The 57671-nt window shown below is 40.1% G+C and carries 52 protein-coding genes, 1 other RNA gene and 7 pseudogenes (1 of these 60 running past the window's edge); 37 read left to right on the top strand and 23 right to left on the bottom strand.

The window, feature by feature from the left end:
• The 11 genes from nuoG to ACP69Y_RS08995 form a co-directional block, all read left to right on the top strand.
• Positions 1–1554: the 3' portion of an NADH-quinone oxidoreductase subunit NuoG gene (nuoG, locus tag ACP69Y_RS09045; RefSeq protein ID WP_425918026.1), read on the top strand. Its footprint begins 1131 nt before the window's first position; only the last 1554 of its 2685 coding nucleotides appear in the window; its start codon lies off the left edge, out of view; its stop codon occupies positions 1552–1554.
• A gap of 3 nt (positions 1555–1557) precedes the next feature.
• Positions 1558–2574, top strand: coding sequence for an NADH-quinone oxidoreductase subunit NuoH (gene nuoH / locus ACP69Y_RS09040; protein WP_067726434.1), 1017 nt, complete (start codon positions 1558–1560; stop codon positions 2572–2574).
• 18 nt (positions 2575–2592) lie between these two features.
• The gene (gene nuoI / locus ACP69Y_RS09035; RefSeq protein WP_425918024.1) at positions 2593–3135 is read left to right on the top strand and encodes an NADH-quinone oxidoreductase subunit NuoI; all 543 of its coding nucleotides are present in this window, start codon (positions 2593–2595) and stop codon (positions 3133–3135) included.
• Positions 3135–3653: an NADH-quinone oxidoreductase subunit J gene (nuoJ, locus tag ACP69Y_RS09030; RefSeq protein WP_425918190.1), complete on the top strand. Its 519-nt coding sequence runs from the start codon at positions 3135–3137 to the stop codon at positions 3651–3653. The genes nuoI and nuoJ overlap by 1 nt, the downstream gene beginning before the upstream one ends.
• A complete protein-coding gene (gene nuoK / locus ACP69Y_RS09025; RefSeq protein WP_425918022.1) occupies positions 3653–3961 on the top strand; it encodes an NADH-quinone oxidoreductase subunit NuoK in 309 nt (102 codons plus the stop codon). The genes nuoJ and nuoK overlap by 1 nt, the downstream gene beginning before the upstream one ends.
• Positions 3958–5847, top strand: a complete 1890-nt coding sequence (gene nuoL / locus ACP69Y_RS09020; protein WP_425918020.1) for an NADH-quinone oxidoreductase subunit L — start codon at positions 3958–3960, stop codon at positions 5845–5847. Before nuoK ends, nuoL begins: the two co-directional genes overlap by 4 nt.
• 7 nt (positions 5848–5854) lie before the next feature.
• Entirely contained in the window at positions 5855–7459 is a 1605-nt protein-coding gene (gene nuoM, locus ACP69Y_RS09015; protein ID WP_425918189.1) for an NADH-quinone oxidoreductase subunit M, read from the top strand.
• 3 nt (positions 7460–7462) lie between these two features.
• The gene (nuoN, locus tag ACP69Y_RS09010; RefSeq protein ID WP_425918018.1) at positions 7463–8956 is read left to right on the top strand and encodes an NADH-quinone oxidoreductase subunit NuoN; all 1494 of its coding nucleotides are present in this window, start codon (positions 7463–7465) and stop codon (positions 8954–8956) included.
• Between the two features lie 121 nt (positions 8957–9077).
• Positions 9078–9713 (top strand): uracil phosphoribosyltransferase, encoded by a 636-nt coding sequence (gene upp / locus ACP69Y_RS09005; RefSeq protein WP_425918016.1) that lies wholly within the window; start codon positions 9078–9080, stop codon positions 9711–9713.
• An 85-nt stretch (positions 9714–9798) separates the two neighbouring features.
• Complete coding sequence (locus ACP69Y_RS09000) at positions 9799–10095, top strand: cold shock domain-containing protein (RefSeq protein WP_067726417.1); 297 nt, start codon at positions 9799–9801, stop codon at positions 10093–10095.
• 124 nt (positions 10096–10219) lie between these two features.
• A complete protein-coding gene (locus ACP69Y_RS08995; RefSeq protein WP_425918014.1) occupies positions 10220–10942 on the top strand; it encodes a cold shock domain-containing protein in 723 nt (240 codons plus the stop codon).
• Positions 10943–10982: 40 nt separating this feature from the next.
• Here the strand turns inward: ACP69Y_RS08995 and gigC are convergent, their stop codons facing one another.
• Positions 10983–11867: a LysR family transcriptional regulator GigC gene (gene gigC, locus ACP69Y_RS08990; protein WP_425918012.1), complete on the bottom strand. Its 885-nt coding sequence runs from the start codon at positions 11865–11867 to the stop codon at positions 10983–10985.
• Positions 11868–11952: 85 nt separating this feature from the next.
• Here gigC and ACP69Y_RS08985 point away from each other — a divergent pair, with 85 nt between their 5' ends.
• Entirely contained in the window at positions 11953–12714 is a 762-nt protein-coding gene (locus ACP69Y_RS08985) for a ferredoxin--NADP reductase (protein WP_425918010.1), read from the top strand.
• Positions 12715–12952: 238 nt separating this feature from the next.
• On the opposite strand, the gene ACP69Y_RS08980 is transcribed toward ACP69Y_RS08985, so the two are convergent.
• Positions 12953–13375: a hypothetical protein gene (locus ACP69Y_RS08980; protein ID WP_131214207.1), complete on the bottom strand. Its 423-nt coding sequence runs from the start codon at positions 13373–13375 to the stop codon at positions 12953–12955.
• 217 nt (positions 13376–13592) lie between these two features.
• Between ACP69Y_RS08980 and ACP69Y_RS08975 the strand changes: the two genes are divergently transcribed.
• The 7 genes and pseudogenes from ACP69Y_RS08975 to ACP69Y_RS08945 all read left to right on the top strand — a co-directional run bounded on the left by ACP69Y_RS08975 (position 13593) and on the right by ACP69Y_RS08945 (position 18762).
• Complete coding sequence (locus ACP69Y_RS08975) at positions 13593–13796, top strand: hypothetical protein (protein WP_425918008.1); 204 nt, start codon at positions 13593–13595, stop codon at positions 13794–13796.
• 34 nt (positions 13797–13830) lie between these two features.
• Positions 13831–14652 (top strand): annotated as a pseudogene (eutB, locus tag ACP69Y_RS08970) (ethanolamine ammonia-lyase subunit EutB).
• 144 nt (positions 14653–14796) lie between these two features.
• A pseudogene (locus ACP69Y_RS08965) lies at positions 14797–15585 on the top strand (ethanolamine ammonia-lyase light chain EutC).
• A gap of 119 nt (positions 15586–15704) precedes the next feature.
• Positions 15705–16052, top strand: coding sequence for a hypothetical protein (locus ACP69Y_RS08960; RefSeq protein ID WP_425918006.1), 348 nt, complete (start codon positions 15705–15707; stop codon positions 16050–16052).
• A 227-nt stretch (positions 16053–16279) separates the two neighbouring features.
• Positions 16280–18217 (top strand): mechanosensitive ion channel, encoded by a 1938-nt coding sequence (locus ACP69Y_RS08955; protein ID WP_425918004.1) that lies wholly within the window; start codon positions 16280–16282, stop codon positions 18215–18217.
• 73 nt (positions 18218–18290) lie between these two features.
• On the top strand, positions 18291–18467 hold the full coding sequence (locus tag ACP69Y_RS08950) for a hypothetical protein (RefSeq protein ID WP_425918002.1): 177 nt from the start codon (positions 18291–18293) through the stop codon (positions 18465–18467).
• Between the two features lie 139 nt (positions 18468–18606).
• Positions 18607–18762 (top strand): hypothetical protein, encoded by a 156-nt coding sequence (locus ACP69Y_RS08945; protein ID WP_425918000.1) that lies wholly within the window; start codon positions 18607–18609, stop codon positions 18760–18762.
• 22 nt (positions 18763–18784) lie between these two features.
• Here the strand turns inward: ACP69Y_RS08945 and ACP69Y_RS08940 are convergent, their stop codons facing one another.
• Together ACP69Y_RS08940 and ACP69Y_RS08935 are read right to left on the bottom strand one after the other, a co-directional pair.
• A complete protein-coding gene (locus tag ACP69Y_RS08940) occupies positions 18785–19984 on the bottom strand; it encodes an NAD(P)/FAD-dependent oxidoreductase (RefSeq protein WP_425918188.1) in 1200 nt (399 codons plus the stop codon).
• 67 nt (positions 19985–20051) lie between these two features.
• A complete protein-coding gene (locus ACP69Y_RS08935; RefSeq protein WP_425917999.1) occupies positions 20052–20921 on the bottom strand; it encodes a 1-aminocyclopropane-1-carboxylate deaminase/D-cysteine desulfhydrase in 870 nt (289 codons plus the stop codon).
• Between the two features lie 282 nt (positions 20922–21203).
• On the opposite strand from ACP69Y_RS08935, the gene ACP69Y_RS08930 reads away from it, so the two are divergent.
• From ACP69Y_RS08930 to ACP69Y_RS08915, 4 genes are all read left to right on the top strand, one after another.
• On the top strand, positions 21204–21395 hold the full coding sequence (locus tag ACP69Y_RS08930) for an NF038215 family lipoprotein (RefSeq protein WP_425917998.1): 192 nt from the start codon (positions 21204–21206) through the stop codon (positions 21393–21395).
• A 640-nt stretch (positions 21396–22035) separates the two neighbouring features.
• The gene (locus tag ACP69Y_RS08925) at positions 22036–22659 is read left to right on the top strand and encodes a LysE family translocator (protein WP_425917996.1); all 624 of its coding nucleotides are present in this window, start codon (positions 22036–22038) and stop codon (positions 22657–22659) included.
• 392 nt (positions 22660–23051) lie between these two features.
• The gene (locus ACP69Y_RS08920; RefSeq protein ID WP_425917994.1) at positions 23052–23489 is read left to right on the top strand and encodes an ABZJ_00895 family protein; all 438 of its coding nucleotides are present in this window, start codon (positions 23052–23054) and stop codon (positions 23487–23489) included.
• Positions 23490–23561: 72 nt separating this feature from the next.
• The gene (locus tag ACP69Y_RS08915) at positions 23562–24470 is read left to right on the top strand and encodes a TIGR01777 family oxidoreductase (protein WP_425917992.1); all 909 of its coding nucleotides are present in this window, start codon (positions 23562–23564) and stop codon (positions 24468–24470) included.
• Here ACP69Y_RS08915 and thiO read toward each other — a convergent pair.
• Positions 24456–25577: a glycine oxidase ThiO gene (thiO, locus tag ACP69Y_RS08910; RefSeq protein ID WP_425917990.1), complete on the bottom strand. Its 1122-nt coding sequence runs from the start codon at positions 25575–25577 to the stop codon at positions 24456–24458. The two genes, ACP69Y_RS08915 and thiO, sit on opposite strands and share 15 nt — an antisense overlap.
• An 18-nt stretch (positions 25578–25595) precedes the next feature.
• On the bottom strand, positions 25596–26609 hold the full coding sequence (hemB, locus tag ACP69Y_RS08905) for a porphobilinogen synthase (RefSeq protein WP_425917988.1): 1014 nt from the start codon (positions 26607–26609) through the stop codon (positions 25596–25598).
• A 106-nt stretch (positions 26610–26715) separates the two neighbouring features.
• Between hemB and ACP69Y_RS08900 the strand changes: the two genes are divergently transcribed.
• The 3 genes and pseudogenes from ACP69Y_RS08900 to ACP69Y_RS08890 all read left to right on the top strand — a co-directional run bounded on the left by ACP69Y_RS08900 (position 26716) and on the right by ACP69Y_RS08890 (position 30192).
• Positions 26716–27213, top strand: a complete 498-nt coding sequence (locus ACP69Y_RS08900; RefSeq protein WP_425917986.1) for a thioesterase family protein — start codon at positions 26716–26718, stop codon at positions 27211–27213.
• A 288-nt stretch (positions 27214–27501) separates the two neighbouring features.
• On the top strand, positions 27502–28653 hold the full coding sequence (locus tag ACP69Y_RS08895) for an HlyD family efflux transporter periplasmic adaptor subunit (protein WP_425917984.1): 1152 nt from the start codon (positions 27502–27504) through the stop codon (positions 28651–28653).
• 6 nt (positions 28654–28659) lie between these two features.
• Positions 28660–30192, top strand: a pseudogene (locus tag ACP69Y_RS08890) (DHA2 family efflux MFS transporter permease subunit).
• A gap of 72 nt (positions 30193–30264) precedes the next feature.
• Here ACP69Y_RS08890 and glpK read toward each other — a convergent pair.
• Positions 30265–31749 (bottom strand): glycerol kinase GlpK, encoded by a 1485-nt coding sequence (glpK, locus tag ACP69Y_RS08885; RefSeq protein ID WP_425917982.1) that lies wholly within the window; start codon positions 31747–31749, stop codon positions 30265–30267.
• A gap of 132 nt (positions 31750–31881) precedes the next feature.
• Here glpK and ssrA point away from each other — a divergent pair.
• The 5 genes and pseudogenes from ssrA (at position 31882) to ACP69Y_RS08860 (ending at position 35861) form a co-directional block, all read left to right on the top strand.
• Positions 31882–32240, top strand: a transfer-messenger RNA (tmRNA) gene (gene ssrA, locus ACP69Y_RS08880).
• 183 nt (positions 32241–32423) lie between these two features.
• The gene (locus tag ACP69Y_RS08875) at positions 32424–33563 is read left to right on the top strand and encodes a tyrosine-type recombinase/integrase (RefSeq protein WP_425917980.1); all 1140 of its coding nucleotides are present in this window, start codon (positions 32424–32426) and stop codon (positions 33561–33563) included.
• 309 nt (positions 33564–33872) lie between these two features.
• Positions 33873–35138 (top strand): hypothetical protein, encoded by a 1266-nt coding sequence (locus ACP69Y_RS08870; protein WP_425917978.1) that lies wholly within the window; start codon positions 33873–33875, stop codon positions 35136–35138.
• A gap of 284 nt (positions 35139–35422) precedes the next feature.
• Positions 35423–35542, top strand: a pseudogene (locus tag ACP69Y_RS08865) (hydrolase or metal-binding protein); the annotation flags it as partial.
• Positions 35543–35630: 88 nt separating this feature from the next.
• Positions 35631–35861 (top strand): helix-turn-helix transcriptional regulator, encoded by a 231-nt coding sequence (locus ACP69Y_RS08860; protein ID WP_425917977.1) that lies wholly within the window; start codon positions 35631–35633, stop codon positions 35859–35861.
• A 45-nt stretch (positions 35862–35906) separates the two neighbouring features.
• On the opposite strand, the gene ACP69Y_RS08855 is transcribed toward ACP69Y_RS08860, so the two are convergent.
• Together ACP69Y_RS08855 and ACP69Y_RS08850 are read right to left on the bottom strand one after the other, a co-directional pair.
• Positions 35907–37646 (bottom strand): hypothetical protein, encoded by a 1740-nt coding sequence (locus tag ACP69Y_RS08855; protein ID WP_425917975.1) that lies wholly within the window; start codon positions 37644–37646, stop codon positions 35907–35909.
• A gap of 44 nt (positions 37647–37690) precedes the next feature.
• On the bottom strand, positions 37691–38788 hold the full coding sequence (locus ACP69Y_RS08850; protein ID WP_425917973.1) for a dsDNA nuclease domain-containing protein: 1098 nt from the start codon (positions 38786–38788) through the stop codon (positions 37691–37693).
• 432 nt (positions 38789–39220) lie between these two features.
• On the opposite strand from ACP69Y_RS08850, the pseudogene dsbG reads away from it, so the two are divergent.
• Positions 39221–39967: pseudogene (gene dsbG / locus ACP69Y_RS08845) on the top strand (thiol:disulfide interchange protein DsbG).
• Positions 39968–40076: 109 nt separating this feature from the next.
• Here dsbG and ACP69Y_RS08840 read toward each other — a convergent pair.
• The 13 genes and pseudogenes from ACP69Y_RS08840 to ACP69Y_RS08780 form a co-directional block, all read right to left on the bottom strand.
• Positions 40077–41231, bottom strand: coding sequence for an MFS transporter (locus ACP69Y_RS08840; RefSeq protein WP_425917971.1), 1155 nt, complete (start codon positions 41229–41231; stop codon positions 40077–40079).
• Positions 41232–41308: 77 nt separating this feature from the next.
• Positions 41309–41911: a TetR/AcrR family transcriptional regulator gene (locus tag ACP69Y_RS08835; protein WP_425917969.1), complete on the bottom strand. Its 603-nt coding sequence runs from the start codon at positions 41909–41911 to the stop codon at positions 41309–41311.
• Positions 41912–42249: 338 nt separating this feature from the next.
• Positions 42250–42403: pseudogene (locus ACP69Y_RS08830) on the bottom strand (anthranilate 1,2-dioxygenase large subunit); the annotation flags it as partial.
• Between the two features lie 413 nt (positions 42404–42816).
• Positions 42817–44025 carry an OprD family outer membrane porin gene (locus ACP69Y_RS08825; protein WP_425917967.1) on the bottom strand — a complete coding sequence of 403 codons (1209 nt, stop codon included), beginning with the start codon at positions 44023–44025 and terminating at the stop codon, positions 42817–42819.
• Positions 44026–44040: 15 nt separating this feature from the next.
• On the bottom strand, positions 44041–45024 hold the full coding sequence (locus tag ACP69Y_RS08820; protein ID WP_425917965.1) for a formylglycine-generating enzyme family protein: 984 nt from the start codon (positions 45022–45024) through the stop codon (positions 44041–44043).
• Positions 45025–45144: 120 nt separating this feature from the next.
• Positions 45145–46869, bottom strand: coding sequence for an arylsulfatase (locus ACP69Y_RS08815; RefSeq protein WP_425917963.1), 1725 nt, complete (start codon positions 46867–46869; stop codon positions 45145–45147).
• Between the two features lie 69 nt (positions 46870–46938).
• Entirely contained in the window at positions 46939–47859 is a 921-nt protein-coding gene (catA, locus tag ACP69Y_RS08810; RefSeq protein ID WP_425918187.1) for a catechol 1,2-dioxygenase, read from the bottom strand.
• A gap of 177 nt (positions 47860–48036) precedes the next feature.
• Positions 48037–49098: an NADH:ubiquinone reductase (Na(+)-transporting) subunit F gene (locus tag ACP69Y_RS08805; protein WP_425917961.1), complete on the bottom strand. Its 1062-nt coding sequence runs from the start codon at positions 49096–49098 to the stop codon at positions 48037–48039.
• 12 nt (positions 49099–49110) lie between these two features.
• On the bottom strand, positions 49111–49476 hold the full coding sequence (locus tag ACP69Y_RS08800; RefSeq protein WP_131276994.1) for a phenol hydroxylase subunit P4: 366 nt from the start codon (positions 49474–49476) through the stop codon (positions 49111–49113).
• A 75-nt stretch (positions 49477–49551) separates the two neighbouring features.
• Complete coding sequence (locus ACP69Y_RS08795) at positions 49552–51090, bottom strand: aromatic/alkene/methane monooxygenase hydroxylase/oxygenase subunit alpha (RefSeq protein ID WP_425917959.1); 1539 nt, start codon at positions 51088–51090, stop codon at positions 49552–49554.
• Positions 51091–51149: 59 nt separating this feature from the next.
• Positions 51150–51419, bottom strand: a complete 270-nt coding sequence (locus tag ACP69Y_RS08790) for an MmoB/DmpM family protein (protein WP_086185130.1) — start codon at positions 51417–51419, stop codon at positions 51150–51152.
• A gap of 12 nt (positions 51420–51431) precedes the next feature.
• The gene (locus tag ACP69Y_RS08785) at positions 51432–52436 is read right to left on the bottom strand and encodes an aromatic/alkene monooxygenase hydroxylase subunit beta (RefSeq protein ID WP_425917957.1); all 1005 of its coding nucleotides are present in this window, start codon (positions 52434–52436) and stop codon (positions 51432–51434) included.
• 18 nt (positions 52437–52454) lie between these two features.
• A complete protein-coding gene (locus tag ACP69Y_RS08780) occupies positions 52455–52745 on the bottom strand; it encodes a phenol hydroxylase subunit (RefSeq protein ID WP_425917955.1) in 291 nt (96 codons plus the stop codon).
• A gap of 410 nt (positions 52746–53155) precedes the next feature.
• Here ACP69Y_RS08780 and mobR point away from each other — a divergent pair, with 410 nt between their 5' ends.
• A complete protein-coding gene (mobR, locus tag ACP69Y_RS08775; protein WP_425917953.1) occupies positions 53156–54841 on the top strand; it encodes a phenol degradation transcriptional regulator MobR in 1686 nt (561 codons plus the stop codon).
• Positions 54842–55579: 738 nt separating this feature from the next.
• Here mobR and ACP69Y_RS08770 read toward each other — a convergent pair.
• Positions 55580–56521: pseudogene (locus ACP69Y_RS08770) on the bottom strand (ATP-binding protein); the annotation flags it as partial.
• A 101-nt stretch (positions 56522–56622) separates the two neighbouring features.
• Here ACP69Y_RS08770 and ACP69Y_RS08765 point away from each other — a divergent pair.
• The 4 genes from ACP69Y_RS08765 to ACP69Y_RS08750 are packed head-to-tail and all read left to right on the top strand — an operon-like array spanning position 56623 to position 57577.
• The gene (locus ACP69Y_RS08765; protein WP_425917952.1) at positions 56623–56847 is read left to right on the top strand and encodes a hypothetical protein; all 225 of its coding nucleotides are present in this window, start codon (positions 56623–56625) and stop codon (positions 56845–56847) included.
• Complete coding sequence (locus ACP69Y_RS08760; RefSeq protein ID WP_425917950.1) at positions 56822–57049, top strand: hypothetical protein; 228 nt, start codon at positions 56822–56824, stop codon at positions 57047–57049. Before ACP69Y_RS08765 ends, ACP69Y_RS08760 begins: the two co-directional genes overlap by 26 nt.
• 45 nt (positions 57050–57094) lie before the next feature.
• Positions 57095–57295: a hypothetical protein gene (locus ACP69Y_RS08755; RefSeq protein WP_425917948.1), complete on the top strand. Its 201-nt coding sequence runs from the start codon at positions 57095–57097 to the stop codon at positions 57293–57295.
• A 3-nt stretch (positions 57296–57298) separates the two neighbouring features.
• A complete protein-coding gene (locus ACP69Y_RS08750; protein ID WP_425917947.1) occupies positions 57299–57577 on the top strand; it encodes a hypothetical protein in 279 nt (92 codons plus the stop codon).
• The last annotated feature ends 94 nt before the right edge of the window (positions 57578–57671 follow it).

Below are 57671 nucleotides of genomic sequence, written 5' to 3'. Positions count from 1 at the left end.
GGTGAAGACTTAACTCAAACTGCACCACGCATGGCATTGTCTGTTCGTCAGGCTGCGAAAAACAAAGCCAAAGAAATGGCTGCAGAACGTCGTACCCAAGAGTGGCTGGCTGAACCGGTACAACGTATTGGTCAAGATGCGAAATCTCCGATTTACATCCTTGCCGCAACTCAAACACGCTTAGCAGATATTGCAACGGGTGAAGTGGTTGCGTCTCCGAACGACATCGCACGTTTAGGCTTTGCAGTTGCAGCAGCAGTTGCAGGTGAAAATATCACTGGTTTAGATGACGATGCCAAAGCATTTGCACAAACCATTGCTGACACATTAAAAGCCGCGAAAAAACCATTAATCATCTCAGGTACAAGTTTACAAGACCCTGCAATCATGGAAGCGGCAGCACAAGTTGCGCAAAACCTTGGTTCAAATGCAGGTCTTAGCTTGACTGTTCCTGAAGTGAACTCAATGGGCTTGGCAATCTTTGGTGGATTAAGCTTGGAACAAGCATTCGCTCAAGATTACGATGCCATCATCGTGGTTGAAAACGACCTATACCGTCGTTTGCCAACAGCTCAAGTGGACGCAGCATTTGCCAAGGCAGATGAGTTGATCGTGCTTGATCATGCTGAAACCGCAACTGTTGCGAAAGCATCGATTGTACTTTCAGCGGCAAGCTTCGCGGAAGGTGATGGTACTGTGGTATCGCAAGAAGGCCGTGCACAACGTTTCTACCAAGTGTATGACCCAAGCTACCACAAACCAGAGTATGCGATTAAAGAATCATGGCGTTGGTTACATGCCCTTGAAACTGGCTTACAAGGTAAGGCAATTTCATGGACATTGCTTGATGATGTCATTGAATCTGTTGCGAAAAATGTTCCTGAACTCGAAGCGATTCAAGATGTAGCACCAGATGCCGGCTTCCGTGTACATGGCTTGAAAATTGCGCGTGAACCACGTCGTTATTCAGGTCGTACAGCAATGCGTGCGCCGTTATCTGTACATGAACCGAAACAACCGATCGATATTGATTCTGCATTAACGTTCTCTATGGAAGGTTATGTGGGTAATGAAACTCCATCTTCACTGGTTCCATTTGCATGGTCTGCGGGCTGGAACTCTCCACAAGCTTGGAACAAATTCCAGGACAACGTGGGTGGTCACTTGAAAGGTGGTGATTCAGGCATTCGTTTATTTGATCGTCTGAAAAAACGTCCTGCACGTACTTTCGTTGCACCAACCCCAGTTGTGGTGAATTCAGAAAGTTTCCGTTTAGTACCGATGCACCACATTTTCGGTTCTGGTGAATTTACTGTGAAAACTCCGGCGATGGAATCACGTATTCCTGCTGCCATGTTTGCGGTAGGTGAACAAGATGCTGCACGCTTGAATGTTCAAGACGGTCAAAAAATTACTGTGAAATCAGGTGAGGCAACCATAAGCCTTCCAGTTCAAGTGATTGAATATTTACCTACAGGTTATATCGGTTATCCAGTTGGTCTAGCACCAACAGTTTCACTTGCAGAGCCTGTATCAGTCGCGGTAGGAGTGTAATTCATGGAACAAGAATTAATACGTCAAACACCGCTTTGGGCTGAGAACTGGCCAATCGCTTATTCAGTGGTTCAAGCGATTGTGATCTTGCTTGTGGTGGTGCTTGTCGCTGCGTTGATGTCCTTCATCGAACGTCGTTTACTTGCCTTATGGCAAGACCGTTACGGTCCAAACCGTGTTGGTCCTGGGGGAATGTTCCAGATCGTTGCCGACATGCTGAAAATCATGTTTAAGGAAGACTGGACACCGAAGTTTGCTGACAAGCTTACTTTCCGTTTAGCACCAGCAGTTGCCATGGCAACTGCGGTACTTTCGTTCATGGTGATTCCTGTAAGTCCAACACTGGGTGTTGCGGACATGAGTATCGGGCTATTGTTCTTTATGGCAATGGCCGGTATTGCAGTGTATGCAGTACTGTTCGGTGGTTGGGCTTCAAATAACAAATATGCGTTATTGGGTGGTCTTCGTTCTGCAGCTCAAACCATTTCTTATGAAGTGTTCTTGGGGATCTCATTGATGGGTGTAGTCGCAATTGCGGGTTCATTCAACATGCGTGAGATTGTTGAAGCACAACGTGATGTGTGGTTCGTTATTCCGCAATTCTTAGGTTTCTTGATCTTTATTGTTGCAGGTGTAGCAGTAACGCATCGTCATCCATTTGACCAACCAGAAGCTGAACAGGAATTGGCGGAAGGTTACCACGTCGAATACGGCGGCATGAAATGGGGGATGTTCTTCGTTGCAGAATATGTCAACGTGGTTCTGATTTCAGCACTGATCGTAACTTTATTCTTCGGTGGCTGGTTAGCGCCATTCAACTTAGAAATTCCATTTATTCCACCAGTTTTCTGGTTCATCATTAAAACAGCATTCTTTGTCATGATGTTTGTTTTGGCTCGTGGTTCGTTAATGCGTCCACGTTATGACCAGGTGATGAACTTTGGTTGGAAGATTTGTTTGCCATTGGCGTTGGTCAACTTGTTGGTGACTGGTGCTGTGATTCTGATGAATCAGGCCTAGGACAGCAGGGAGTACAAAATGTATAAAATTCTAGCTGGATTCGGGTCAATCGTACGTTCATTGTGGATGGTGTTCAGCCACGTGACACGTAAACGTGACACCATTTTATATCCAGAAGTTCCAGGTGAACAAATTGTTCCGCCGCGTTTTCGTGGTCGTATTGTATTGACACGTGACCCAGATGGCGAAGAGCGCTGTGTCGCATGTAACCTGTGTGCGGTTGCATGTCCAGTGGGCTGTATTTCACTACAAAAAGCTGAAAAAGAAGATGGTCGCTGGTATCCGGAGTTCTTCCGTATCAACTTCTCTCGTTGTATTTTCTGCGGTATGTGTGAAGAAGCATGTCCAACGACTGCAATTCAAATGACACCAGATTTCGAATTAGGCGAATATGTCCGTCAAGACTTGGTCTATGAGAAAGAAAACTTGCTCATTTCAGGTCCTGGTAAATATCCTGATTACAATTTCTACCGCGTAGCCGGTATGGCTGTAACAGGTAAAGATAAAGGTCAAGCACAACGCGAAAGCGCGCCTGTTGACGTACGGAGCTTATTACCATGATGTGGCCATTTTATTTGATGGCACTTGTGGCCATTGTCTCTACGATTCGTGTTGTGACCAACGCGAATCCTGTCCATGCTTTATTAAGCCTGATCGTGTCATTGCTTGCTGTAGCAGGGATGTTCATGATCGTGGGTGCACCATTTGCTGGTGCGCTGGAAATTATTGTTTATGCCGGCGCAATCATGGTTTTGTTCGTGTTTGTGGTGATGATGCTAAATCTGGGTCAACATACGGTTGATCAGGAACGTAAGTGGCTCACTTCATCTGCATGGGCATATCCTGCAATGATGAGTTTCCTGATGGGGCTGGTACTTGTCTGGATGCTCGGTTCGGATTACACAACATCTGGTCCTGTCATGGGCACAGAAGTGATTGGACCTAAAGCTGTTGGTACAGCCCTCTTTACTCACTACTTACTATTGGTAGAAGTTGCCGCGATGTTATTGCTTGCAGCCCTGGTTGCAGCATTCCATTTAGGTAAACGTGAACCAAGTGCAGAAAAGGAAAAAGAATAATGGGCAACATCCCTTTAGAACATGGTTTGATCGTTGCAACCATTCTTTTTGCACTCGGTTTCTACGGTGTAATGGTGCGACGCAACCTATTATTTATGTTAATGAGCCTTGAAGTGATGATGAACGCAGCTGCACTTGCGTTTGTTCTAGCAGGTAGCGCATGGTTACAGCCAGATGGACAAGTCATGTTCATCCTGATTTTAACCCTTGCTGCTGCAGAGGCGTGTATTGGTCTTGCGATCGTCCTTCAGTTCTACCATCGCTTCCATCATTTGGATGTGGATGCTGCTAGTGAGATGCGCGGATGAGTTATTTATATTTAACAGTATTATTTCCGCTCATTGGTTTTATCCTTTTAGCGGCGGGGCGTAACAAGCTTCCTGAAAATATAGCAGCAATTATTGGGGTGGGTTCAGTCGGCCTTTCTGCTTTATTTGCACTGATTGCCGGTATGGGCTTTGTCGCAAATGGCTCAGTTGCCCAAGTTCAACATCTTTGGACCTGGTTCAACGTCGGTGGTTTAGCGCCGGGCATGAGCTTGCATCTAGACGGTTTATCATTACTGATGATGGGCATGGTGACGGGTGTGGGTTTCTTAATCCACATCTTTGCATCATGGTACATGCGTGGTGATGAAGACTTCGCGCGTTTCTTCTCGTATTTCAACCTGTTCGTAGCGAGCATGTTGCTTCTCGTATTGGGCGATAACTTAGCGTTATTGTTCTTGGGTTGGGAAGGCGTAGGTCTATGTTCATACTTGCTGATTGGTTACTACTACCAAAAACCTGAAAATGGTTATGCAGCAATTAAAGCATTTACCGTAACCCGTATCGGTGACGTATTCTTGCTGATCGCATTGTTCTTGCTTTACCAACAATTTGGTACTTTGCATATCGGAACAATCGTTGCCAATGCACCTCAAGTTTTAGCGGGTGATCATTCACTTGCGATCTGGACATCTTTAATGTTGTTCTTGGGTGCTGCCGGTAAATCTGCACAAATTCCATTACAGACATGGCTCGCCGATGCGATGGCAGGTCCTACACCTGTTTCTGCATTAATCCATGCTGCAACAATGGTAACTGCAGGTATTTACCTGTGCTGCCGTATGTTCTCTGTGTTTGAAATGACCCCTGAAGTGATGATGTTCATCTCGATCACGGGTGCTGTCACATTGATTGTTGCTGGTTTTGCTGCATTGGTTCAAACCGACATCAAACGTATTTTGGCTTACTCAACCATGAGTCAGCTCGGTTATATGTTTATGGCTGTTGGTGCTGAAGCGTATCAAGCCGGTTTATTCCACATGCTTTCACACGCATTCTTCAAGGCATTATTATTCTTGTCGTCTGGTGCGGTGATTATGGCTTACCACCACGAACAAAACATCTTCAAAATGGGTGGCTTGTTCAAACATAACAAATTCCTGTTTGCCTGCTTCGCGATTGGTGGCGGTGCCTTGGCAGCCATTCCATTCTTGACCATCGGCTTCTTCTCGAAAGATGCCATCCTTGGTGCAGTTTGGGCGCAGGGACAAAGTGTTGCAGTGTATAACAGCTTGTACTGGGTGGGTGTTGCTGGTGCATTCTTAACGTCTATTTATACATTCCGTTTAATCTGGGTTGTATTCTTTGGTAAAGAAAACACACCGTATCACGAAATCAAAGGCGCGACTTATTGGGCTCCGTTGGGTATCTTGGCGGTACTTTCAACAGGTTTGGCTTACTTCTTAAAAGCACCAGTAGAAGCAATTTTAAATTCTGCGAAAATTCCAGCGTTTATTATTCCTGAAGCACTTGAAACAGGTGTACACGGTGCTGAATATACAGCAGTCGGTATTGCACTTGCAGGGCTTGTGGTTGGCGTGATCTTGTTTGCCTTTGCTTACAAGGCCGTTAAAGCCTTTGCTGAAACTTCATTCGGTGCCGGTCTGGTCAATATTTGCCGTAATGCACTTGGTTTTGATGCGTTGTATAACATCGTATTTGTAAAACCATATTTGCTTATCGCGAAAATTTTAGGTCGTGATCCAATTGATGGTTTGTGGTTAGTGCTTCCTGCCATTGTTAAAGGTGGCCATAGCTTCACAAGCTCACGTCAAACAGGTTCATTGCGTGAATACGCATCAAGTATGTCACTCGGTGTAGTGGTGTTACTGATGATCTTGATCGTGATTCAGGTAGTGGGGAAATAAGATGGAAATCACAAACAACTGGATTTTACCCGCGCTGATCTTGGTACCGTTCATTGCAGGTTTTATTTGTTGGTTAGTCGACAAGTTCGATGACAAATTGCCACGTTATATTGCCTTGATCGGTATGCTCATCACTTTGGGCTTAACCGTTTTACTTTGGCAATCGGGTACTTTTAACTATGAATTAGGCGCTAAAGTTCCGACTTGGGCTGCTGAATTCATGCTGCCTTGGATTCAAACCCTCGGCATTAACATTCACTTGGCGGTGGATGGTCTTTCACTTCTTATGGTGGGCTTGACTGCATTACTCGGTGTACTTGCAGTTGGATGTTCATGGGGTGAGATTCAAAAGAACGTTGGCTTCTTCCACTTAAACCTTTTATGGTCTTTGGGTGGGGTAATCGGTGTATTCATTGCGATTGACCTGTTCCTGTTCTTCTTCTTCTGGGAGATGATGCTTGTACCAATCTACTTCTTGATTGCGTTATGGGGTCATAAGGGCGCAGACAATAAATCACGTGTATACGCAGCAACCAAGTTCTTCATCTATACCCAAGTCGCAGGTTTAATCATGCTGATCGGTATCCTAGGCCTTGTGGTTTACGGTTACATGATGACAGGCATGATTGGATTCGATTACAACTACTTGCTAGGTGTGGCGAATACGCTTGATGCACAGTTACCATCAGTGGCTTATGCCTTGATGCTTTGTATGTTTATTGGTTTCGCTGTAAAACTTCCAGTGTTCCCATTGCACGGCTGGTTACCAGATGCGCATGCTCAGGCACCGACAGCAGGTTCTGTCGACTTGGCGGGGATCTTGATTAAGACAGCTGCATACGGTCTACTTCGTTTCGTTATTCCATTCTTCCCGGCGGCTTCTGCACAGTTTGCAGACATCGCGATCATCTTCGGTTTAATTGGTGTGTTCTACGGCGCTTGGTGTGCTTTCCAGCAAACCGATATGAAGCGTTTACTGGCTTACACCTCTATTTCGCACATGGGCTTTGTGTTACTTGCACTTTACGCAGGTAATATCTTAACGTTCCAGGGCTTAATGATCATGATGCTGGCACATGGTATTTCATCTGCTGCATTGTTCATTATGTGTGGTCAGGTGTATGAGCGTTTACATACCCGTGACTTGCGTAAAATGGGCGGTATTCGTGGTCAGTTCCAATACCTGCCATTTTTCTTGATGTTCTTTGTTGCAGCCCTTGTGGGTATTCCAGGTCTGGGTAACTTTATTGGTGAATTCCTGATTTTGATGGGTTCATTCCAAAAATTCCCAACCTTTACCATTTTGGCAGCAATCAGCCTGGTGCTGGCAGGTCTTTATGGCTTAATCCTCATCCACAAAGCAATGTTTGGTACACCAAACGAAGAGCAAAAACAACATTATACTAATCCGCTGAAAGACTTAAATTCACGTGAGATTGTTATTCTGCTGGTTTGTGCCGTTGCTCTATTATGGCTTGGTATCTACCCACAGAGCTTCCTTGATATTTCAAATTCAAGTATGGCGTGGTTAGCAAACAGCTATATCCCAGTTCAAGACGTTGTCGATGCGACTCAACAGGTCGTATCTCAACAAAATGTGGAGATCCAATAAGCCATGAACTTCACAATGTCATTTTCTGAGCTCATGCCATTAGCTCCTGTGATGATCGTGGCTTTAACTGCGATCGTTGTGATGCTTCTTGTTGCAATTAAACGTAACCATAATTTAATTGCAACAGCATCTGTAGTAGGCCTAAACCTCGCTGGGCTATATATTCTATTCGCTATGTTCGGTGGTGCTTTTGCACCTTCGAACGTGATGGGCATGTTTATGGTTGATCCATTTAGCATGCTTTATCAATTGGTGATTATTATTGCGGCTCTTGCTTGCTGTACCTTGTCTCACGCTTATATTGAAAACTACAAAGATAACCGTGAAGAACTGTATATCTTGATGTTATGCTCGGTCGCGGGTGCAATGCTCATGGTGGCAAGCTCGCATTATGCATCTTTCTTCATTAGCCTTGAGTTAATGTCGATTCCTGTATACGGTCTGTTGGCATATACGCATCAACGTTCACGCTCTTTAGAAGCAGGTATTAAATATCTGGTTCTTTCAGCAACTGCGTCTGCAATGTTGTTGATGGGTATGGCTTATATCTATGCGTATACCGGTTCATTGTCTTTCTATGACAATGTCCAAGCATTAATGCAAGCGATCCAGCAACCGATGGTGATTTTAGGTCTAGGCTTAATCATCTGTGCTGTTGCATTTAAATTGTCTCTTGCGCCATTCCACAAATGGACACCAGACGTTTATGCAGGTGCGCCAGCGCCAATCGCAACCTTCCTTGCGACTGTTGCGAAAGTTGCAACCATTGGTCTGTTCGTACGTTATTTGCTGACTTCAGGGGCAATCCTGATTGATTCTATCGTAACCATCATCACGATTGTTGCGGTGCTTTCAATCTTAGTAGGTAACTTCCTTGCGGTACGTCAAGTCAACTTGAAACGTATCCTGGGTTACTCTTCAATTGCCCACTTTGGTTATTTGCTGATTGGTTTAATCAGCATGACGTACGCAAGCCTCGGTAATGTAACGGTTTATGTGATTACTTATGTGTTAACCACAATTGGTGCATTCGGTGTAGTCGCGTTAATGTCGAGCCCGTACAACAACGATAATGAAGCAGAAAGTTTGGCGGATTACCGTGGTTTGTTCTGGCGTCGTCCAGTACTGACAGCAACTTTGACTGTAATGATGTTGTCTCTTGCCGGTATTCCTTTAACTGCGGGCTTCATTGGTAAGTTCTTGGTGGTGATGGCTGCGGTAACTACGCAACATTGGTTCCTTGCTGCAATGATCATCGTGGGTTCGGGTATTGGTTTGTATTATTACCTCCGTGTGATGGTGGTCATGTACATGACACCGCCAGATACGCCACGTATTGATGCTGATAAACATTGGGGTCAAAAAGTTGGTGGTCTTATGGTACTTGCTGCGGCATTAGCGGTATTGGTGATTGGTGTTTATCCAGACCCAATCATCAAGTTAGCGCTTCAAGCAGAGATTTTATCTCCACTGCATTTCATGCTTTCTCAGCAGTAATCTAAAAAAACGATTAGTTTTAATTAAAAAGCCTCCTTACTTAGGGGGCTTTTGGTTTATAAGAAGTATAAAAAGCATTTATAATAGGAGAAATTTTATCTCATCTTTTAGGTGTTCTCCCGTGGCTATTCATGAAATCCGTCATCCGCTCATTCGACATAAACTTGGTTTGCTACGCCGTGCAGACATTAGTACAAAAAACTTCCGTGAATTAGCACAAGAAGTCACCATGCTTCTGACTTATGAAGCAACCAAAGATTTACCAGTATGTGACCATGAAATTGATGGTTGGAATGGAAAGGTCACAGTAGATCGTATTGTCGGTAAAAAAATTACCGTTGTACCAATTTTACGTGCCGGTATTGGCATGCTAGATGGTTTCTTAAACCTGATTCCAAGTGCCAAAGTATCGGTATTAGGTTTAGAGCGTGATGAAAAAACTTTAGAAGCACGTACTTACTATAAAAAATTAGTACCCGACGTTCAAAACCGTCTTGCGATGATTATCGATCCAATGTTAGCCACAGGTTCATCACTGGTTGCAGCTATTGATGTATTGAAAGCAAGCGGCTGTAAAGATATCCGTGTCATGGTTTTGGTTGCGGCCCCTGAAGGGATTAAACGTGTTGAAGCGGCTCATCCTGATGTCATTATTTTCACTGCATCTATTGATGATGGTCTGAATGAACATGGTTATATCGTTCCGGGCCTTGGCGATGCTGGCGATAAAATCTTTGGTTCAGTTCAAAAAGACTAATTTTTGAATTTGATCAGAAAGGAGGCTTTTAAAGCCTCTTTTTTATATACTGTAGTAATAGCGTTTACAGATTAGAGTAAAGTTCATGAAATTAGAATATAGATTCGGTAAAGTATTCAAATACAATCCTGAAAAAGGATTCGGTTTTATTTCAATGGCAGGCGAAGATATATTTTTCCATATCTCAGATTTTGCCACAGCCACAGAGGTTGAGCCAAAACGCAATGAAAAAGTAAAATTTGTGCTTGAAGAAAATGGCGAGAAGATGAAAGCAACACGTATTGAGCGTGTTGATCCAAATCCAGCTAAAACCAAACAGAAAAAAATATTGGAACATAATGAAGCCATTTCAACGGCGTTGTTATCAAACTTCAAGCGTTGATTGAATAAATTTGCGTCATCTAATTGTTTTATTTAGATGATTAAAATATTCATTAAAAAGCGCCATTTAGGCGCTTTTTTTTATTACAATTCCCGACATAAGATTTAAACAATAAGAGTGACTTATGTTTGTTGAGGGGAAAGTTAAAAGCTATATCGTAAAGCGTGGCTTCGGATTTATTAGCATGCAGGGGGAGTCGAAAGATTTATTTTTTCATATCAAGGATTTTCCCAATAAAAGTGTCGAACCTAAAATAGGGGAAAAGTTAAAGTTTCGAATTGTCGAAGATAATGGAAAATTCAAAGCCGATCAGATTGTTCGTTTGGACTTAAAGCAGAACACTGCAGATTTAGAAGCTCAGCCACAACAAAACTCTTATACGAGTAACAGTGCTCCCCCTCGGTTTAATGAACGTAGCGGTAAAGGTCGTATTTTCACGATTATTGGGCTGATTATTATTTCTGTGCTAGCCGTATTGGTTTATAACAAATATCAAGATTATAAACAGGTCAAGCAATTGAAAACACAACAGTTGATACAAGAACAGGCACAGATTGTGGAACAGCAGCGTAAAGCTTTAGGTAATTTGCCAGATCGAGTACTTTCAGAACAAGGACAAAGACATCTAGACAACCCATCTAGCCAATCATTGAGAACCGAAGTAATAAACGTTGCAGCACCGACTCAAGCTTCAGTGGCAACTACAAAATTTTCTTGTGATGGGCGTACACATTGCTCACAAATGGGCTCTTATGAAGAAGCAGTCTTCTTTTTAAGGAACTGTCCGGGAACTCAAATGGACGGTAATAATGATGGTGAACCTTGCGAGCGCCAATTCGGACGTTAAAAAAAGCACCTTTGGGCGCTTTTATAGATTATGCAATGAATTATTTTTCGCAGAATTTCATAAAGGCTTTTAGACCCGGACCTTGGTACTTCTGACGATGGACTAACATGAACAATGGACGCGTCAGTTGCCAGAACGGAGTTTCTAAAATGACCAGCTTGCCTTTTTCAAGCAAAGGCTCAATCGCGAGTTTAGAAATACAAGACATTCCAATACCACCAGCTACAATTTTAAGAATCGCTTCATTATGACCGAGGGTCAGACGGATATTGGCATCCGGTAAATCTTTGAGAATCGCATTATCAAAGACTTCACGTGTACCTGAACCTTCTTCACGTAAAATCCATTCTACGCCTGCCGCCTCAAAGTCAGTAGGGGTTAATGCCCGTTCAAGCTGCGCCAGTGGATGATTTGGTGAACAACACACTGCAAGTTCATCATCACGCCAATGAATACATTGCAACTGCGGTAGGTGACATGAACCTTCAATTAAAGCTAAATCCAGCTGAAACTGATTCACAGCTTCAATCATTTGGCGGGTATTGCCGACTTGAAGCTGCAAATGCGCTTGTGGCTGAATTTGAAGGAAATCTGCCATTAAATCAGGCATTAAGTAGTCCGAAATCGTTAGCGTTGCCCCTAAGCGCAAGTCGATACTTTGTAGCTCGCCTTTGGCTGCCTGCTCGAATGCATCACAACGACCTAAAATTTCTAATGCCTGTGGCAAGAGATAACGACCTAAATCATTCAATTGTAGACGTTTACCCAAGCGATCGAACAGCGGAGCACCTAAGCCATCTTCCAAATCGGCTAAAGCCATACTTGCAGCACTTTGGGTGAGTTTTACGGCATCACTGGCTTTGGTTACTGTGCCTTCTTGGGCGACTGCTACAAAAACAGCCAACTGGCGTAAAGTCATGCGCATGAATAGAGCCTTAACATTTAAAAAATATTAATAAATTATGTGGTCATGCTACCATGAGCATAGTCTTTCATGCCACGTTGAAATCATGTCAATTGAAAAATTTAGCTTAGAAAAAGTCTTATCTGTACACCGTTGGACCAATACCTTATTCAGTTTTACCCTGACACGACCTGCACATTTCAAATTTACCGCCGGGCAGTTCGCGCGTATTGGACTGAAAGTGGGAGATGAGATCGTAGTTCGAGCTTATTCTGTGGTGTCATCACCTTTTGATGAAACTTTGGAATTCTTTTCAATTGTGGTGCCAGATGGGGCATTCACATCAAATTTGCAACATTTACAAGTTGGTGATGAACTGTATTTGGAAAAAACACCGTATGGTTTCTTAACCCTTGCCCGTTATCAGCTTCCTTTACCGCAAGACTTATGGTTATTGGGAACAGGGACAGGCTTGGCGCCATTTTTATCCATGCTGCAAGACTTTGAAACCTGGACTAAATATAAAAATATTCATTTGATCTATAGCGTAAGAACTGCAGCCGAACTGGCTTATGTCGAGCGTATTCAAGAAATTTCAGCAACTTTTGGTGAAGGGCATAGCGGGTTTAAGTTCGTTCCAATTATCACCCGTGATCCCAATGCAGCATTACATGACCGCTTACCGGTGCTAATTGAAAATGGGGAATTAGAAAAAGCAGTAGGGTTGAAATTAAATATTGAAACCAGTCACGTAATGTTGTGTGGTAATCCGCAAATGGTCGAAGACACCAAAGAAGCCTTAAAGGCACGTGGTTTGATCATGAACCGCCGTGGTGAAGGAAATATTGCAGTCGAAAATTATTGGTAAAAGGTACGAAAATTATTTTACTCTCTCTCCCTGAGCAAGATTTAAAGCATTGCTTTTAAATCGAAGTACAAGAGAGGGCGCGGGTGAGGACAATCTATTAAAATAGTCCCTCTGCCTTGCGCAATAGTACTGCTCATCTCCTAAAAGGAGAGGAAACTAGAAATTCTTTCTGAACTTTTCCTTCAGGCCATAAAAAAATCCCTCTTTAATGAGGGATATTTAAATCAAATCATTCTAATTAATGTACAAACATATCAATATATTCGCGAATTTCTTGGATCGCGGTTTCAACGTCCGCGGTAAGCCAAGTCGGTTCAAACAGGCCTGAATAATGTTCAAGACGATCTTGTGGAACCACCAAACGAATTGGGCACTCTTCTTCCAATAAACGCCAAGGAATGATCGGTACTTCATTGTCTAAAAAAGGTGCGATATTACGAATATCAATCACCATCGCGTTAATACATTCAGGGAATGGCATCACTGAAAACTCTTCGGTACGACGACGGAAATATTCCAGATCACCCCATTTAAGCACGTAACTGGGTTTATTAAATTCAATAATCCCAATGAGATGTTCATCACGTGTGTAATGCAAGCAACATTGATGAGTGACATCAGTGTCCAAATCAAGCGTTACAGATTTCTGTCGATACGCCATAAAGTTAAGCAGCATGAAAAACAAGGTGCACAATTATAGCTCATTTTAAGCCTTTCAGCACCTAAACCCAAATTCATCTTTATTTAAGATTAAAGATAAAAATACTCGGTATTTATTTTACTACAACAGTCGATTAAACAGCTTTTTTACCAAATTTAAAATTGGTATGGCGTATGCGTAAATCTTTTTATTTCAAAAAATAGAATAAGAGGTACATATGTCAGACATTAAAACTGTAATAAAAAATGCCCCCGATAGCGGGGAACGTGACAGAAGACTATTTTGCCCAACGTCAATTAAAAAAAGGAGCAGTCGGTTGGCTGCTTTTGCCAAAAATGGTGGCTGCAGTGAGCAAGATTATGCACAATCAGGATTTAATTTTAGTCGCCAAAAAATGAAGGGTGATTACTCAATTTCGTAACACCAGTTTGTAACACCAGGGATTTGGAGGAGCGATTATCAACCCGATTACAACCGAAGATTTACTTTGTATTTCCGCCAGTATTTTAGATGGTTTGATGTATGGCAATGGCAATGGCAATGGTGATGCCGTGATAGGTATTAATCCGGCCACCAATAATCTACTGAATCTTTCAGAACTGCTAAAGTTACTGGATCAGATTATTCAGGATTATGAAATTCCGACCCAGTCTTGCGTATTAACCCATATCAGTTCAGGAATACAGCGGGTCAATAAAAATATTCCAGTCGATTCAATGTTTCAATCGATTGCCGGTTTACAAGCCGCCAATAGGGCTTTTGGCATTGACTTAAGCTTTTTTTAAGAAGGGTACGAAGCCGCTTTAAGTTTAAAATGCGGAACGTTTGGACAGAACGTGATGTATTTTGAAACTGGGCAAGGCAGTGCTTTGTTCAATAATGCTCATTATGGTGTAGATCAATAAACTATGGAAGCTAGAGCGTATGCCGTGACGTGAAAACATCATCCTTTTCTGGGTTAATACCATGGTGGTTTTTTTGGCCCGGAATATTTATATAAGGGCAAACAGATTATTCGGGCAGAGCCGGCAGATCACTTCTATGGCAAATTGTTGGGCCTACTGATGGGCTACGATATTTGCTATACCAATCACGCAGATGCCGATCAGGATGATAGGGAGGTGCTGCTCATCTTACTGGCCAATGTCAGGATTATTAACCTCATTATGGATATTTCTGGTTTAGATGATGTGATGCTGAATGATCAAACTACCTCTTTTTACGATGCTTTATGCATATGTCAATTCTTAGGTTTACCAGCTGTACCCGAGTTTTAGACTTGGCTGGAGTAACAAGGAATTTGAAACAGCATTGCACACAACTGGAAAGGCCCGAGCCAACTGTCTGAAAAGTTCTCCCGTTTAATCCCGTCATGAGTGGGGATCATGAAAACATAATCCGATGTCCAGTTTCGACCCGAAATTAAGCAAAATGCTTGGGAGAAACTGAAACAGTTTATTGATGCGCGAATTGCCTTAGGACGAGTAGGAGGAAATCAACCGATTCCGCCTTCATTTCAGTTTCAACTGGCACATGCGCAGGCCAAAGATGCGGTTTTAAAAGAGCTCGATGTTTAAAACTTAGAAAAACAATTGGCAAAATTAAACACTGATATTTTGGATATTTTCAGTTGTGTAGTGGATAAAGGTAGTTATTTGAAATGTCTGGACTTAGGTCGAGTACTGTTAGATTCATCTAGAGCATTATTACAACATTATCGGCAGCAACATCAAACTGAATACGCTGCTGTGACTGCTGTGACTGCTGTGACTGTGGTGGGTGAAGGCTTGTCGGCACGTGCCATTGAAGATAATGCGCTGCATTTTATTGCGCTTTATATCAGTCTTGTCTTAATGTTGCATCGCTAGTGATGACCACAGGTAGCCATGTAGCACTGGGTAATGAAGTTGCAAAAATTCTGCAAGCCAAAATACGGGTCATGCTGATTGGTGAGCGTACTGGTTTAAGTTCACCAGACAGTATGGGAATTTATTACATTTGGAATGCATATTAAGGCTGTGCTGATGCCAAACGCAATTGCATTTCAAATGTACGTCCTTGCCGGTTTATCTGAATTGATGTCGATTCAGCATTTAATGGCACTGATGAGGAAGTCTCGCCAACTACAATTTTCAGGCATGCACCCTAAAGATGAACATGAAATGGTGGTTGAGACCCTTACTTCTTCCAATTTAAAACATATTTTCTAATTTGACAGTATTTAAGCCAAGTTTACATGTATTCACCATGTCACTATGCTTTTACACATAACTAAATTGTGGATATTGCTAGTATAAAAATATGAAAACAAGATAGAGCAGAGGACTATATGCCACATGATTTTAATAAACCGCCTCATGTAACCACCCCGGAAGAAAAGAATCAGAAAAAACGTCTACCTGTTTATATTTTAATTCTTGTGGGTGTGTTTTTTATTGCTTTACTGGCTTATATGTTTGCGGATAACGAGCCGGATACGAAAGATGCACCTCCTGGACATCCTAATCCTTCAGCTGAAACAGCCACACCGAACAATACCACCCCAAATACTGGAACAGCGACCGCAACTGATGAGGCAGTAGCCACTGATGTAGATACGGCAACAGAAGCCGGTGAAAGTGATGCAATTAAGAATGCTGCTGACAATGTGGGGGTTGGACGAAGTAATGGCAATTAAAACAAAAACTTTATTGTAATGATTTAAAGCCTTAATCTGCAAAGATTAGGGCTTTTTTGCAATGTAATGTGCGCTTTTGTTGTATTTATGCTGATTTGTATTGAATAAAAAACACGCTAAATCTAAGGTTATTTTCAACATCATAATATTAGGTATAAGTCACTCAAATAACAGTGCAATTCCTACGCCTTCGACTTCAATAAGTAATAACAAGAGGAAATCACAATATGAATGAATATTTTTCTGGAGGCCCTAGAGGGGGAGAATTTGATGCCATGTATTATTGGAATCAATTTCATCCTATTCTAGCTGCTGTCGCTATTTTATTGATTGGTTGGATTCTTGCTCTTATTATTGCAGCAGGAATTAAAAAACTTTTAGAAAAACTAGGAACAAATCAAAGACTTTCAAGTACAACCGGACATCGCGCAAATATTGAAAGTATTGTATCTCGCATCGTGTTCTGGATAGTGATGATCATTGCGATCATAGGTGCATTAAATGTGCTCAATCTCACCAGTGTGAGTGGACCATTTAGCAATATGATTCAGCAATTCCTGTTGTTTATTCCACAACTTTTAGCTGCCGTGGCTGTTGGTTTTGTTGGCTGGATTGTAGCCACTCTGGTTAAAGCGGGCATGCAAAAACTGCTGGATCGTACTCAGCTAGATGAAAAACTGAGTGCCGATGTCGGCGTGAGCCCAATCAGTAAAAATATTAGTGATATTGTCTATTGGCTAATATTATTGTTATTCCTTCCAATTGTATTGTCTATTTTAGGTTTGAACGGTCTGTTATTCCCAATACAAAATATGGTGAGTGAAGTTGTTTCTTACTTACCTAATATCTTTATTGCTGTTGTTATTGTTTTTGTTGGTTATATTCTGGCAAAAATTGTACGCGGTATTATCGAAGGTTTAGTCGGTAGTTTAAATTTACAGCATGAAACACAAAAAATTGGTTTCTTAAAACATTCCAATTTACCAAAAGTATTAGGCTCTTTTGTTTTCGCTGTCATTATTATTACTTCCCTCATTATTGCATTTGAAGCTTTAGGGATTACTGCAATTTCACAGCCCGCAACTGCGATGTTGTATGAAATTATGAATGCCATCCCGCATATTATTGCGGCCGGTCTAATTCTGATTTTAGCTTATGTAGTTTCGCGCTTCGTAGCTAATTTGGTGGTTGACGTATTGGCTGGAACAGGTGTCGATGAATTACCTGCCAAAATGGATGCACAACGTTTTTTAGGGACAACTAAAGTATCTACGATTGTGGGATATATGATTGTCTTCTTTACCATGCTATTTGCAGTATCGGAAGCCGCCAACCGACTTGGTTTTGAACAGGTCAGTGTGCTGATTTCGATGTTTATCCAGTTCGGTGCCAATATTTTACTCGGTGCTGTCATCTTGATGATCGGTTTCTGGTTAGCAAACATTGTTGCAAAAGTAATCGGACGTGGTGAATACAACAGTTCACGCTGGTTGGCAAACTTGGTTCGTATCCTGATTATGGGCTTAGTGATTGCCATGGGTTTACGCGCAATGGGTATTGCCGATTCTATTGTCAACCTTGCCTTTGGTTTAACTTTGGGCGCAGTTGCGGTGGCATTTGCACTAGCCTTTGGTTTAGGCGGCCGTCAGCCAGCTGAACGCGTATTAACAGATTTAATTGATAAATGTAAGAAAGATGCGAAGGAACCTAATCCTTTACATCAGGACAATGCCGATCTCATGACTTCCACCTTAAGTTCTGACTCAATCTCTGCCCATGCTGCGCAAGCATTTACTGAACATGGCGGCGTAGCTAAAGGGTTTGATCCTTCAGTGGATAAATCTTCTGAATTGGGAATGAATGGAGGCACGTCTCCGGCAACCTCTGATCTGACAAAACCTGCAACAGAGAGTCGATTCCCATTATCCAATCAAGACGGGGATGGTTCTCAAGTACAAAACAGTTTGTCTAATCCGACACCTGCGTCACTTACGACTGCACCCCAAGACGATATAACGAGTACGGATCAAGCAGTTCCAGATTCTGTACGCATTGACCCTCAACAGCCGCCAAAAAATAATCCATTTGGATCAACGGGTGAATCAGAGTCAAAAGTTGATATTCATACTGACAAAAAACCTAACCTTAACGATGACAATAAGTAATCGGTCAAATTGAGATAAAGTCGGCTACAGTGATGTGGCCGATTTTTAATTTAATCATTAAAAGGAGATAAGAATGTCAAAAAAACGTCCGAATAGCTTTATCGCACCAATTGTGATTGCAGGAATTACTGCAGGATTCTTTGTCAGTGCCTATAGGTTCGTTTTTGCTAAACCAAAGCAAACAGGTGAACCGGTAAAACCTGCTTATTCAGTAGATCAATCACAAGAAGATGGTAATGAAAATAGCTAAAAAATAATCGTTTTTCTTGGCTTTTTGTGCTACTTATAAATTAACTATTTTATATAATATAAGCATTTAGATAAATGTGTATGAAATGGTGAGAATCATATTAGGATATATGAATAGTAATAATAAAGGAGAGAGAACCATGCTATTAAATAATTTTTTTAAGTCATTTAGAACTATATTAAGTATTGCTGAAACTTCATCTGAAGCACAAGCAATCGCGAACATGGACATCGCAATTGCTCGCTTACAGCAGGCTAAATCTGTTCGTTTATTATCTACAGATTATTTAGAATAATTGGCTTAGAATGTCTATCTAGTTAAACATATTGTGATGCGGCATGTGCAGATGCCCATGCCCATTGAAAATTATAACCACCTAAATGACCGGATACATCCAACACTTCACCGACAAAGTAAATGCCTTTTTGCTTTTTACTTTCCATGGTCTTGGATGAAACTTCTGTGGTATCTACACCGCCCAAAGTCACTTCAGCTGTGCGATAACCTTCGGTTCCTGAGGGTTTTACCTCAAAAGCATGCAAGCGCGCTGCAATCTGTTCCAACTTTTCATCACTCAAATTACCAATCGCCGTACCTGCTGATTCAGCCCAGATGAGTGTTTGTAATTCCAGTACCACACTTTTAGGAAGATACTCATTTAACAAAGTCCGCAGTAAGACTTTTGGTTGACTCGTTTTTTTCGATTTAAAGAAATCAACCAGGTCGACATAAGGCAGAAAGTTAATCTTAAAGCTTTGACCGACCTCCCAATAGTTAGAAAGTTGCAAAGAACTTGGCCCGCTTAAACCGCGATGGGTAAACAGCAGGGCTTCGGTAAAACTGTTCAAATTATTGGAGAGGGTCGCATCTACCGCATTACCGCTTAAACGGGTCGTGACCTCTTTGAATTGGTCAGAAAAGGTAAAGGGCACCAAGCCTGCACGGGTGGGATGGATATGATGCCCAAACTGTTTAGCAATCTCATACCCAATGCCTGAGCCCCCGAGGGTAGGAACGGATAAACCACCCGTTGCGACGACTACTGATTCAGCTTCAAAATAGCCAACAGAAGTTGCCACTTGAAAACCTTGATCATCAATCTGTGTCACTGCTTTCACTTCACAGTTGGTTTTAATATCGACTAAACCTGTTTTATCGCATTCAGCCAACAGCATAGCTAAAATTTCTTTAGCGCCATTTAAAGTAAAAAGCTGACCATGTTTGCGCTCTTCGTATTCAATCCCGTGTTCGCAAACCAAGCCAATAAAGTCCCAATTGGTATAACGAGTCAAAGCTGAAATCACGAAGTGCGGATTATGAGAAATAAAGTTTTCAGGTTCGACATACAGATTGGTAAAGTTACATTTACCGCCCCCGGACATCAGAATTTTTTTACCCACTTTGTTGGCTTTTTCCATGACCAAAACTTTACGACCACGTTGTGCAGCCATATATGCCAACATCAGACCTGATGCACCTGCACCTAAAACAATGACATCGTACTGATTTGTAGACATGGAACAACTCACGGGAGATAAAAGCAGGGCATTATAGACAATTTTAGCGGCAATTTCAGGATTGATCTTAGCCCGTTTGGCGACCTTGTAAACCGCCACTATGAATCACCAAAATTCGTGTATCTCGGGAAAAGTAATTTTGTTCAATTAAATCAAATAAGCCCATCATCATTTTAGCGGTATAGACTTGCTCTAAAAGAATCTTGTGCTCGACTTCAAAAGACTGCATAAATTGTAAAAGCTCTGGCGTGGTTTTGGCATAGCCTCCACAGCAATAAAAATCAGTAATTTTCCAGTTTTTCTTGGTCGTCCATTGCTGTACATCGCGCTGTAAAAAATCACCTTTTAACGCTGAAAAACCAACAACCTTTTGATGCTCTGAACTTGCTTCAATGATTCCTGAAAGGGTTCCGCCTGTACCGACGGCACAGCAGATTACATCGTAATTTTGCAGGTCTTTTGTATTCAGAATTTCTTTGCAGCCTTGAATGGCAAGCGGATTGGTGCCACCTTCGGGAATAATAAAATGTTCAGGAAATTGCTGGATCAATTTACCCAGGTATTCAGGTTGATCTTTTTGCCGATACTGTTCACGCGAAACAAAATGCAGTTGCATGCCAAACTGCTGCGCTGTGGCTAAAGTCGGATTCAATGGTTTTGTTGCCAGTTCTTCACCACGAATAATACCTATGCTTTTGAAGCCAAACAGATGTGTTGCATACGCCGTTGCAGCAATATGATTGGAATAAGCCCCGCCAAAGGTTAGCACTTGATGCAAGCCTTGTTTTTGCGCTTCAAGAAAGTTGTATTTCAGTTTAAAAAATTTATTGCCGGAAATTTGCGGATGAATTTGATCTAAACGCTTAATGGTCAAAGTCACAGGGGCTTCAATATTAAGCTTTTGGTACGCTACTGACTGCGCAATCTGATCAAACATTTCATCATGATCCCTGAATATTCAAATGTATTGTACGCAAAAGATTTTTATTTTTAGCTATATTATTTGCTTAATAGGGGGATCTACGGTGATTGCTAAAGACATGTCAGGGTAAAGGCGTTCAATTTTATAAAGTAAGATGATTGAAATAAATTTTACGCTCTGTACTGATTTGTAAAAATACCTTAAGTAACTGAATTAAAAACACAAATAAATGATTAAAAAACATACATTGGTGCTAAGCTAGAAAATATAACAACTATGAAAAAAAGAGGATATGTGATGAAAAAGCTATCCGTGGGTTTATCTGTTTGCTTACTGTTGTTGCTAACAGCTTGTGATGCAAAAGATGATTACAACAAGCCAAAAGCCGAAGTTCGTACCATGATTATTGGCGGTATGCCCGTGCATGACCATGATTATCGTCTCTCACAGCTCAACGCCCGTGAAATAAAACCGGTGGTGCAACAGTAAGAGATTGAAAAAGATTTAGGTGTTTATTTCAGATTTGCGAAAATTTGAACTAGATATCTTAGTTCTTGCAAACTGTTTATCTTATTTAAAACTACACTCCCTATAATAAAATAGCTTGTACTGATTTGATATCCAACATTGTAGAGGGTTTGCCCCCTAAAACTTTAGATGAGATCCAGTTGCCCATTAAATAATTGGATCTGTAATTTTCCTTTCTAATAACCTGTTGAGGCTCTTGGTTTAATTTTCAGTCTTAAAACTCAACCCTAGTTTTTGCGGATTGCTAGGATGATTGAGCTAAATGAGGGCATGCCGTTTAGTATTCAGTATCAAAACTGCTTTATTCAATAGGTTTGAATCTTCTAAGGATTCTGCCTTGCTGAGCCTGTAGCTGGTGCTAGATTTAGTTATGCTACAAGTTGATTTTATGAATAACTTTCAGCAGAAGTACTTGTACTCATTTCATCTGTTTTTAAATAAATAATCGTCTTATTCGGCTTATAGAATATTTTAATTCTTGATTGAATAAAATTTTAGTGAATTATTCGGCGAAATTGCAAAAAGTCTGAGAAAAATAGCGAGATATTCGATTTTTTAAATTGTAGAATTAGCATGAAATTAATTTATAAAGGCATTTCAGGTGGAATCATTTTGGATTTTGGGCTCAATTGCCTTTGCTCTTATGTTAGGCGCGATGAGTCCTGGACCGACATCGATTTACGTCGCTAAAAATTCAATAGCCATTTCACGAAAACACGGCCTGTTTACCGCTTTAGGTACAGGTACTGGAGCGGCCATTTTTGGTTTATTGGCAGTGCTTGGATTACAGGCATTTTTGTTGGCGGTGCCGTCAGCGTATTTGGCTTTAAAAATATGTGGCGGTTTATATTTGCTGTGGTTGGCTGCCAAAATTATTAAACATGCCAAAGACCCCATCGAAAGCAATAATGATACAAGCTCTCAAATGTCACTGCGCCGGGCCTTTAGTACCGGACTCATCACCCAACTTTCAAATCCGAAAATTGCGATTGTGCTGGCTAGTATTTTTACTGCACTCTTGCCTAAAGAAATTCCAGGCTATTATTATTTTGTATTGCCAATTCTATGTTTCTTTATTGATGCCGGTTGGTGTTCATTGGTCGCGGTTGCCTTGTCAGCAGAAAAACCACGCCGTGTATATTTAAAATTTAAAGCTATTTTCGACCGTATTGCCGGTGGAGTGATGACGTTGCTTGGTTTGAAGTTAATCTTTGGAATGAAATAGTTTTCTCATCATAAATACATGAGATCATTTTATAATTATAGCTGAATGATATCTTAAGTATTTGGTTAAGCTAGCCCTTCAAATGTATCTCTAAAAAACTCATACAAAATAAAAGACCGACGATTCGAGTGATGTTGAAATCGTCGGTCAAAAAATTTGTTGCAAGTTTTAGCTTGGGCTGCTGTTCCGCACTAAAATTTGAAACCAAGTTTATTGCTTTAGTAAAAGTTCGCCGAAAATATTGTGGATGCCGGTACAAATTAACGGGTTTATGAACTTCTTACCCTATATAACGCAGAGGATTACAGATTGGTTGACAATAAAATGAAAAAAAATTCATTTTTTTTTATAATAGGAGTCCTTATCGTAAATTTGGTAGTCAAAATAATCTAATGAGTAAATATTTCTTAAGGTTTTTTATATATTTAATTTTATTTACTCTACTCGCAGGGATTATTGCCGGTTTTTTACCAAATGTAGTGGGTCAAGTATTAACAGCGTTTCCTTATTTAATTGCGATGATTTTGGTATTGTTTAAATTTATTCGTCACGAACAACACGCACCGACCCAAACCGAACGTAACAGATTCAGTTTAATTTTTGTTTTGATTTTCTTTTTATATAACTATATTTTTGCTATTTTTGGACAGCTGATCTTCAATTTTAGCCAGCCCAATATTTTTGAATTATGGTGGAATTTTGTCTCACAAAGTGAGTTTCAATTGCTGCTTATCTCACGCTTACTCATTTTTATGATTCCATTTTATCTCATCAGCTTTTGGTTCTACGGTCAACAAGCCCAGCGTATGGCAAAAAAAATGCTTGGCTAAGATAAATTGCGATACGCTTGAACTGAAAATAAGCCTATTTTATAGATAGGAATACTCAAGTGAGGTGGTCGAATGCTAAAAGAAAACGTGCTGGTGACGGGTGCAAGTGGTTTTATTGGTTCGCATCTACTGCCTTATTTATTGTCGCGTGATTATGCAGTGATTGGGCTGACACGTCAGAAAAATAAGATTTCTAATCATCCCGATCTCACATGGGTTCAGAGTCTAGAGGACCTTAAAACAGATCGGATTGATTATGTGATTAACCTGGCTGGTGAAAATATTGGCCAAGCGCGCTGGACAGCACAGAGAAAGCAGCAACTCATTCAGAGTCGGGTTGAAGTCACCCACCAGCTTTACAGATACTTAGAAAAAAGACAGATTTTTCCGAAACGTATAATCTCCGGTTCTGCAGTGGGCTATTACGGTATCGATGCGACTGAACAATGGTCAACCATTTGTACCGAACAGTCTGCGCCACAATCTATTTTTATGTCGGAACTGTGTCAGTTATGGGAACAGGCGGCATTAAGTTTTCAGCAACAAAATACCAAAATTGTGCGCTTCGGAATTGTGTTTGCAAAGAAGGGCGGCATTCTTCCACGCATACTGTTGCCGATTAAACTGAATATGGTAGGACGTATCGGACATGGTCGGCAACCGGTGGTATGGGTACATATTCAGGATGTGCTGCGCGCGATTGAATTTCTAATGTCAAAAGAAACCAGCACACAAATTTTTAATGTGGTCTGCCCAGAAAAAATGACCCAAGGACAATTTGCTCAAACCGCTGCACAACAACTTAAACGTAAACCTTTATTCTGTTTACCGGCTTTTGTTTTAAAGGGAATGCTGGGCGAGCAAGCGCAACTGGTTTTGAACGGTCAATATGTACAACCGAAAGCACTGCAGGAGCTAGGATTCGAGTTTAAATATCCTACTTTAAAACTGGCTTTGGCCGATATTCTAGCGAGAAGCTAAAGCTTCAGATTTTAATCTCTGCGTACTAAAAGCGGCAGGATCTACAAATGTGGGTTGCTCAAGTATTAGCTGTCGTAATAAACGTGCCGAGGCAGGCCCCATACAAAGACCATTACGGAAATGTCCGAAGTTGGCCCATAGATTATCAAGATCTGGCATTTTCCCGATATAGGGCACACCAGTAGGTGAACTTGGTCTGAGTCCTGCCCATTGTTTCACAATTGGAAACTGTTCAAGTTCCGGCACCATTTCCAGACAGGCTTTGTAAATATGCTGTTGGGTTTGAATATTAGGCCGATGTTCAAAACCCAGTTCATCCATACTGGAACCACAGACTACATGCCCGTCCTGACGCGGAATCAGGTACATTACCTTATTCATACAGATGGTCGGCAACCACTGTTCAGGTGTTTTAAACAGCAGCATTTGTCCCTGAACGGGGTTGACTGGAATGTTCATATTCAATTGTTGTGACCAGTGCGCGGACCATGCACCCGTTGCAATGACGATCTGGTCGGCCTGAATCTGTTGACCGGATTGGGTCTGAAGAGAGGTCACGCGCTGCTGTTGAATATGAAAATGATCCACCCAGATATTTTCATAGAACTGTACGCGCGGATGCTGTTTTAAATAACTGATGATGGATTTGAGCAGGCGTGGATTACGCACATTGGACAACTGCGAAAAATAAAGCGCTTGGCTAAACTGCGCCGAAATATGCGGATTGATCTGCTGCAGTTGGGGCTGTTGTAGAAGTTGGCATTGCTGCATCGGTTCATCAAATTGCTTGGCATAGCGCAGGCCGATATCAAAATCGCTTTTATCCAAAATGAGCATGCCGGTATTATGAATTTCAAAATCAATGCCTGTGACCGGTTCTAATTTCTTATTCCATTCCAAATACAGCGATTTACCGTGTTGCGCCAGTTGATTCACCGCGCGCGGATAGCGCCATGGATACATCGGAGAAAGGATGCCACCACCGGCCCAGGAGGCCGCTTTGCCAGCGTGTTGCTGGTCGAAAATGATGACGGAACATCCCTGTTCTACAAGCTCTAAAGCAGACAATAGACCGCTAATGCCTGCTCCAATAATGGCAACTTTCATCGCTTAAACCACTATTCCTTATTTCATGTCTTTAAGTTTAAGCGCAGCTTCTTCAGCGAAATAAGTCCAGATGCCATCTGCACCGGCACGGCGGCAGCTCATCAGGGATTCAATAATCACATCGTCTGATAACCAGCCATTTTGAATGGCACCGGCCAGCATTGCGTATTCACCGCTGACTTGATAAACAAAAGTAGGCACACCAAAAGTATCTTTCACTTCACGCACGATATCGAGATAAGGCATACCCGGTTTTACGATCACCATGTCTGCACCTTCCTGAATATCCAGTGCAATTTCATGCAGCGCTTCAGCGCGGTTGCCGATATCCATCTGGTAATTGTATTTGTTGCCACCTTTGAGGTTGCTGGATGAACCCACGGCATCACGGAAAGGACCGTAGAAGCTAGACGCATATTTAGCCGAGTATGCCATGATACTGGTATAGATATGCCCATTCGCTTCAAGCGCAGTACGAATCGCACCAATACGGCCATCCATCATGTCACTTGGCGCAACCACATCTGCCCCGGCTTCAGCATGACTTAAAGCCTGTTTAATCAGGCATTCAACCGTTTCTTCATTTAAAACATAACCGCTGTCATCAATAATGCCGTCTTGACCATGAGTCGTATAAGGATCAAGTGCGCCGTCAGTGATCAGCACCATTTCCGGCAATTCTTTTTTCAGCAGGCGAATGGTGTTTTGAACCAAGCCATCTTCATGCCAGGCGGCTTCCGCAGTTAGGCTTTTATCTTCTTGTGGTGTTACCGGGAATAAAGCGAGTTTAGAAACTCCCAACTCAAGCAGGTGTTCTGATTTTTTCAACAGTAGATCAGCAGAAAGTCGCTGAACCTTCGGCATGTTTGGAATATCTTGAGTCTGATTTTGTCCCGGAAGTACGAATACTGGGTAAATGAGATGATCGGTCGTCAACTGGGTTTCACGTACCATAGACCGTAATTTGTCATTTTTTCGAATTCGGCGCATACGAGTGGCAGGAAATGCAGGGCGATTGAACGTATAAGTCATAACAATCTCAATGATCAGTATTAAACTATGGCTATTGTAGTCCTAGAATCAAATTTTGGGGCAAAAGTTAATAGCTATTTCTCAAATTAAGGTATTCGAGCAGATTATGAGTAATTCAGATAAACATTGGACAGGGAATATTCATTTGGGCTCGAAAGTGGATATTGATGTTGTCCTCAAGCAGTTGTGTCATGCATTCAATAGTTCTCCTTACTTCAAACACAACGAAATGGTCATGCGTGTCGTTGATGGTCAAATTGAAGCTTATATTGAGATGCAGCCTTTTATGATTGGCAATGTCGCCTTCCAAATTTTACATGGCGGTGTGGCGGCGACAATTTTGGACAGTATCGGCGGTATTGTTGCGATGGGCGAGTTATATAAAAAAGCAGAAGCGAATGACCTGCCGGATACCATTAAAAAGGTGACTCGCTTGGCGACCGTTGATATGCGGGTTGATTATTTAGCGCCGGGTCGTGGAAAATGTTTTATTGCCCGTGCTGAAACCTTACGTTTAGGTCGCAAAGGTTGCACCATGCGTATGACTTTGGTCAATGATGAAGAGAAACCGATTGCCACCGCGATTGCCTCTTATGCTTATTAAGTTCGGTTTAAGCTTGGCCATTTAAACTCAAAAGAAGTGTATTAAATATTCGGCATTGAATGAAAATTCAGTGCCGAAATCATTTTTAAAGACTGGTGAGTTAAATTTTTATTATCACATCATGATTTTTTGTTATTAAAATTTGTCGTCAATATTAAACAAGAAATGACTTTCTCATCGACACCATCTCATGACATTCATTTGTCTTGCATAGCTGTTCGTTTCAGATCAATCAGAACGACATATATGATGTGTAATGACCAAGTCTGCTGGATTTAGGAATAAGCGATGACAGATGCTCAAAATACCCTGCCAGAAACACAACCAGACAAAGAAACTTCGGACACTGCTGCAAAAGCAAAACGCAAGAAAGCCTTAAGCTTTGTCGCGGTGATCTTTATTGTGGCAGTGATCTTATATGCAATCTGGGCATTATTTTTAAGTCATTCAGTCACTACCGATAATGCCTATGTGGGTGCAGAAACCGCTTCGATTACCTCAATGGTGAATGGTCAGGTTAAGCAAGTTCTGGTCAGTGACACGCAGCAGGTCAAACAGGGCGATGTCTTGGTTCAGGTGGACAATCGTGATGCAGAAATTGCGGTTGCACAGGCGCAAGCTGAATTGATGAAAGCAAAACGTCAATATAAGCAGACGCAAGCCAATAGCAGTGCATTAAATTCACAGGTTTTTGTCAGTGATGACGGCATTCATAGTGCAGAGGCACAGGTGGCTAAAGCACAAGCTGAGCTGAATAAAGCGCAGGATGATTTGGCGCGTCGTAGTAAATTAAGTGCATCAGGTGCGATTTCGAAAGAAGAACTCAGCACTGCACAAAGTGCCGTGGATAATGCTCAAGCCGGTTTGGATTTAGCTAAAGCCGGCTTGGCTCAGGCGCAATCCAGTCAAAAAGCGGCACAAAGTACTTTAGCTGCCAATGAAGCGCTGATTCGCGGCAGTAATGAAACTTCAACTCCGGATGTATTGATTGCTCAGGCAAAACTGAAACAGGCACTGCTTGATTTGGAACGCACAGAAATTAAAGCGCCATTTGATGGGGTGATTGCGCGTCGGAATATTCAGGTGGGGCAGCGTGTTGCTGCAGGCACTGTGTTAATGATGCTGGTACCAATTAATAAACTCTATGTCGATGCCAACTTTAAAGAAAGCCAGCTGGCAAAAGTACAGGTCGGACAAAAAGCTACCCTAACTTCTGATTTATATGGTGATGATGTTGAGTTTCATGGCACCGTAGTTGGCTTTTCGGGTGGTACAGGTTCAGCATTTGCCTTAATTCCTGCACAAAATGCAACCGGTAACTGGATTAAAGTGGTTCAGCGTTTACCGGTGCGTATCGCACTTGACCCTAAAGAATTGGCCGAACATCCTTTACGTGTAGGCTTGTCGATGGAAGCGAAAATCAACCTCGCTTCGAAGTAGCGGCTTATGAATAATAACTATGTACCATTTGGCGACCTGAAAGGGGGGCGCCTGATCCTTGCTGCCTTTGTATTGGCTTTGGCCAATTTTATGGTGGTTCTGGATATGACCATTGCCAATGTTTCAGTACCACATATCACCGGCAGTCTGGCGGTTTCCAGTTCTCAAGGAACTTGGGTCATTACTTCTTATGCGGTTGCAGAAGCGATTTGTGTACCGCTGACCGGATAGCTTGCAGGGCGTTTTGGTGCGGTGCGGCTGTTTGTAATCAGTCTGATTGGCTTTACGGTTTTTTCCATTCTGTGTGGATTATCTACCAGTTTGGAAATGTTGGTCTTTTGCCGGATCGGACAAGGCCTGTTTGGTGGGCCGATCATGCCGCTCAGTCAAACCTTGTTGATGCGCATTTTCCCTCCGGAAAAGCAATCACAAGCCATGGGCATGTGGGCCATGACCACTGTGGTTGGACCCATTCTTGGCCCGATTTTAGGCGGTACGATTAGTGACAACCTGTCTTGGCACTGGATTTTCTTTATTAATATTCCAGTCGGAATTTTCTGTGCGATGGCCGCATTGCGCTTGTTAAAACCTGCGGAAACGTTAATTTCAAAAATCAGAATTGATACCATTGGACTGTTTTTACTGATTTTATGGATTGGCGCATTACAGTTGATGCTCGATCTTGGACATGAAAATGATTGGTTTAACAGTACCTTTATTTGTGTTTTAGCCGTGATTACCGTAGTCGGATTAATTCTGTTTATTATTTGGGAACTGACTGAACAGCATCCTGTGGTCAATATCCAGATTTTTAGATATCGCAGCTTTACCTTCTCGGTATTGTCTTTGGCCTTTGCCTTTGGGGCCTTCTTCGCCAGTATTGTACTTATTCCACAATGGGTACAGATTAACTTGGGCTATACCGCAACCTGGGCAGGTTATTTAACTGCCACCATGGGTTTTGGTAGTTTGCTCATGTCACCGATTGTGGCCAAAATGGCAACCAAATATGACCAACGGATTTTAGCCAGTTTTGGTTTAAGTCTTTTGGCGATAGTGACCTTGATGCGTGCTTTCTGGACCACCGATGCTGATTTTATGGCATTGGCCTGGCCACAAATTCTACAGGGTTTCGCTGTGCCGTTTTTCTTTATTCCTTTGTCCAATATGGCATTGGCTTCGGTGCAGCCACATGAAATGGCGTCTGCTGCAGGCTTAATGAACTTTCTACGTACTATGGCGGGAGCAATCGGTGCTTCCATTGCCGTAACCTTATGGGATGATCACGCCAAAGTTGCACGCAGTGAGATGGTTTCCAACTTACATGTAGATGAAGTCCAAAATACCCTCATACAAAGTGGCATGAGTTCACAAGGCGCACTGGGCTATATATCGAGTCTGGTGGATAAAGAAGTGTTAACTTTATCAGCCAATCATGTATTTTTAATTTTAGCGATGGTTTTTGTTTTTGCGGCTTTAATTGTCTGGCTCGCGCCAAGACCCAAATTGGGTATGGGAGGCGGTGGTCACGCGCATTAATGCTCATCATCTAGGATATAAAAAACCGCTGAATTCAGCGGTTTTTTAAGATAAAGAATATTGTCGTTGACCTCATATATCCGATCGGGTCCGTTTTAAAGCGGTTTGCCACTGAGTTAAACGACTTTGACGCTGATCCGCATTCATATTTGGCTCAAATGCCCGATCTAGCTGCCAAGATTCGGAAATCTCTGACAAATTAGAAAACACGCCTGCCTTTAAACCAGCCATTGCTACCGCACCCCATGCAGTTGATTCCAGCATTTTAGGACGCAGTACCGGAACATTGAGAATGTCCGCTTGGAATTGCATCAGCATATCATTGCGACTTGCACCCCCATCTACGCGTAACTCTTTTAAAGGATGGCTAATGTCTGCCTGCATGGCCATCAGCACATCAGAGACCTGAAAAGCAATGGATTCTAAGGCTGCACGGGCGATATGGGCTTTATTGGTTCCGCGAGACATCCCGCAAAGCAGGGCACGAGCATCACTGTCCCAATGCGGAGCACCGAGTCCGGTAAAAGCCGGCACCAGAACCACGCCGTCAGTGTCATTCACCTGACAGGCCAGTTTTTCAACTTCGCTACTATTTTGAATAATCCCTAAACCATCACGCAGCCATTGCACAATAGCCCCTGCCATAAATACGCTGCCTTCCAGTGCATAGGTAGTTTGATCTTGGCATTGCCACGCAAGTGTGCTGAGTAATTTATTTTGGCTAAATTGAACTTGATGACCGGTGTTAAACAGCATGAAGCAACCGGTACCATAGGTATTTTTTGCAGTACCGACTTCAAAGCAAGATTGACCAAACAGGGCAGATTGCTGATCGCCTAAAATACCGGTAATCGGGATATTGGCACCCAGTAAACCAGTTGCAGTATCAGCAATGTAGCTATCGGATGAAATGATTTTGGGTAAAACTGAATGTGGAATATTAAATAGCTCAAGCAGTTCTTCATCCCACGTTTGAGTTTGCAGATTCATCAGCATGGTACGTGAAGCATTACTGGCTTCAATAATGTGTTCACTGCCTTGGGTTAAGTTCCACATCAGCCAGCTATCGACCGTGCCAAACGCGACATGCCCTTGTTCGGCAAGTTCGCGTAAGCCATTTACATTTTCCAGTAACCATACCAGTTTTCCGGCACTGAAATAGGGGTCTATGCGTAAACCGGTTTTATGCTGAATTTTATCAAGTAAATTTTGTTGGATGAGTTGGTTACACCATTCGGTTGCGCGACGGTCTTGCCAAATAATGGCCGGGGCGAGAGGTTGACTATTACGCTTGTCCCATACCACTGTTGTTTCGCGTTGGTTGGTCAGCCCAATGGCTTTGATGTCTTTGGCAAGAATGTGAGCAGAGGCAAGCGCTTGTTGCACGACTGCAATTTGTGTAGTCCAGATTTCTTGGGCATCTTGCTCAACCCAACCCGAATGCGGTGTTTTGATATGGGTTTCACGTTGAGCGGTTGCCTGAACTTGTCCATGTTCGTTGAAAATAATCGCACGACTTGAGGTCGTTCCCTGATCGAGTGCAAGTAAATAGCTCATAATTTTTTTCTGTTATTAGGCTTGAAAAGTAAAATATTAGCGCAATAATGTCATTAAGCGCATCTAGTTGTGTAAATGTTTAGAAAAGAGGTCGTAATTTTTGACATTTATGCTATGATCGCTTTGTACTTTGGGGGTGTTTCTGGCTTCGACGCTGGTGATGAAACTCATAGATGCATGCCGAGAGCGCATTTTCTCTCGTAAATCAAATTTGCATTTTTTAGTCGCAAACGACGAATCATACGCTCTAGCTGCCTAAGGGCAGCTTGTCCGCCTCTCCGAATACTTGTGGTTAGAGAGACCGACTGAAGCGCACGCACACAAGGCCGTATAAAGTCAAGCCTCGGGGCTTTGTACTAAACTTAGAGGATCGCGATTTGTACCCTGTTCGTCGGGTCACAAAGAGTTAAAACAATAGACGATATCTAAGCATGTAGTATTCTCGAGCGTAGTGCTGGCGGACGCGGGTTCAACTCCCGCCACCTCCACCAAAATTCTTTCTGAAGTAATCCATCGGAATCTAAAAAAGCCTTTAAACTCAATGTTTAAAGGCTTTTTTTTATGCCTGTTTGTCCGAGTTTATCCGATATGATTTGACCCTATATTTGCTGTTTGTGGGTCAATATTGGGACAATTTGACCCACTAAATAAGTTTAATTACGTGGGATAAAGATATGTCACTTACTGATGTGATGTGTAAAAAAGCACTGCCGCAGGAAAAACAGTACCGCCTTTCTGATATTAATGGTCTGTCTTTACGAATCGATCCGAATGGGAAAAAATATTGGTCTATCCGATATACAGAAAATGGACAAAGGAAGTCAAAAGCATTAGGCATCTATCCTGAGCTGAGTCTAAAACGTGCTAGAGAGATAGCGCTTGATCTTAGGTATAAACTCAAAAATACGACTGAGGTCGAGCAGGAGCAGCCTTATTTTAAGGAAGTCGCAGAGGATTGGTTCAATAATCAAAAAGAAACCTGGTCATCCAAACATATCAGTAATGTTCGAGCTTCATTGGATGAGCTTTATATTGCTCTTGCTAATAAGCGTATTAACCAAATTCAAGCACCTGAGATTTTGCAAATCATTAAGAAAATTGAGGCCAGAGGCTCGCTTGAAATTGCAAAACGTACCTTGTCTCGTTGTGGCATGGTCATGAAGTACGCAATTGCGCATGGCTATCGTTATGATAATCCGGCAGGTGATCTGGTTTATGCTCTCAAGAACAAAAGAGTCAAAAACTTAGCTTCGCTTACTGCTGCTGAGATGCCTGAGTTTTTAAGGAAGGTTAGAGCATACCCAAGTGATGCTCAAACACATCATGCCATTATTCTGATTATGCTGACAGGCGTTCGGGTTAGTGAGTTACTGCAAGCACGCTGGGAGGAATTTGATCTAGAAGGACGTAAGTGGGATATCCCTGAAGAGCGTATGAAGAATCGACTTCCACATCGTGTGCCGTTGACGGACATGATGATTACTGAGCTTCAGGCTTTGAGACTTACTCATAATCAGGAACTCCTCTTTCCACATCGTTTAAATAACAAAGAACCTATGCGTAGCGAGTCTATTTTGGCCGTGATCAAGCGTTCGGGCTATGCAGGTCGGATGACCACACATGGTTTTAGATCACTATTCAGTACAGTCGTAAACGAATCGAATTTGTTTAATCCAGATGCAATTGAACGTCAGCTCGCCCATGTGCCGCAGAATAGGATTCGCTCGGCTTATAACCGAGCACAGTATTGGGATGAACGAGTGAAGATCATGGAATGGTATGGGGAGAAAATCAGTTATTGGTTGACATATTAAATATATTTTAGGTCTTAGTCCGGCACAATTTGCCGGATTTTTTTTGCTCAGAAAATGGTTTTAGCAGATGAAATGGGGGGATTTAAATCGATATTCTAATAAAAACAACTAAAAAAGAGATGTTAAATTAACACAAAAGTAAATTTCACAAATACATAAGTATATTTAACTTAAATAAAAGAATGTTTTTAAAATTTAAAAGTATATTTTTTGATAGTAATAATATTTATTTTTTACATACATAGTTATGTTTTAATAATACAAATAAATGTATATTATTTCTTATAAACTATTGAGAGATAATTATAAATGGCTAACTTAAGTAATAAAATTAAAGAATTAACTTATACTTTTGATGAAATGATAAGTGCATGGTCCGCAAATGGGTATTACAGGAAATCGAATGTAGAAAAAGGTTTAATTACAGATTTAGAAGTCTTGAAGCAAATTGAACTATTTTTTTTAGATATAGACTCTTTGAAAACATTGTTATTTGTACCTAGGGGAAGATATGTAAGGAATACGTATAAAGAAATGGGGACACTTCATCATCCAACTGAGGTATATGCCCCATCTGTTTATGCAAAAAAATGGTTTCCTTTCCAACATATTTTTAAAATGCATATCTGTAGAAGTGAGATTACAGAATACAAATTCCTTGAGATTAGCAATCGCTTTGAATATTTCTATCATGATTTTAATTTGTCTATCGCCACATGGCAGAGAGCTAAAGGAAATATTTTAAAAAAATATGCGGGTTCTGATGACTATGAAATTAAGCAAAGGATATTTATTTTTGAGTCTTATCATGAGCTTTTACCGAAATTAATATCTATTGATAACGTGCCATCCGAACTTGCACGTTTTATAAATGGAAGGGTGGGCGCATACAGGAAAGCAAAAGAAGAAGGTAGTAAAACTCGAAATATAGATGCTTCTTTTTCTAAAAAGAAGAAAGAATATTCACTGTACGTAAAAAAATTACTTGAGGAAAATGGAAGTTTATTTGCTGTATCAATAAACTTTTACTTTAGTAATGGATCAAGCCAATTAGATCATAGACTGATCAAGAAGAAGTTTTTAAATAGCTTGAGAAGTTTAAGTGATTTAAGCATGGTAGTCGGTTATCTTGGAACTTGGGAGTTTTCCCGTGCAAAGGAATATTACTTAAGGATTGTTTTTTTCATTCCTAAAAAACAAATGTATAAAGCTGAAATTTTTGAAGAAGTAATCATTAACTATTGGAATAACTTTCAATATAAACACGAAGGTAAGATGGTTAACCCACCCCTTGATGCTGAGGTGAGCAACTTAAGTTATTCCCATGATCGACTTAAAAAAAGTCATTGTGTTATTCCTAACTATCAATCATCAATATTTGAAAATTTTGTAGACACAGTTATCAATTACACTGTGTTAGCAGAGAAGTTTTTTTTCCCTTACGAGCTTCAGATGTTTTTATATAGCTACTCTAAAGAAGGAAAGCATACTGCTAATGAGGATGGCTATTACATCATTGATAATCTCAAGTACACGTTTTCACGTTCTTTTAGAGGGCATATTAGAAAAAATTAACTTTAGCTTCACTCTGCTTGGTAAAGTCCTCTGCCTTACGTTAAGTTGGTTTGAGGGACTCGCTGTTTTATCGGGGAATAGGCTTAACAGGTTTTTAAAATTATTATATTTAATATTAATTATATTTAATTATCAATAGTTTATTCTTGTATTGCTTGATTCCTTCCTCATATATATGGGAGAGCAATTAAAAGATTACAGACATGCCTGTGATATGAATCCTAACATGATGAGTATCACAACATGAATTTAACTACACCTCTTTGGAATGAAGCCAGCATTAGGAGTCTGAACAGATAAAGCCTGAATCTAAAGCTAATACAAAGCCCAAATGTAATCAAAGGGAAGGCTTTGTGCAGGATATTCAGCAAGGGTTGCAGGGGAGTGTAAGCACTGTGAATTAAGAGTGATTGCTCTGGAAAGTTAAATTTTACGGAGGGCTCTATTATTTGAGCGAATTGCCGCTCGCATCAATGATTAGGAGTAAACATCATGAATGCGTTTATCGGTCAAACATTTCAAATGAATCAACTTATCAGTATTAAGCAGGTCGTAGAATTTGTCGGTGTGGGGCGTTCTACCATCTACGAGATGATGGATGAAAACTCACCTTACTATGATCCTTCATTTCCCAAAAAAGTAAAGATTACTCAAAACCGTATTGGCTGGTCAGCTTATGAAATCCATCAGTGGATTGAAAATAAGTTGGTGAGTCGAGAATAAGGGAGGCTTTTGCTCCCTTATTTTTTTGCTGCTAGTAGACTGATTTTAAGTAATAAATTTTTCTGCATTTAACAGCTCTTTAAATTCATTATACTTAGTGACATCAAGTAATCTATTTTCAGTTAAGACAATAGTATTAGCTTGATTTTTGTATTCTTGTATTTCATTTCGATCCATCGCACAAATTATTAGTTGAACGGTATTAGGTGTGTACTTGGTTATGAAATCAATAATTTTGGAATAATTAAAATCCGCTTGTTCTTGTTGATTAGGCGTATCAATAATAATAGGAGCAAATACTTCATTTTGAGCGTTATAAATTTGCTTTAAGACAGCATAATAGTAAGCTAATAAACCGCGAGTACTTTCCGCAGCTCCACCATTTCCATGCATTTTATTGTAGTCTAGAGCAGAAGAGATTTCTGAAAGATTTACAGCAGTTGCATCTAATTGCTCAATATAACTACATAGGCTTAATTTGAAAGCTGTATCTAATTTTTCTTTATCTTCTTTTGTTAATAATTTTTTTTGCTCCTTTTTGTTTTCTTTAATAGATTTCTCAAATCTAGCCACTGTTATATTTTGTTCTTCGATTGTTTTTTGTACTCTGTTTTGGATTGTGCTTGTGGCAATTTCTTCAATAATGCTCTGATTAGTTGTTAATGAATTATTATTGCTAGACAATGATTTATCATATTTGACATTGATTTTTTGTATTTCGGACTCAATTTTATTTAGTAATACGTAGCTTTTATTTAATTTCTTATCAATAGAGCTGAGTTTGCTTTTTATCTTTTCGGTTTGGTTATCAGCTTCTACTTTATCTGAAAGAATAGATGCTCTATTTACGAGAGAGTTATCATGTTTTGTTCCACAGATAGGACATGATAGACTATCATTTTCTATATTTTCGACAGAAAATTTATAGTCTTTTTCTAGTTCTTGGGCTGCTATGACGGTTAAATCCAATTGGTTTTGATAGTAAACTTTTTCAGCATTTAGTTCCGCTATTAACTTGAAAAAACTTTCTTGTTTTTCTTGCAGGTTTTTAAGATCTTGATTAACTTGCTGATATAAATCTTTTAATTCATTAGATGTTAAAGCAGTTATTTGGGGGCTAGTTGGGAGATATTTGTTAATCACACTAATGCTGGTTTCAATGGCTTTAACTTTTTCTTCAATGTCTTTTTTTTCAGATTGATCGGCAGAAATTTTTTCCTGAATATCAAAATATTGCGAATTTATATATCCAGTATGGTACTTGATGATAGTTGGTTTCCATTGAGCATATTGCTGAAGATTAGAAAAACTATTCCACGTGCTGGTCCAACTTTGTTGCTGATCAATATAATAAGGAAGAAAATAATAAGATGGAGGGGGAGTTTCTAATTTAGTAGTGTTTTGTTTGTTTGGTAAAAGTACATTAAATTTAACCAATTCTGCAAATAGTTTAGAGTATTCACCAGTAGTTTTTTCGAATTTCTGCCAATTTTGATTAGGTTGTTTAAATAAAATCTGATTACCATATCTGTAAACTGAATATTCTTCAGTACCAATGCCAAAAATCAATAGACTTTTAATGTCTTGAACTTTCCATGTGCCATCAAGATTTGGAGAGCACCCCATTGTCCATAACAATAATTTAGCAAGAGTAGATTTGCCAATACTATTATTATTCCCCGTGATTAAATTGAATTTCGGATGAAAGTTGAACTGATTTGCGGACTTTTGGGAATTTGATACTATTGTTAATTGTCTGAACGATAAGTTTGTTATGTTGTCCAATTCGTAAATTCCTAATCAAAAGCTTAAAGTTATTAATATTTGGTTCAGTACTCTTCATTTTTACAAATCAACTCATATAAAAGTCTAGCTTTAAGATCATAGATGTCTTTAGATGTGATTTTATCATTTTTAAGTAATTGATCCATCGAAATTTTTATAAAATGTTCCAATCCTTCATTCTCATATACTGAGTAATTATTAGTTACAACCTCTTTTAGAATTTCTTTATCCTGCAGTATCGCGAGATTTCGTTGTAGTGAAGAGGTGTGATAACGATGAAATGCTTTTTTTATTTTAGTTTTTTCATGATATTTAGTGTTTAATTCATGAAGAATTTCAGTAAGTTCATTTTCTCTTATTTGTAAGTCATGGGTTTCTGTAAATTGAGAGATAGTATTTTCGACAGTGTGCCCAGTTAAACCTTTACGATTAATTAAGTCCTCCCATAATTTATAGTCATATGTAACCGCTCCTTTAATACGTAATTCATCAACTAACAATCTATAGATTGATTCAGCATTATGGTTTGCTCCAGCTTTAATCTTATTCACTAAATTTGAAACTTGTCCAATAGTGTATCTTTGGAATCCAGTAGGAGGTAAAGTTGGTGTAATAAATGAAAGTGTATTTGGTAAGTTTTCTTCTCCTATTTCTTTCTTAATAGCAGCTTGGATTTCATTAATACAGTCATCGTGTAAATCGCCAACTTTAATAACCTCTAGATTTAAAGGCTCTCCATTAAGTTGAAGTGAAAAACTGCATGTTGCTACTAAGTTTAAACTGACTAATTTATCAATATAAGGTTTATCCTGAACACCTAATAGCATTTTCCCTAAAACCGAATTAGGATCTTTTTTTGTACTTTTAGTTAAGCTCTTGCTTGTGTATTTAGAGCTCGATTTATTTTTAACTTGATTAAATTCAAATTGAGCTTTATTGCTATCAGTGGATGAACAATAAATAACATCTTCATGTAGTTCGACAAAAACAACGTAGTCTGTGGATATAGCATGTTCATCTAAGATTCGGCTTAAGGCCCAATGATATTGATATTCGTATTTCCCATATGTGCTAGCACCTGCAGTCTCTCTTTGGACAACTGCTAATGGGTTTTGTTCTTTTGCTTTACTACCATCTAGCATAAGTTTAAATCCTTTTAAGAAAATACCGAGCAGTAAATTTTTTTAAAAAAGCATGAAATATTAAATAATACATGAATTTTTAGAGTACTGCTCATAGCTGAATTTATAGTACCTGAGTTTGAGGGAAGCTTAATTTCTTGGGAAAATTGAATATGGTATAGATTTTAACTTTAAAGACACGATTTCACTGTTGGTTCTACTGAAGTTTATTGAGAGTGTATAAAAGAAGGAGTTCAAATGAACTCCTTCTTTGTTTATCAAATTGGGTCTAAATGGGTAAAAGGAGTACAGATTTTACTTATTTTTAAAATGCTTACAGGTCAGTTGTGTTGCCACCATCTCAATTGGTAGAACGCCATCTTGGCGAATTAACATCTGCAATGCTGAAACAATATATACAAAAATCACTCAACTTAATGGGGGATTACCTCAATGAACCCATATCTTAAACTCTTCGCTGCGACGGCATTTACAATGTCTTCAACACAGCTTATTGCCGCAGTTTCAACCATTAAGCAAAAACTGGAAAAAGAAGGTTTTAGCTTTGTGAAGCAAATTGAGGCACCAGCACAAATGACAGGTTGGGCTGGGCATATGCAGCAAAATCCAATGACGGTTTTCATCTCAAATGACAATAAATATTATATTGTTGGGGATTTGCATAATGCCAAAGGCGATAACTTAACCGTTGATGCGCTGAACAAACATGTCAAGCAATCCGTTTTGGATGATGTTTGGAAAAGTTTGGAAAAATTGGCTTGGATTCAGGATGGAAATGTTAAAGCACCACGGATTATCTATGTATTCTCAGATCCGAATTGCCTTTATTGCCATGTTTTCTGGGAAAAAGTCTGCCCGTATGTGAAAGCAGGCAAAGTTCAATTGCGCCATATCCAAGTTGGAATGATTCGTCCTGAAAGTTGAGGGCAGGCTGCAACTCTATTGACCGCTTCAAGTCCACAGCAGGCTTTTGAAACATTTAATGAGGCGAAGGGGAAGCAAAAACTGAAAGAATTAAAACCGATTTCTACACAGCTAGCAGAAAAACTGGAACGTAATGAAGAGATGATGAATAAATATGGTTTTTATGCGACACCTGCTTTAGTCTGGAAGAATGCTCAGGAGGCATTAGAAACAGCATATGGCTTACCTAAGGATTTAAAAAGTTTTTTTGAATAAAAACATGTGAATGGAAATGCGGATTCATATTGGTATGGATCAATTAAAAAGGACGTTATGAGAACGTCCTTTTTAATTTGTCCTCGGCTTTAATCTACTTTGAATAAGATTAAGCCCAACCTTGTTGACGATTACGTATGTAAGGCAGAAGAGAAGCCAATGCTAATACAGCCAATACTGCACCAATCCAGAGACCTGAACTTAAACCATAACCATTTGTAATCGCTAAACCACCAATATACGAGCCACCACCTAAACCAATGTTAATTACCGATGTGTGTACCGCATTAACCATAGGGCCTGGGTGTGCAACGCTGACAATTCTCGCCATCATTGCTGGATTCATTGGAACCCCGGATAAACCAATCAAGATGATTGCGATGATTGCCACCGTTTTATATTCGGCAAAGATTGCAAAAGCGAATAAAGATATACTTAATATGGTTAATCCAACGAGCATAATTTTAAGGCTGTGATTATGCGCTAAGCGACCAGTAATCGTATTACCTACGATGTTTGAAAAACCAAATGCCATCAAAATAAAGGGTACGACTTGCATGCTAAACCCAGTGATATCGACCAAAACAGGGACGAAGTAACTAAATGCCGCAAAACTTGCCCCTAGAATCAAGCAACTTGTTGCACAGGCTTTCCAGTAGGCCTTGTTTTTGAAGGCTTTGATCTCTTCCTCCATTTTGATTTGCTCACCGCCAGATACTTCAGGTAAAAGACGTTCAAGAGCGATGAGACAAATGAATACCAACACAGCGACTAAGCCAAAAGTGATACGCCAGCCCCACTGTTGATCGATCATGGTTGCAAGAGGCACGCCAAATACAGTGGAAATCATAAAGCCGCCAATAACGATAGCTGCTGCGCGAGGGCGGTTATGATTCGGAACCATCGCCATACTGATGGCGAGAGAAAGGCTTAGACAACCTGCACATAAAACACCTGTGACAAAACGTATTACTATTAAAATAGCATGGCTAGAGATAAAGGCACTTAAGCCTTGGATTACCACATACAGCGCTAAGAGGATCAGCAAGACTTTTCGATATTGAACTTTATATTTGAGGAAAAAGTAGGTAAGTACAGGTCCGCCTAACATGACTCCAAAAGCATAATATGAAATTAAATGTCCAACATCACCCACACTGATTCCAAAGGCATGGGATAAAGTGGCGGTCATGCCAGCGACCATCAATTCTGCTGTGCCAATTGAAAAAATAGCTAATCCTAATATATATACTGCTAACGGCATTTTTTTAACGCATTCCTAATTATTTAACGATCATTACAAAATTAAAGGGTTTTATTTCTTTTGCACTGGTGATTTAGTTACAAGTTGGCTAAGAGGCCATTAACCACATCTTCCAGAAAGCTTTTATCTGAAATATTTTTGTTCAGTACACGCAAACCGTAGTAACCGGCTAAAAAGCCTCGCGCCATTTCAAGGGCTGAAGCATTGGTACTGAATTCTCCATTTACTTGTCCTTCGACAAATACTGCGAGGAGAGAGTTCTCTAGGCGCTGTCGATATTCTAGATTCAGGCTTGAGACAACCTGATCTTTATCCCCCATTTCTAAAGCAGAGAATAAGACCATGGCTTCGTGCTGTTCCGATTGTGAAAGATCCTCGGAAATCCCCCAAAGTAAAAGGGATCGTAATCGATCTTTGAACAGTCCTGACTGTGTAAGAATGGACAATTGTGCTGCCATAGTTTGTTGATGGCTACGCAATAAAGCTTGTTCATATAAGGCTTGTTTACTACCAAAAGCATTATATAAACTTCCTCGCCCTAAACCGGTACTATCACATAAATTTTGCGCTGAAGTACCTGCATAACCGTTGGTACTAAATACTGCTACGGCTGCATCGATGATCTCTTTATCTTCAAACTGTCTAGGACGGCCTGGATTATTAGATTTTTCATCACTCATTCATGAGTCCGAGAGGGGGTAAGCGGAGAGTGCATAGTAGGTATTATGGAACGATCTGTCAAATATTGAATTAAGTATATTTTATAATCCTGAGTAGCATTCCACTACGCTACCAAAAATAAAAATATATTTAACAATAAATTGGATAAAAAAATAATTTTTGAATGTATGGAATCTATAAAAATATATTTAATAGGAAATTGGGTTGATTTTTAGGGTTATAAGTATGGAAAAGAATGACTTTGAAAAAGATTATGTTTCTGGGTAGAAAACTTCTAATTAAAAAAATAAGGTTATGAATAGGATTGAAGAACTAAATTGTCTACTACTTATTAATAAAGAATGGGATAAAGATCTGGAATTTCACTTTCGTGACATGCATAAATCCAGACTTTTTCAAAAATTTGCTCCATTTCTAAGTCAAATAGTTTAGTCTCAGTGCACGTTTCTCGAGCAATGGCGATACACGCCATCGTGAGGGCGAAAATCAATACAATTTTTAGTGAAGTCTTACTATTCAGTAATGCTGCGTAAGGTCATTCTTGTATCCTCTAGTTCATTAGGGTATTTCTCACATTGAAGCGAAATCTATCCTTTCCAACTATTCAAATTTTCAAGATCTTTATCCATTTTTCAGGATGATAATGTAGAATTCCTTATTTTTTTGTTGGGAGAAAATGAGCAAAGAATTAGAGTTATTAATGTTAGACTCTATTCAAGGTTTTCATTTGGATATTTTTATTACCAATTGATATTTCTTATAATGGTGCTGAGAAATAATTTTTAATTTATTTGTTTTAATTCGATAACAATTTTTTTCTTACCAAATAATCGGGCTAAAAAGCCCGATTTATATATTTCTCAAAGAAAATGTATTTGAACTTGAAATAATAATTTTTCCTAGCTTAAAATTTAAATGAGTATGTAGTAAAAAAACGATTTTCGGAGTAGTTATCACTTAGATCATTCTTATAATTCAAATTTAACCACTGAAAACCCAAACCTTTAAATCGTCCTTCATTCACACGATAATTCATGATGATATCAAATTCACTTTCATCAAATCCTTTTTGGCCATTTATCATATAGTTTTGGCCATCCACATAACGGAGTAAAATATTTAAACCAGGTAATGCCCAACTCGCATCGTGGTTGAAGGTAACGTGATATGAAAGTTCATTTGCCTTATTGAATGTACCTTGTGTCCAGTTAATATAGCTGAGGACAGGAACGGCGCCATCTAACATTGGAAAGTTACTATCACCTTCAATTTTTTGGATACCTAAACCCAAGGTATTTGGCCCATAACCAAATTCCTGAAGTATCCCAATATATTGGTTATCAATATCACCAAGCAGTTCATCACCTGCTTCTTCTGTATAATAATACCTAAATTTAGTATTCAATCTAAATTGGTCAAGACTATTTTTATAGTTTAGGCCGATAGAATATTGATTATACAAATCTTCTAATTTACTCACAAAGATTTGAGTCTGTAATTTACTATCAAAAGCTTTATGCTTTAAATCGATATAAGTTAAGCCATCAGATTCTTTTTTATTGACAGAAAGCTTTCTAAAATCCTCTTCATTTCTCGGTGAGTATTTATCTAAATAGCCAATATCCAGTTTTAACTGTTCATTCAATTGGCCCGAATATAATAGACCTTGATAAATTGTAATCAATTGTCGACTGTAATCTGTAGTCGCCAAAGGAGTATCAACCCACTGCTCCCCCCAGCTTATTTTATGCTGTTTATACTGTGCTCCAATCGAGCCTGCAACTTTACTGTAGCTGGATGCCTGCTCTTTGGTGACTGGGTCAAATGGCAAAATCATGTCATTTAAATGTTTATCGTCACTTAAACGCTTTGCGTATTGAACAGAACCTGTAAAATTTAAGGAGAGATCTTCGGTAAGTGCATGTTGACCATTTGCACGGGCAATAACCCCTTGACTCCAACTCCCTACTGAGGGTTTGGCAGCATCATCAAAATCCCGATCTGCGTATAAGTTTTTTAATGTGACATCAACATTAATCTCTTTTGCGAAGGTGCAATTCACCATTGCAGCCATCGCAGTAAGTAATGGCACAACTATTATATTTTTACTCATATCTAATCCATTAAATTATTTGATAATTTTTATCGTCCTAAAACCGACATGGCTAATGCCTAAATCGATTTGCTGAGAATGTCTTGCTGAAGCTCGATAACGCATACAGTAATTCGATGCGCAAAGGAAAGACCCGCCTTTGATGGTATAAAAATTAAAAGCGGGGTTATCCAGATGATTCTCAAGTTGATCCATTCCCATGTGATCATCATGCGTTCCCGTAAATGGGCTTTTGGTATATTCCCAAACATTTCCAATCATGTCGTAGAGGCCAAAACCATTTGCTGCAAAGCATCCCACTGGTGCAACATCCGGATAGCCATCTTTATTGTCATTGTGGTAAGGAAACTCACCTTGCCAAACATTGGCATCAATATGTTTTAAATCTGCACTGACATCTCGGTCATGGGTAAAGCCTTTTGCAGCATATTCCCATTGTTCTTCAGTCGGGAGCTCTCGACCTAACCAATCGGCGTATGCCATCGCATCTTTTAAAGTGATCATCCGTACAGGTTGATTATGCTTAATTTTATGACTACTATTCGGCCCCCAAGGCTGTTTCCAATTCGCTCCTTTCATCAATGACCACCAAGCTAACTCCTTGACTGGTTTTTGAGGTTCAGTAAATACTGCTGCTTCTCCTTGCTTTTCTGCTTCGGTCACATAGGTTGTAGCATCGACAAAACTTTGGAATTGAGCATTGGTCACTTCTGTTGCATCTATCCAAAAGTCTGCAACTTTCCGTTCACTTTTATAAACTGCTTTTTCCTCTGGGTAACTTTCATTGTTCCCAATATTGAATGTTCCACCATGAATTTTAACCATGCCAGCTTCAGATTGCTTTGACCAATTTTGTGGTAAACCTGAATATTGCTTACATTTATTACTATCCCCTAAGTTCATTACGGTTTTTTGCTGCTTAATTTCTGGCGTGGAGGGGATGTCACATGCACTTAAACCTATTGAGCTGAATAAGATAGTATAATGAATATATTTCATATTTTAATTCCTACATCCTTGAGAGAAGTATTTCCACATTATTTACCTTAGTTTATCTAGAAGATAGTTTTTTTGATAAGCAAAAGTGATCCTAACATGTTAATACTTCTAAGAATTAAACTATTCTTGCTTGCCTAAATTTTTCAAAAAATCTGGCTGAATACATTGATCATAAAAACAATTCATTTGACCGTATTTGTAGCGAACTGGAGCCTCCACAACCCCTACACGTTGAGAATACTCAGCCCAATCTTGAGCAAGTTCTTGGGTCTTAGTTGGATTTTTAGATGCTAAATTATTACGATAAGATGGATCTAATTTTCGATTGTAGAGTTCCCATTCGCCAGTTCCATAAGGGGGTACTTGAAATTGTACAGCCCAATCACCTTTATATAAGGCACGCCGGGTATTGAATTCCCAACCTAAAGCACGTTCTGGCAGCGCTTTTCCTTTAAAAAGAGGTAAGAAAGAACGTCCTTCCATTTTTAATAAATGTTGTCCATTGCGTGTATCTGGTCGCGTAGCGCCTGTAAGTTCTAAAATAGTAGGAACAAAATCCATGACATGAATGGTTTCGGAATTAATTTGACCTGCCTTTATTTGAGTTGGATAACGAATAATTGCAGGCACATGAATTCCGCCATTTGACAAAATACTTTTGAAATAAGGCAATGGAGTAGAGGCAACTTGTGCCCATTGTGGACCCAAAGTCACATATGAACCTTTTTTACCCATATTCTTAGGGCTATTGTCAAATGTAGCATCGACCCATTCACGGATACCATTTTTATCTTCAGTTGTGCCTAAAGATTCTGGAGTTGCTGATTCAGAACCATTGTCAGACATGAATAAAATCAGAGTATTGTCTAGTTCCCCTGTACGTTTTAAATAGTTAACCACACGACCAATGTTGTGATCCATATTATCAATCATGGCTGCATAGATTTGCATGGTTTTGGTTTGATCTTGTTTTTGGGCTTCAGTCAATTTATCCCAAGCGGGGAATACATCCATGAGAGGATTATTAACTTTCGTTCCCTTTGGCATAATACCTAATTGAATCATGCGCTCTAAACGGGCTTGGCGAATTTTTTCATAACCTTCTTTATAGTGACCTTCATATTTTTTAAGATATTGATCAGGTGCTTGTAAAGGCCAGTGTGGTGCAGTAAATGCAAGATAACCAAAGAAAGGCTGATCTTTTTTACGGTCATTTTCTAAGTAAGAAATCATCTTAGTAGTAAAGAAATCACTTGAATAAAAATCTTTAGGCAAGCTTGTTTCTTTACCATCTTCAAAGTAACGCGCTTTATAGTTACCTGGGAACATTTGGCTTGCATCCATATGCGCTGCACCGCCAGGCATTAAAGTAAATGAGCGGTCAAAACCTCTGGCTTTGGCATGGCTGTCATCAGTTGCACCCAAATGCCATTTACCTGTGACAAAAGAGGCATAGCCTTGGGGCTTTAATATTTCAGCCAAAGTGGTTACACGATTATTTAAACGGCCTTCATAACCTGGTTTGTCTTTTTGTTCAGGCTGTAAAAACTCTGCCATGCTGCCCAGACCAGCTTGATGGCTGTCATTTCCTGTTAATAACATAGAGCGTGTGACTGAGCAGGTTGGACCTGCATGAAAGTTACTGAGTACTGCACCTTCTTTGGCTAATTTGTTTAAATTTGGCGTAGATATTTCTCCACCAAATGGTTGTATGTCAGAAAATCCCAAGTCGTCTGCCACAATGACCAAAACATTTGGCTGTTTAGCAGGAGCAGCATGGGTAGATAAATTGCAGAGTAGCGTGGGTAAAAATAACGCAACTAGAGCTAGTTTTTGAGTAACCATAACGAATCCTTGATAGTGGTTAGTACTATTGTCCAGTGACCTATCTAATTATGCTGAGATATGTCTTGATTAGACGCTTGCGCGACGACGATCTACTTCAGTCGTAGGAGCAGTTTGGGCGTCTTTCACCAGTTCAATATTGAACTGAATATGTTTGAATGCTTTGTCTAAACCGCGACGAGCAATTTCGGCCTCATCGGTTACATCTTTAGCCTTTGTCACCAAACCTTCACGTGTTGCAAATGCAAAGTCATCCCAAAGATACTTGTCACCTTCAATATTGAATTGAGTAGTTAACTTGCGGTAGCCTGGTGCAGAAACAAAATAATGCACATGAGAAGGGCGGTTACCATGACGTCCCAGTTTGTCTAGCAAGAACTGAGTTGTTCCATCTGGCGGACAACCATAACCGACAGGCATGATGGTTTGAGCAACATATTGACCTTTAGCATCAGTAATTACAGAACGGCGCAGGTTGAAATCACTTTGAGATTTATCAAAGAATGAATAATTGCCTAAACTGTTGGCATGCCAGATTTCAACTTTAGCACCTTCAATGATATTGCCTTGAGTATCCTTTACAGTCCCTTCGATGAGCAACGTCGGGATTTTATCTGTTTCAGAACCATCATCCATACGGGTAAAGCCGACTGATTCTGGAGCACCTGCGACATAAAGTGGACCTTCGATCGTACGCGGTGTACCACTTGTAATACCTGCTTTGGCATCAGCTTCGTCTGCACGAAGATCAAGATAATGCTCAAGACCTAAGCCAGCAGCCAAGAGTCCGAGTTCGTTGGCTTGACCTGCATCAGTCAGATACTCAAGACCTTTCCATAATTCTGATTGAGAAATATCAAGCTCTTCAATTGCTTGGAACAGGTCACTCACTAAACGCACGACAATTTGCTGTACACGTGCATCGACAGGGCTGGTCGCTGTATCAACATTCATTTCTTTCACAAGAGCATCAATTTGTTGTCGGTTCATCATGATCATCCTTTGATTGATGAGAAATAGATCCGAATGATCTAGAACGGACATGAAACAGATCATTCGAAAAGTTAAGAACCCATAAAAGATGAGTTCACATTTGTTGACTTAACATCAGCTGAAAAATTTAGCTATTAAAAACTGCATAATGTTTATGCAGTTTTTAAGTCCTGCTTAAATATGTCTAAATAAAGCGGAACGTGCTTGATTAGAGGCGCCATCCGCTGCACTTAAGAAACGCTCAGTATGAATATCTTTTTCAAAGAGACGGCTTTGCATCAGTGTTGAAATAGCCGCATCAATCATGGGTGGCGGACCACATAAATAGGCTTTATGGCCACTGCATTTATTTTCAAAATAATCTGCCACGGCTTCATGCACAAAACCTGTAAATCCTGTCCAGTGATCTTCTGCTTTGGGTGCATTTAGTGCAGGAATATAGCGGAAATTTGGATAGTCTTTGACTAAGGTTTCAAATATTTCATGGTTATAGAGTTCAGAAACATCACGCGCGCCTTGGAAAAGATAGATGGTACGTGTATCACCTTGTTCCAAAAGGTCCAAAATCATGGATTGCGGACTGGATAGACCAGAACCGCCGGCAATAAAGATGGCATCTTTTTCATCTGATTTACGCACAAAAAACTGCCCATATGGCCCAGAAATTTGAAGTTCATCGCCGGCTTGAAGGGTTTCGTGCACATAGGTGGTGGCTGCACCGCCCTGTACTTGGCGAATATGCAATTCAATAATGCCTTCTTCACTTGGCGGATTGGCAATTGAAAATGCACGAGTTCCTTCAATATCAGGCAATTGAATATTGATGTATTGCCCAGCCTGAAATTCCATTGGACGGTCAATCTGTAAACGCACACCTTTAATGGTCGGCGATAGCTGTTTGATCTCTAAAACTTTGGCTTGGTAATCTTGTACTAAATAGCCGAGGAAATCTTCGTCCTCATCAACATCGGCTTCAATCACCATGTCAGATTCAGGTTTACAGCAGCAAGCAAGCACTTTATTTTCTTCACGTTCAATATCCATCAGCGCAAAGGGTGAGGCTTCACCGACATCATAAAAACCGTCAGTGACCTGAACTTTACAGGTGCCGCATGTGCCATGACCGCATGCAAAGGGCAGCCAAACCCCTTGACGTAAAGCGGCGTCTAAAATAGTTTGATCCTCTTCCACTTCAATGGTCATGCCGACAGGTTCAATCGTTACTTGATAACTCATGATAGTTCTCCCTTATACATGCGTGCCGTTGTAGCCATCTAAACCGGGTGTTACAAAGCGCAGGAGAGATTTATGATCAAAATTTAAATCAGCCAAAGTCTTAGAAAAGTCGATATCTGTTAGGCGTTCACGATTCAGGGTGAATTGCACTTTTGACCAATCGATATGTTCAAAATCAGGATGTTGATTGAAACCCGCTTGAATTTGCTGATCAATCAAGTCTTGTAAGCTTTGTTGTGGTGAGACCACAAAAGCATGTGCGGCACAAAAGAGCGTGTGATGATCCCATCCCACATAGAGCAACATGTTATCGCCATAATTTTTTTGTGCATCACGTGCATCAAATTCATAGTTTTTTTGAATAGCTTGTACTGGCATGAGAAAACTCCTAAATTCCTTGAGTGAAGCCATCTTGAAATTGTTATCTACAAGATGACTTCCGATCCTTTTTACTTATGCAACGTGACCTTTCCATTTTCTCCAACGTTCTTGGTCTGGAGAGCCTTCAATGTCCATGTTGTCTGCGCCGACGTTAAAGTTATAGTAATCACGTAAAATGCTTTCTAAATCAGGACCGCCACAGTTGCCTTGTAAAATTTGATTGACTGGCAACCACGCTTGAATATATTTTTCAGGCTCATTTTCAAAAATGTCATGACAGCCATCTGAACAAGTGTGGTAACGCTCGCCTTTATAAATACTGTCGCGGTAACTGAACATGGTTGGATCACCATCCATTTCAGTAAAGGTCATTGGAATCTGGCAGATTTGGCACAGTTGCGGTAAGCCATTGCTGTAGAAGCGTTTACCTTCTGCCTCCAATTTACGTGCTAGTTCCCATTTAGGACGGTAATATTTGTCGAAAGTGTCTGGATATTTCTCAGATAGCCAATCCATTTCTTCATCGGTTGGAATCCAGGTATGGAAACCAGCAGCATGGCCAAAGTTATAGAAAATCCACCAAGCTTGATGTGAGATATGTTCTTTTTCTTTCACAATCACGTCGGAATATTTCGGCATACGAATACCGTAACGGCTGAGGTCTTTAAACAATGCACCACCAGCTTCTTCAAAATAGGTTTCCCATGCTTCTTTCCATGACATCACTTTGTTTGGCAGCATGTAGTCCATCATCATGCCAACAATGGAAAGTAGGCGAGTACCACGCCAGAACCATTTATCAATCCATTCCTGAACAATCGGCACGTTATCTTCATGCTGTTCAAGTAAGAATTTGACGATTTCCAAACCTAAAGTCATATGACGTGCTTCATCAGACTGTGCGCTAAAACCAAAGGTCACGGTAGCCATATCACCGTTATAGGCCGCACCTGACATAAATGGCACGAACAATAAGTTGGTCAGAACGTATTCAAAAGAGAAACTAATGGCCAATAAGAATTCGAATGGTCCTGCTGAACGTGCATCTTCAAAGAATGATTTCGGGACAGAGAGATACCAAACGCGGTCATGCATATGCGCCCAGTCTTGGAAGCCATCAAAGAATTTGTTGTAATGACTCATGGCATGAATTTGCGTCTGTACATGACGCAGTTCATCAATCGATTGCATTTGCGAAGCAATACGTGCACCGATGCCGCTAAATTGGCGGCCTACATGCGCATAACCCTGATACGCTTGATATTCCAGTGGCGTTACGGCAGTTAAAAATAGTTTAATGGCATTTAAATATCGTTCATTACTGACATTCATCTGACCATTGTTTTGTGAAAATGCATCAAAAATGGCATACAGTTTTTTCTCTTTTTCCGACTGATATTTCCAATATGAATCCATGGTTAAACGGAATGGGTCTTCCCATTTTGACCAATCGGTGATTTTAATGCCTTCAAACTCTTCATATGGAAAAGCCTCTTTACGATCTGCATAGGAAAAATCCCAATCCAGATCACGGGTCAACATACGGTAGCGGTCTTTCGCATTGAGCTTTTTGGTTGCAGTTTTAGTCGTGTTTTTTGCTTGGCTATTCATCTTGATCATCCTTTTCAATCTGTTGAAGCGATTCGCTTCTTATATTTTTCCGTGTGGGATTAATTCCACTGCAACGTGAAGGTATCGTCATCTTCATCAACGTTGCCACCTAAGGTGATCATGTTGAGTTGCAGTTCTTGAATGTCCCAATCTTGTCCTAGTTTTTCAGACACCGTTTCTGCACGAACCACTAATTTTCCGAGGTTTTCCACACGAATCATGGCAGGAAGATATTGAATGGTGGCTTCTGGGTTATCCTGTTCAATTGCTTCAATGATGTAGCGTGAAGTATCGTTATCTTGTAGTGCCAAATAAACTTTAGAGCTCATGTCTGCGTATCCTTATGCAACTGATTTCAAGTCAGTAGTTAATCCTGCTTTTTTACTGCGCTCTGCAATGACGTTTATGCCATTGTCGATAGATGCCGTTTCAAGAGCAGTATTTGACCAAGCGCTAAATGCTTCTGTCACTTCTGGTAAAAGAGCATCAATCCACCCTTGAATTAAGGCTTTATTTTCTTCAGATTCAGTGGCGGCAGTTTTTAAAACCGGATCTGACCATTTGCGCAAATCGGTTAAACAGTCCTTCATAAATTCAGTCAGCATTGCTACATCGCGTGCGCCGTGCTCAACCAGCCATTGATCAAGTTCGCCGTAAACCAGCTCTTGCATTAAGCTGTCGATGAGCAGATTTTGCAGGACATACAGCTTGAACCAATCTTGTTCCGTTAAGCTTTGCTCACATAGCTTGCGTAGCGGTTGCCACATTGCATCATTCATCCAAGCGGCTTTGGCTTGCTGTAATGAGTCGCCTGTATTGCCGTCAATGAGTAAGCCAATACGGGAGATATATTGCGCCATGCCTAACCGGTCCATGGCCGCAAAAATACAGGCTTGGGTAATGACCGTGCCATAGCCATAAGCACTGCCTGACATCATGTGCAGGTTGGCGGTTTGCTCCACATAACGAAAAGGCAATAAGCAAGTGATTATTTTTTGCTTAACTTCAGGGTTTAAATTTTCAACCAAATGACGTTTTTCAAAAAATGAGTAATTGCTTTCGGCAGTATCTTGCAGACGTGCACGATGTTGTACATAAGTACCATAGTAAAATTGACGTGGATCTTTAAATACATACCAGTCTTGCATTTGCAACGCTGTATGCATGTGATCATTTAAAGTTTTGTCAGCTTTCCACAATGGACGGTAATGAAAGTTAGCTGCACCTTGTATATCAAAACTGACTTCCTGATAGCGAGTTGCAGGCTTATTGCCAAAACGGCGTTCAATGTAGGCATAGGTCTGACGTATAGGTTCGAGGCTGGATGTTTTAATTTCTAAAGTCATCACGATTTCCTTATGGGCTTAAGATTGATCTTCTTGATCTAAATTTTCACGGACTTGGCTTAGAATTGTAGGTTCAACGCCATAGCGCCATTTATCTTCCTGGGCATCATTCCAAGCTTGCTGAGCTTCGGTCATTTCGATCACATGATTAATTTCACAGAAATGCTGAAATGCTTGCTGAGGGAGAATCAATTCGACAAAAAGTGTTGGATCATGAATAGCGAAATCAAATTCAACAAATTTGGCATTTCGATCACCTGTGACACGAATGTATTTGGTGAATTGTTCCTGCTGTATGGCTTGAGTCATGAAGATTATCCTTTTCTTTCTGCACTGAACTTATTTCAGTGATGCAACCTTGCATAGATTGATAGAGATATATCAAAACTCGTGCCAACTTTTATTAATCATTTTTAATCAGTTACTTATATTTTTTTATCCATTTTTTAGTGTGTTTGAGCGGTAAAAATCCATGAAATGATGAATATATAGATGTCTGATTTAATCAAATCGTGAATGGTGAGCTCGGACACTTGAAAATACTTTGTGCTGCTTAAATTAGTTCTATGAATTAAAATTATTTATATCTATATGATTTTATAGTTTTAATTTAAAAATACCTTAAGGGTATAAAGTTATAATAATAAGGTAGTAAAGCTTTTTAGTCGGAATTGAGTAAGATAGGGGATCGACCTATAGCCAAGGATGGATATTCAGTCATGTCTCAAGCCAAAAATGCAAAGTTTTATACTCAAATTTTGGAAAAGAACAAAGATATTCAAGATTTATTGGATAAAATTCAGTTTGACAGTCAGCATGGAAAAATTTGGTTTGAAGAAAACCGGATGCTGCTCATTCATACTAGTATCATGGGCTTTTTAAGAAAAGATTTGTATAACATGCTGGGCTGGGAACGGACCAAGCGTTTTTTTATTCGGCTGGGGTATCAGGCTGGAGTACGGGATGCAGAAGTTACCTCTAAATTACGACCGAATTTAAATGAGGCTGAAGCCTTTATGGCTGGGCCACAAATGCATGGTATACGCGGTATGGTGCAAGTTGAAGTGAATGAGCTTCAATTAAGTCATGATGAGCATCAATTTTATGCAGATTTTAATTGGCGCAATTCTTTTGAAGCGGAAGTTCATTTAAGTGAGTTCGGGGCTTCGGAAGAATCAGTTTGCTGGATGCTATTGGGCTATGCTTGCGGTTATACCAGCTTTGTTATGGGACAAACCATTATTTATCAGGAAACCCATTGTGTAGCAAAAGGTGATGATTGCTGTCGTATTATCGGAAAGCCTTTAAAAGAATGGGAAAATGCCGATGAACTTATTCAATTTATGTCACCTGATCCTGTTTCAGATGAATTAATTGCCTTGCAAGCAGAGCTGAATGAGTTAAAGAAAAATATCTATACAGATGTAGAAGCCGATTACACCATGTTCAATTCTATTGGTGAATCGGTGGCTTATCGTAAAGTCTGTGACCTGTTGAAAAAGGCAGCGGGCAGTAAGGTTACTGTATTACTGCAAGGTGAAACAGGGGTGGGCAAGGAAGCTTTTGCCAGAGGGATTCATGAAGGTAGTTCTCGTAAAGGGCAACCCTTTGTTGCTGTAAACTGTGCCTGTATTCCGCCAGACCTAATTGAAGCCGAACTTTTTGGTGTCGAAAAAGGGGCATTTACAGGGGCAACGCAAACTCGAAGTGGAAAGTTTGAACGTGCCGATCAAGGAACTATTTTCTTAGATGAAGTGATTGAGCTTTCGCCACGTGCGCAAGCTACCTTGCTGCGAATGCTACAAGAAGGAGAATATGAAAGAGTTGGAGATCATCAAACCAGAAAAGCGGATGTACGTTTGGTTGCAGCTACCAATGAGGATTTGGAACAGGCTGTGAAAGAGGGAAGATTTCGTGCTGATTTATATTATCGCCTGAATATTTTCCCTGTAATTATTCCGCCGCTACGTGAGCGCCGTGATGATATCCCTTTATTGATTACACACTTCTTATCGCGTTTTGAAAATATGTATGGAAAGACGTTAAAAGGTTTAAGTGACAAAACTAAAAATTTTGTCATGACTTATGAATGGCCGGGTAATATTCGGGAACTTGAAAACTTATTAGAGCGGGCGACCTTACTGACGGATCATCAGCAGGAAATTAAACTCCATCATTTGTTTCCGCAAATTAAGCAAGATATTGAACCTAGGTCTGAACAAGTGGACTTAGATGCAGTGATACAAGAGGGTTTTTGTCTGGAAGATCATGAGAAAAAACTAATTTTTATCGCAATGCAAAAAACAAATAATAATGTTTCTGAAGCAGCCCGTGTATTAGGGATCAGCCGAGCGGCTTTAGATTACCGTTTAAAAAAGCAAGCTATTAATATAAGTAAAAAGTAAATTTCAATTAAGCACAGATTGACTGTGATGATTGGTTTTTTAAAAGACAAACTTTTAAGACAGCTTGATACGGCTTATTTAAAGACAGTATTCTATTTGCCGAATCTAGGTAGTAAGTGTCGCCATGGGCTGCCTGTTTAAGGAATCTATAATAGAGTTTTAGGAAATAATCTATTATCTTTACAATTAAGACCGCGATTTATAATTTTATCTAAGTAGTGAGGTTCTATTTTGCCTATTAGACATCGGGTAAGTATGGCTCTATGCATCTTGCGATTATAAACGTTGGATAATAATTTACTTAATTTTCAACAAAACTTGGGTTTTTAAGAGTAATTATTCACACCTCTTATTTTTTAAGTTATTGAAAATTATATTTAATTTATATGAGGCATATTGTTACCATCTCCATCTTTTCAAGAAAATTAATTAAACCGCTTCATTTTTAGATTCTGGGGTATAGCGTTGTCCACTCATAAGGTTCTCTCCTATGCAAAAAGAATATACGATATTTGTCTAGGAGAGTGGTTGCTATTCAACTCTAAATAGAGGGGGGTATCTTCTTTAAAATAACGAAATTCTAGCATGATATAAGAACAAACTTGCAAATCGATAAATTATAACCCCCTGTAATTTGAACAAAATATTTTTTTGAGATTTAATCCACTAAATCTAATTTGAAGACAAAAGGAGTACAAGATTTTTCAATATTAAAAAGGTTTTTAAAAAAACAAAGGCTTATTTTTTAAATTCTCGTGACGCTTTTGAAATATCTTTCTGAATGCTAACGATCAGTCCTACAGGATCACCCTGCTGAAATCCAAGATGGTATTGATAATTGCCTAGCAAGCTTTTAACTAATGCCAATCCTAAACCATGGCCATGCTGCTGAGCCGATTTTCGCCAGAAGCGCTGTCCTAAATGTTGGATATCCTGTGCTGTAAGTTGTTGTCCATCATCTTCAATCACAAGGCAACCAGACTGCATGGAAATCCAGATATGGGCAGCCTTTGCATGCAGCAGTGCATTTTCAAGCAGATTTTTCAGTACGGTATACAGCACAAATTCAGGTAGCTGAATTTCACCCAGGCTGTTCCAGTTCACCTGTATTTTTTCATTCATTTCTGGATAGCGTGTACTTAAGTCTGCAAGGACCTTCTCAAGTGTGGGGCGAAGCCAGATGGTCTCAGTCATTTCCTGGATACTGTTTTCCGATTGGGTCAGCAATAAAAGCTGCTCGAGTAACAGCGTATAACGCCGGATACTCTCATTGGCCTGCTGCAAATTGTGCTGAATGGATTCAGGCAGATTCTGCTGCTGACTAATCAGCTGGGCCAGTTGTACATGAGTTTTAATTGCGGTCAGGGGACTGCGTAATTCATGTGCAGCATAGGCACTAAAGGCTTTCTCCTGTTGCAGACTGTCATTAATTTTCTGAATCAACTGCGTGGAATTGCTGACAAAAGGCTGTACTTCCTGGGGAATGCTTGCAGGCTTGAGCTGCATTAAAAAATCTGCCGCCTCTGAATAGTTAAGGTTTTTCTGGTTCAGGTATTGACTGAGCTGATCCAAAGACCGGAACTGTCTGCGGATAATAAAGATGATCAAGGCAATACAGATCAGCAGTGAGAAGACTAAGGGAACCAGTACGGACTGCAGAATCTGCTGTAGTAACCGGGCCTTCATGAATAGCAAACAAATGGTCGCTGTCGATGAAGTGATGGCCAGTATTCGCACACGCATGAAGAACATTCAATCTAATTTGAATCAGGGATAGCGCCGTGAATGCAGATGATCAGGAAAGGCTCGATGCATTTAGGCGTGACCTATATCGAGATATAGCCAATCGCAAACGGTTGTTTGAGGCCGAGACTGGCTTAGCGATTAAAGATATTGATCTATGGTTTGTGGATATATCTACCTTGGATCGTCCTGGTGATTATCTTCTTAATGAAATCATAGTGACTGTGAGTGATCCAGATGAATGTATTGAAGCTAGTCAATAAAATAGGTTTAGAGAAAATTAAAGATATCGTTGCCAATGCTCACGATGAAGCTGTTTATTACGTTGATGAGTGGACTGATAGCTTTGGTGGTATCCATGGTTACTGCACAGATAAGTTCTTTGTTGGGCACAATGATCCGCACACTCATTACCGATTGAGCAACCTTAAAGAGTTCATTAAGCAACAAGAGCAAACGTCATGACATGTGCATCATGCCAACAGCGCCGTGAATGGATGAAGAAACAATATGAACGATCAAAAGAAAGAATGCGGTTGTGTATCGAACGGCTTACTAATCCAGTTGATCGAACAGAACAACCAGTTAATAAAACAAAACAATCAACTGATTCAGATCAACTATGAACAGAACGCGCAGATCAATGAGTTATTGATTCAGTTAGATGATGCTGATGAAGATAAACCTAAGTCACAGGATTTGGATGGGTGATAGATGAATGCAATTATCAAAGAGTTGAGTCCTGATAGTGCGGCTGTTGTATTTTTCCTTAATGAAGGATTGTTCGCCAATATACATGCGCGCGAATCCATTGCAAAGCAAATGAGGATCATAAGTAAGCAGTTGGAAAAGATATGTATTGCCCTGCCTGCAGGATCAGACATGGAAGAACTCTCGGATGATCAGCTTAAAGCTGTTGGGCTGATGCGAATTAAATCAGTTGAAACTACTGAGACTGTAGAAGGTAATCAAGATGAGTCGACCATGCCGTGAGTTTGGTTGTCGTAACAGAGCCTGTAAATTATTTTGTGTAAGTTCCATTTTTTATAAATGACCTTTTAATCGATCATCAAAGTGAATCGTAAAC

It is taken from the genome of Acinetobacter sp. TSRC1-2 (assembly GCF_049895885.1).
Taxonomy (GTDB): domain Bacteria; phylum Pseudomonadota; class Gammaproteobacteria; order Pseudomonadales; family Moraxellaceae; genus Acinetobacter.
The sequence above is the reverse complement of the archived record's forward strand: the minus strand, read 5'-3'. Positions and strand labels throughout refer to the sequence as shown.

Coding starts and splice junctions, on each gene's coding strand:
- ACP69Y_RS08800 (WP_131276994.1), bottom strand. CDS start 49,476: ATGCCAGTACAAGCTATTCAAAAAAACTATGAATTTGATGCACGTGAT.
- ACP69Y_RS08980 (WP_131214207.1), bottom strand. CDS start 13,375: ATGGCGTATCGACAGAAATCTGTAACGCTTGATTTGGACACTGATGTC.
- nuoJ (WP_425918190.1), top strand. CDS start 3,135: ATGTGGCCATTTTATTTGATGGCACTTGTGGCCATTGTCTCTACGATT.
- ACP69Y_RS08975 (WP_425918008.1), top strand. CDS start 13,593: ATGTCAGACATTAAAACTGTAATAAAAAATGCCCCCGATAGCGGGGAA.
- ACP69Y_RS08875 (WP_425917980.1), top strand. CDS start 32,424: ATGTCACTTACTGATGTGATGTGTAAAAAAGCACTGCCGCAGGAAAAA.
- ACP69Y_RS08940 (WP_425918188.1), bottom strand. CDS start 19,984: ATGTCTACAAATCAGTACGATGTCATTGTTTTAGGTGCAGGTGCATCA.
- nuoL (WP_425918020.1), top strand. CDS start 3,958: ATGAGTTATTTATATTTAACAGTATTATTTCCGCTCATTGGTTTTATC.
- ACP69Y_RS08825 (WP_425917967.1), bottom strand. CDS start 44,025: ATGAGTAAAAATATAATAGTTGTGCCATTACTTACTGCGATGGCTGCA.
- ACP69Y_RS08985 (WP_425918010.1), top strand. CDS start 11,953: ATGTCAATTGAAAAATTTAGCTTAGAAAAAGTCTTATCTGTACACCGT.
- glpK (WP_425917982.1), bottom strand. CDS start 31,749: ATGAGCTATTTACTTGCACTCGATCAGGGAACGACCTCAAGTCGTGCG.
- ACP69Y_RS08930 (WP_425917998.1), top strand. CDS start 21,204: ATGAAAAAGCTATCCGTGGGTTTATCTGTTTGCTTACTGTTGTTGCTA.
- ACP69Y_RS08860 (WP_425917977.1), top strand. CDS start 35,631: ATGAATGCGTTTATCGGTCAAACATTTCAAATGAATCAACTTATCAGT.
- ACP69Y_RS08795 (WP_425917959.1), bottom strand. CDS start 51,090: ATGAATAGCCAAGCAAAAAACACGACTAAAACTGCAACCAAAAAGCTC.
- ACP69Y_RS09000 (WP_067726417.1), top strand. CDS start 9,799: ATGAAATTAGAATATAGATTCGGTAAAGTATTCAAATACAATCCTGAA.
- hemB (WP_425917988.1), bottom strand. CDS start 26,609: ATGACTTATACGTTCAATCGCCCTGCATTTCCTGCCACTCGTATGCGC.
- ACP69Y_RS08900 (WP_425917986.1), top strand. CDS start 26,716: ATGAGTAATTCAGATAAACATTGGACAGGGAATATTCATTTGGGCTCG.
- ACP69Y_RS08915 (WP_425917992.1), top strand. CDS start 23,562: ATGCTAAAAGAAAACGTGCTGGTGACGGGTGCAAGTGGTTTTATTGGT.
- ACP69Y_RS08995 (WP_425918014.1), top strand. CDS start 10,220: ATGTTTGTTGAGGGGAAAGTTAAAAGCTATATCGTAAAGCGTGGCTTC.
- ACP69Y_RS08840 (WP_425917971.1), bottom strand. CDS start 41,231: ATGCCGTTAGCAGTATATATATTAGGATTAGCTATTTTTTCAATTGGC.
- nuoN (WP_425918018.1), top strand. CDS start 7,463: ATGAACTTCACAATGTCATTTTCTGAGCTCATGCCATTAGCTCCTGTG.
- ACP69Y_RS08950 (WP_425918002.1), top strand. CDS start 18,291: ATGTCAAAAAAACGTCCGAATAGCTTTATCGCACCAATTGTGATTGCA.
- ACP69Y_RS08955 (WP_425918004.1), top strand. CDS start 16,280: ATGAATGAATATTTTTCTGGAGGCCCTAGAGGGGGAGAATTTGATGCC.
- ACP69Y_RS08805 (WP_425917961.1), bottom strand. CDS start 49,098: ATGAGTTATCAAGTAACGATTGAACCTGTCGGCATGACCATTGAAGTG.
- thiO (WP_425917990.1), bottom strand. CDS start 25,577: ATGAAAGTTGCCATTATTGGAGCAGGCATTAGCGGTCTATTGTCTGCT.
- nuoK (WP_425918022.1), top strand. CDS start 3,653: ATGGGCAACATCCCTTTAGAACATGGTTTGATCGTTGCAACCATTCTT.
- ACP69Y_RS08960 (WP_425918006.1), top strand. CDS start 15,705: ATGCCACATGATTTTAATAAACCGCCTCATGTAACCACCCCGGAAGAA.
- ACP69Y_RS08870 (WP_425917978.1), top strand. CDS start 33,873: ATGGCTAACTTAAGTAATAAAATTAAAGAATTAACTTATACTTTTGAT.
- ACP69Y_RS08935 (WP_425917999.1), bottom strand. CDS start 20,921: ATGTTTGATCAGATTGCGCAGTCAGTAGCGTACCAAAAGCTTAATATT.
- ACP69Y_RS08850 (WP_425917973.1), bottom strand. CDS start 38,788: ATGCTAGATGGTAGTAAAGCAAAAGAACAAAACCCATTAGCAGTTGTC.
- ACP69Y_RS08815 (WP_425917963.1), bottom strand. CDS start 46,869: ATGGTTACTCAAAAACTAGCTCTAGTTGCGTTATTTTTACCCACGCTA.
- nuoI (WP_425918024.1), top strand. CDS start 2,593: ATGTATAAAATTCTAGCTGGATTCGGGTCAATCGTACGTTCATTGTGG.
- ACP69Y_RS08750 (WP_425917947.1), top strand. CDS start 57,299: ATGAATGCAATTATCAAAGAGTTGAGTCCTGATAGTGCGGCTGTTGTA.
- catA (WP_425918187.1), bottom strand. CDS start 47,859: ATGAACCGACAACAAATTGATGCTCTTGTGAAAGAAATGAATGTTGAT.
- ACP69Y_RS08780 (WP_425917955.1), bottom strand. CDS start 52,745: ATGACTCAAGCCATACAGCAGGAACAATTCACCAAATACATTCGTGTC.
- ACP69Y_RS08785 (WP_425917957.1), bottom strand. CDS start 52,436: ATGACTTTAGAAATTAAAACATCCAGCCTCGAACCTATACGTCAGACC.
- ACP69Y_RS08755 (WP_425917948.1), top strand. CDS start 57,095: ATGAACGATCAAAAGAAAGAATGCGGTTGTGTATCGAACGGCTTACTA.
- mobR (WP_425917953.1), top strand. CDS start 53,156: ATGTCTCAAGCCAAAAATGCAAAGTTTTATACTCAAATTTTGGAAAAG.
- ACP69Y_RS08945 (WP_425918000.1), top strand. CDS start 18,607: ATGCTATTAAATAATTTTTTTAAGTCATTTAGAACTATATTAAGTATT.
- ACP69Y_RS08895 (WP_425917984.1), top strand. CDS start 27,502: ATGACAGATGCTCAAAATACCCTGCCAGAAACACAACCAGACAAAGAA.
- ACP69Y_RS08790 (WP_086185130.1), bottom strand. CDS start 51,419: ATGAGCTCTAAAGTTTATTTGGCACTACAAGATAACGATACTTCACGC.
- gigC (WP_425918012.1), bottom strand. CDS start 11,867: ATGCGCATGACTTTACGCCAGTTGGCTGTTTTTGTAGCAGTCGCCCAA.
- ACP69Y_RS08760 (WP_425917950.1), top strand. CDS start 56,822: ATGAATGTATTGAAGCTAGTCAATAAAATAGGTTTAGAGAAAATTAAA.
- ACP69Y_RS08920 (WP_425917994.1), top strand. CDS start 23,052: ATGAGTAAATATTTCTTAAGGTTTTTTATATATTTAATTTTATTTACT.
- ACP69Y_RS08820 (WP_425917965.1), bottom strand. CDS start 45,024: ATGAAATATATTCATTATACTATCTTATTCAGCTCAATAGGTTTAAGT.
- ACP69Y_RS08835 (WP_425917969.1), bottom strand. CDS start 41,911: ATGAGTGATGAAAAATCTAATAATCCAGGCCGTCCTAGACAGTTTGAA.
- nuoH (WP_067726434.1), top strand. CDS start 1,558: ATGGAACAAGAATTAATACGTCAAACACCGCTTTGGGCTGAGAACTGG.